Origin of the sequence: Pseudomonas sp. Irchel 3A5, assembly GCF_900187575.1 — a bacterium.
Classification (GTDB): Bacteria; Pseudomonadota; Gammaproteobacteria; order Pseudomonadales; family Pseudomonadaceae; genus Aquipseudomonas; species Aquipseudomonas folii.
On record NZ_FYDU01000001.1, the window covers coordinates 1 to 57,671 of the forward strand.

General features: G+C 57.6%; 43 protein-coding genes and 2 tRNA genes. 13 read left to right on the plus strand and 32 right to left on the minus strand.

From position 1 onward, the window contains the following. Window positions 1-232: 232 nt before the first annotated feature. Window positions 233-1,723, minus strand: coding sequence for an aldehyde dehydrogenase family protein (locus tag CKW31_RS00005; RefSeq protein WP_095092325.1), 1,491 nt, complete (start codon window positions 1,721-1,723; stop codon window positions 233-235). A gap of 150 nt (window positions 1,724-1,873) precedes the next feature. Between CKW31_RS00005 and CKW31_RS00010 the strand changes: the two genes are divergently transcribed. Then, complete coding sequence (locus tag CKW31_RS00010; protein ID WP_095092326.1) at window positions 1,874-2,770, plus strand: LysR family transcriptional regulator; 897 nt, start codon at window positions 1,874-1,876, stop codon at window positions 2,768-2,770. 196 nt (window positions 2,771-2,966) lie between these two features. Here CKW31_RS00010 and CKW31_RS00015 read toward each other — a convergent pair whose 3' ends face one another. Beyond that, window positions 2,967-3,920, minus strand: a complete 954-nt coding sequence (locus CKW31_RS00015) for a hypothetical protein (protein ID WP_141230097.1) — start codon at window positions 3,918-3,920, stop codon at window positions 2,967-2,969. A gap of 577 nt (window positions 3,921-4,497) precedes the next feature. Between CKW31_RS00015 and CKW31_RS00020 the strand changes: the two genes are divergently transcribed. The 3 genes from CKW31_RS00020 to nadE all read left to right on the plus strand — a co-directional run bounded on the left by CKW31_RS00020 (window position 4,498) and on the right by nadE (window position 8,403). Next, window positions 4,498-6,012 carry a hypothetical protein gene (locus CKW31_RS00020; RefSeq protein ID WP_095092328.1) on the plus strand — a complete coding sequence of 505 codons (1,515 nt, stop codon included), beginning with the start codon at window positions 4,498-4,500 and terminating at the stop codon, window positions 6,010-6,012. A 317-nt stretch (window positions 6,013-6,329) separates the two neighbouring features. After that, entirely contained in the window at window positions 6,330-7,529 is a 1,200-nt protein-coding gene (pncB, locus tag CKW31_RS00025; RefSeq protein ID WP_095092329.1) for a nicotinate phosphoribosyltransferase, read from the plus strand. A gap of 46 nt (window positions 7,530-7,575) precedes the next feature. After that, on the plus strand, window positions 7,576-8,403 hold the full coding sequence (gene nadE, locus CKW31_RS00030; protein WP_095092330.1) for an ammonia-dependent NAD(+) synthetase: 828 nt from the start codon (window positions 7,576-7,578) through the stop codon (window positions 8,401-8,403). 202 nt (window positions 8,404-8,605) lie between these two features. Here the strand turns inward: nadE and azu are convergent, their stop codons facing one another. Next, window positions 8,606-9,052, minus strand: a complete 447-nt coding sequence (azu, locus tag CKW31_RS00035; RefSeq protein WP_095092331.1) for an azurin — start codon at window positions 9,050-9,052, stop codon at window positions 8,606-8,608. 405 nt (window positions 9,053-9,457) lie between these two features. Here azu and CKW31_RS00045 point away from each other — a divergent pair, with 405 nt between their 5' ends. Next, window positions 9,458-9,652 (plus strand): hypothetical protein, encoded by a 195-nt coding sequence (locus CKW31_RS00045; protein WP_095092333.1) that lies wholly within the window; start codon window positions 9,458-9,460, stop codon window positions 9,650-9,652. Window positions 9,653-9,805: 153 nt separating this feature from the next. Here CKW31_RS00045 and CKW31_RS00050 read toward each other — a convergent pair whose 3' ends face one another. The 13 genes from CKW31_RS00050 to rnr form a co-directional block, all read right to left on the minus strand. Further along, a complete protein-coding gene (locus tag CKW31_RS00050; RefSeq protein ID WP_095092334.1) occupies window positions 9,806-10,705 on the minus strand; it encodes a transglutaminase family protein in 900 nt (299 codons plus the stop codon). Beyond that, window positions 10,705-13,200, minus strand: coding sequence for a circularly permuted type 2 ATP-grasp protein (locus CKW31_RS00055; protein WP_095092335.1), 2,496 nt, complete (start codon window positions 13,198-13,200; stop codon window positions 10,705-10,707). Before CKW31_RS00055 ends, CKW31_RS00050 begins: the two co-directional genes overlap by 1 nt. 207 nt (window positions 13,201-13,407) lie before the next feature. Further along, complete coding sequence (locus CKW31_RS00060) at window positions 13,408-16,698, minus strand: DUF2126 domain-containing protein (RefSeq protein WP_095092336.1); 3,291 nt, start codon at window positions 16,696-16,698, stop codon at window positions 13,408-13,410. Window positions 16,699-17,075: 377 nt separating this feature from the next. Further along, complete coding sequence (locus tag CKW31_RS00065) at window positions 17,076-17,519, minus strand: hypothetical protein (protein ID WP_095092337.1); 444 nt, start codon at window positions 17,517-17,519, stop codon at window positions 17,076-17,078. Between the two features lie 162 nt (window positions 17,520-17,681). Next, window positions 17,682-19,217 carry a hypothetical protein gene (locus CKW31_RS00070; RefSeq protein WP_095092338.1) on the minus strand — a complete coding sequence of 512 codons (1,536 nt, stop codon included), beginning with the start codon at window positions 19,215-19,217 and terminating at the stop codon, window positions 17,682-17,684. Between the two features lie 263 nt (window positions 19,218-19,480). Beyond that, window positions 19,481-21,784 (minus strand): YgiQ family radical SAM protein, encoded by a 2,304-nt coding sequence (locus CKW31_RS00075; RefSeq protein ID WP_095092339.1) that lies wholly within the window; start codon window positions 21,782-21,784, stop codon window positions 19,481-19,483. Between the two features lie 245 nt (window positions 21,785-22,029). Then, window positions 22,030-23,424 carry a replicative DNA helicase gene (dnaB, locus tag CKW31_RS00080; RefSeq protein ID WP_095092340.1) on the minus strand — a complete coding sequence of 465 codons (1,395 nt, stop codon included), beginning with the start codon at window positions 23,422-23,424 and terminating at the stop codon, window positions 22,030-22,032. A gap of 126 nt (window positions 23,425-23,550) precedes the next feature. Continuing rightward, on the minus strand, window positions 23,551-23,997 hold the full coding sequence (gene rplI / locus CKW31_RS00085; protein WP_020293665.1) for a 50S ribosomal protein L9: 447 nt from the start codon (window positions 23,995-23,997) through the stop codon (window positions 23,551-23,553). 19 nt (window positions 23,998-24,016) lie between these two features. Next, complete coding sequence (locus CKW31_RS00090) at window positions 24,017-24,907, minus strand: hypothetical protein (RefSeq protein ID WP_095092341.1); 891 nt, start codon at window positions 24,905-24,907, stop codon at window positions 24,017-24,019. A 37-nt stretch (window positions 24,908-24,944) separates the two neighbouring features. Beyond that, window positions 24,945-25,175, minus strand: coding sequence for a 30S ribosomal protein S18 (gene rpsR / locus CKW31_RS00095; RefSeq protein WP_002551829.1), 231 nt, complete (start codon window positions 25,173-25,175; stop codon window positions 24,945-24,947). Window positions 25,176-25,203: 28 nt separating this feature from the next. After that, window positions 25,204-25,629: a 30S ribosomal protein S6 gene (gene rpsF / locus CKW31_RS00100; protein WP_027900435.1), complete on the minus strand. Its 426-nt coding sequence runs from the start codon at window positions 25,627-25,629 to the stop codon at window positions 25,204-25,206. A gap of 288 nt (window positions 25,630-25,917) precedes the next feature. Further along, window positions 25,918-26,682 (minus strand): 23S rRNA (guanosine(2251)-2'-O)-methyltransferase RlmB, encoded by a 765-nt coding sequence (gene rlmB, locus CKW31_RS00105; protein ID WP_095092342.1) that lies wholly within the window; start codon window positions 26,680-26,682, stop codon window positions 25,918-25,920. Continuing rightward, window positions 26,679-29,309: a ribonuclease R gene (rnr, locus tag CKW31_RS00110; RefSeq protein WP_095092343.1), complete on the minus strand. Its 2,631-nt coding sequence runs from the start codon at window positions 29,307-29,309 to the stop codon at window positions 26,679-26,681. The genes rlmB and rnr overlap by 4 nt, the downstream gene beginning before the upstream one ends. 225 nt (window positions 29,310-29,534) lie before the next feature. Here rnr and CKW31_RS00115 point away from each other — a divergent pair. Further along, a tRNA-Leu gene (locus CKW31_RS00115) sits at window positions 29,535-29,621 on the plus strand. A gap of 226 nt (window positions 29,622-29,847) precedes the next feature. Then, a tRNA-Leu gene (locus CKW31_RS00120) sits at window positions 29,848-29,934 on the plus strand. Window positions 29,935-30,441: 507 nt separating this feature from the next. Here the strand turns inward: CKW31_RS00120 and CKW31_RS00125 are convergent. The 12 genes from CKW31_RS00125 to CKW31_RS00180 all read right to left on the minus strand — a co-directional run bounded on the left by CKW31_RS00125 (window position 30,442) and on the right by CKW31_RS00180 (window position 45,593). Next, window positions 30,442-32,376 (minus strand): methyl-accepting chemotaxis protein, encoded by a 1,935-nt coding sequence (locus CKW31_RS00125; RefSeq protein ID WP_095092882.1) that lies wholly within the window; start codon window positions 32,374-32,376, stop codon window positions 30,442-30,444. A 288-nt stretch (window positions 32,377-32,664) separates the two neighbouring features. Next, the gene (locus CKW31_RS00130) at window positions 32,665-33,957 is read right to left on the minus strand and encodes an adenylosuccinate synthase (RefSeq protein ID WP_027900439.1); all 1,293 of its coding nucleotides are present in this window, start codon (window positions 33,955-33,957) and stop codon (window positions 32,665-32,667) included. A 54-nt stretch (window positions 33,958-34,011) separates the two neighbouring features. After that, entirely contained in the window at window positions 34,012-35,199 is a 1,188-nt protein-coding gene (locus tag CKW31_RS00135) for an ATP phosphoribosyltransferase regulatory subunit (protein ID WP_095092344.1), read from the minus strand. Between the two features lie 281 nt (window positions 35,200-35,480). Further along, window positions 35,481-36,350, minus strand: coding sequence for a protease modulator HflC (gene hflC, locus CKW31_RS00140; RefSeq protein ID WP_027900441.1), 870 nt, complete (start codon window positions 36,348-36,350; stop codon window positions 35,481-35,483). Then, a complete protein-coding gene (gene hflK, locus CKW31_RS00145; RefSeq protein ID WP_095092345.1) occupies window positions 36,350-37,522 on the minus strand; it encodes an FtsH protease activity modulator HflK in 1,173 nt (390 codons plus the stop codon). The genes hflC and hflK overlap by 1 nt, the downstream gene beginning before the upstream one ends. Before the next feature lie 96 nt (window positions 37,523-37,618). Further along, window positions 37,619-38,920: a ribosome rescue GTPase HflX gene (hflX, locus tag CKW31_RS00150; RefSeq protein ID WP_027900443.1), complete on the minus strand. Its 1,302-nt coding sequence runs from the start codon at window positions 38,918-38,920 to the stop codon at window positions 37,619-37,621. Between the two features lie 12 nt (window positions 38,921-38,932). Continuing rightward, complete coding sequence (gene hfq, locus CKW31_RS00155; protein ID WP_027900444.1) at window positions 38,933-39,193, minus strand: RNA chaperone Hfq; 261 nt, start codon at window positions 39,191-39,193, stop codon at window positions 38,933-38,935. A gap of 88 nt (window positions 39,194-39,281) precedes the next feature. Then, window positions 39,282-40,253, minus strand: coding sequence for a tRNA (adenosine(37)-N6)-dimethylallyltransferase MiaA (gene miaA, locus CKW31_RS00160; RefSeq protein ID WP_095092346.1), 972 nt, complete (start codon window positions 40,251-40,253; stop codon window positions 39,282-39,284). Further along, a complete protein-coding gene (mutL, locus tag CKW31_RS00165; protein WP_095092347.1) occupies window positions 40,254-42,209 on the minus strand; it encodes a DNA mismatch repair endonuclease MutL in 1,956 nt (651 codons plus the stop codon). Continuing rightward, window positions 42,206-43,636 carry an N-acetylmuramoyl-L-alanine amidase gene (locus CKW31_RS00170; RefSeq protein WP_218192125.1) on the minus strand — a complete coding sequence of 477 codons (1,431 nt, stop codon included), beginning with the start codon at window positions 43,634-43,636 and terminating at the stop codon, window positions 42,206-42,208. The genes mutL and CKW31_RS00170 overlap by 4 nt, the downstream gene beginning before the upstream one ends. A 2-nt stretch (window positions 43,637-43,638) precedes the next feature. Next, the gene (tsaE, locus tag CKW31_RS00175; RefSeq protein WP_176469749.1) at window positions 43,639-44,109 is read right to left on the minus strand and encodes a tRNA (adenosine(37)-N6)-threonylcarbamoyltransferase complex ATPase subunit type 1 TsaE; all 471 of its coding nucleotides are present in this window, start codon (window positions 44,107-44,109) and stop codon (window positions 43,639-43,641) included. Then, window positions 44,097-45,593 (minus strand): NAD(P)H-hydrate dehydratase, encoded by a 1,497-nt coding sequence (locus CKW31_RS00180; protein WP_095092884.1) that lies wholly within the window; start codon window positions 45,591-45,593, stop codon window positions 44,097-44,099. Before CKW31_RS00180 ends, tsaE begins: the two co-directional genes overlap by 13 nt. A 62-nt stretch (window positions 45,594-45,655) precedes the next feature. On the opposite strand from CKW31_RS00180, the gene queG reads away from it, so the two are divergent. Beyond that, on the plus strand, window positions 45,656-46,741 hold the full coding sequence (gene queG / locus CKW31_RS00185; protein ID WP_095092349.1) for a tRNA epoxyqueuosine(34) reductase QueG: 1,086 nt from the start codon (window positions 45,656-45,658) through the stop codon (window positions 46,739-46,741). A gap of 435 nt (window positions 46,742-47,176) precedes the next feature. Here the strand turns inward: queG and CKW31_RS00190 are convergent, their stop codons facing one another. Together CKW31_RS00190 and orn are read right to left on the minus strand one after the other, a co-directional pair. Beyond that, on the minus strand, window positions 47,177-47,791 hold the full coding sequence (locus CKW31_RS00190) for a trimeric intracellular cation channel family protein (RefSeq protein WP_095092350.1): 615 nt from the start codon (window positions 47,789-47,791) through the stop codon (window positions 47,177-47,179). A 175-nt stretch (window positions 47,792-47,966) separates the two neighbouring features. Beyond that, window positions 47,967-48,503, minus strand: a complete 537-nt coding sequence (gene orn / locus CKW31_RS00195) for an oligoribonuclease (protein ID WP_095092351.1) — start codon at window positions 48,501-48,503, stop codon at window positions 47,967-47,969. Window positions 48,504-48,599: 96 nt separating this feature from the next. Here orn and rsgA point away from each other — a divergent pair, with 96 nt between their 5' ends. Continuing rightward, window positions 48,600-49,631 carry a small ribosomal subunit biogenesis GTPase RsgA gene (rsgA, locus tag CKW31_RS00200; protein WP_027898821.1) on the plus strand — a complete coding sequence of 344 codons (1,032 nt, stop codon included), beginning with the start codon at window positions 48,600-48,602 and terminating at the stop codon, window positions 49,629-49,631. A 168-nt stretch (window positions 49,632-49,799) separates the two neighbouring features. Here the strand turns inward: rsgA and motB are convergent, their stop codons facing one another. Together motB and motA are read right to left on the minus strand one after the other, a co-directional pair. Beyond that, entirely contained in the window at window positions 49,800-50,822 is a 1,023-nt protein-coding gene (gene motB / locus CKW31_RS00205) for a flagellar motor protein MotB (RefSeq protein WP_095092352.1), read from the minus strand. A 3-nt stretch (window positions 50,823-50,825) separates the two neighbouring features. Next, window positions 50,826-51,677, minus strand: a complete 852-nt coding sequence (gene motA / locus CKW31_RS00210; protein ID WP_027898819.1) for a flagellar motor stator protein MotA — start codon at window positions 51,675-51,677, stop codon at window positions 50,826-50,828. Window positions 51,678-51,886: 209 nt separating this feature from the next. On the opposite strand from motA, the gene CKW31_RS00215 reads away from it, so the two are divergent. The 4 genes from CKW31_RS00215 (at window position 51,887) to CKW31_RS00230 (ending at window position 57,230) form a co-directional block, all read left to right on the plus strand. Further along, window positions 51,887-53,422, plus strand: a complete 1,536-nt coding sequence (locus CKW31_RS00215) for an HDOD domain-containing protein (protein ID WP_095092353.1) — start codon at window positions 51,887-51,889, stop codon at window positions 53,420-53,422. Between the two features lie 45 nt (window positions 53,423-53,467). Then, window positions 53,468-54,283, plus strand: a complete 816-nt coding sequence (gene rhdA / locus CKW31_RS00220) for a thiosulfate sulfurtransferase (RefSeq protein WP_095092354.1) — start codon at window positions 53,468-53,470, stop codon at window positions 54,281-54,283. Window positions 54,284-54,316: 33 nt separating this feature from the next. After that, the gene (asd, locus tag CKW31_RS00225) at window positions 54,317-55,186 is read left to right on the plus strand and encodes an archaetidylserine decarboxylase (protein WP_176469764.1); all 870 of its coding nucleotides are present in this window, start codon (window positions 54,317-54,319) and stop codon (window positions 55,184-55,186) included. A 259-nt stretch (window positions 55,187-55,445) separates the two neighbouring features. Beyond that, window positions 55,446-57,230, plus strand: a complete 1,785-nt coding sequence (locus CKW31_RS00230; RefSeq protein ID WP_095092356.1) for a molecular chaperone — start codon at window positions 55,446-55,448, stop codon at window positions 57,228-57,230. The last annotated feature ends 441 nt before the right edge of the window (window positions 57,231-57,671 follow it).

The following is a 57,671-nucleotide window of genomic DNA, read 5'->3' on the forward strand; positions in this document are numbered from 1 at the left end:
GGGCAGGAGCACTATCTACAATAGAGGCTCTTGGCCTTAGGAGCTCAACAGCTTCCTGCTCTCCCTCGATGATCAGTCGAGAACTATGGCGCGGTGAGGCGCTAGAGTCGAGATACAAGGAGCTCACCGAGGTTACGAGGCCAGCGATGGCGATGTGTCAGAAAAATCGCCATCGCTGGCCTCGTAACCTCGGTGAGCTCCTACAGGGATCGCGTTGTGCCGCAGACAGACCTCAATCGAATGTAATGCCCTGCGCCAACGGCAGTTCCAGCGAGTAGTTCACGGTCGCTGTCTGACGGCGCATGTAGCCGCGCCACGAATCGGAGCCCGACTCGCGACCGCCACCGGTTTCTTTTTCACCACCGAATGCGCCGCCGATTTCAGCACCGCTCGGGCCGATGTTGACGTTGGCGATACCACAATCGCTGCCCAGCGCCGACATGAACTGCTCAGCCTCGCGCACATCCGTGGTGAAAATGCACGACGACAGACCTTGCGGCACAGCGTTGTTCAGCCGCAGTGCTTCATTGAAATCTTTATAACCCACTACGTACAGAATCGGCGCGAATGTCTCGTCGCGCACGACGTCGCTTTGCTCTGGCATCTCGACGATTGCCGGAGAAACGTAATAGGCATTAGGGAGTTTATCTTCCAGTTGGCGCTTGCCGCCAAACACCTTGCCGCCTTCGCTCGTCGCCTGTTCCAGCGCGTCCTGCATGGCCTGATAGCTGTGTTTGTCGATCAACGGGCCGATCAGATTCCCTTCCAGCGGGTGACCGATACGAATTTTTTCGTAGGCAGTTTTCAGTCGCGAAACGATTTCGGCTTTCACCGACTCATGGGCGATCAAACGGCGCAGGCTTGTGCAGCGCTGTCCGGCAGTCCCTACAGCACTGAAGAGGATGGCGCGTACGGCCAGATCCAGGTCGGCCGTCGGGCTGAGAATCATGGCGTTGTTACCGCCCAGTTCGAGGATGCTGCGAGCGAAACGAGCGGCTACTTTCGGAGCCACTTCGCGCCCCATTCGGGTGCTGCCGGTTGCACTGATCAGGGCCACACGCGGATCATCGACCAGCGCTTCACCTGCATCACGACCACCGATGATCACTTGAGCCAGGTACTCCGGCGCATCGGCGAAGTCAGCCGCCACCTTGTCGAACAGCGCCTGGCACGCCAGACCGGTCAATGGGGTTTTCTCAGACGGCTTCCAGATCACCGAGTTGCCGCACACCAGCGCCAGTGCGGTGTTCCAGGACCAGACCGCGACCGGGAAGTTGAACGCACTGATCACACCGACCACACCCAGCGGATGCCAGGTTTCACGCATGTGGTGACCTGGACGCTCAGAAGCGATGGTCAAGCCGTACAACTGGCGGGACAGGCCGACAGCGAAGTCGCAGATGTCGATCATTTCCTGCACTTCCCCCAGGCCTTCCTGGGTGATTTTGCCAGCCTCCCAGGAAACCAGCTCACCCAGATCAGCCTTGTGCTTGCGCAGCGCTTCACCGAACAGACGAATCAGCTCACCACGGCGCGGAGCCGGAACCTTGCGCCACGCCTGAAAAGCCGCGTCGGCACGGGTGACCTGCTGCTCGACTTCGGCGGCTCCTTCCCAACTCACAGCGCCGATGCGGCTGCCGTCAATGGGGGTATGAACAGGCTGGTCGCCCTTCTGATATTTCGCGGGGTCGACACCGAGGCGGGTTAGCAGGTCGGTAAGCATGTTCTCTCCTGATTTCGGGAATGCTGAAATAACGGTAAATCTTCAGGCTCTAGTAATAACTGGCCTTAACGCCATCAACAAACGACCATTAGGCGAGATATCATTCCTTTTATTCATGCTCGCAGTATCAAGATCGGAAAAGGCCAGAACATGCTCAACAGACGTCACCTGCCGTCCATCACCGCGCTGCAATGCTTCGAGGCGGTCACCCGGCATTTGAGCTTCACGCGCGCGGCCGAGGAACTGAACCTCACGCAAAGTGCGGTCAGCAAGCAAGTGGCGCAGCTTGAAGAACTGGTGCAGCACTTACTGTTTCGCCGGGTGCGTCGCCGCTTGCAACTGACCCCGGCGGGGGCGCTGTATCTGGGCGAAGTGCGCAAGATTCTGAGCCAGATGGAGATGTCCACTCACTTCCTGCGCTCCTATGGCGGCGAAACCGAGGTGCTGCGGGTTTCCACACCCTCGACCTTCGGCGCACGCTGGCTGGTGCCGCGCTTAAAGGGCTGGCGGCTGCGCCATCCGCATATTCATCTGGATGTGGTTAACGAGCAGGAAAACGATGACCTGATTCAAAGCCGCTGCGATTTCACGTTCTACTTCGGCCAGGGCGCACGGCCGGGAGCGGAAAGTATCCGCTTGTTTGGCGAAGAACTGGTGCCCGTCTGCGCACCGAGCGCGTTACCCGCTACACCGTTTACCGATCCGACACAGTTGGCCGATCTGGTCCTGCTGCAAAACGCCAATCGCCCGCAAGGCTGGCATGACTGGTTCGACAGTCAGGGCTATCACACCGAACACAGCTACCACGGGCCACGCTTCGAAACCTTTTACATGTGCATTCGGGCTGCACAGGTCGGCTGCGGCGTCGCCTTGCTGCCGCGCTTTCTGGTGGAAGAAGAACTGGCCGACGGCAAGCTGGTCATCCCATGGCAACACGCCCTGCCAAGCAGCGACGCGTACTACATGGCCTACCCGGAGCATGCCGCTGAAGTGCCGAAGATCAGGGATTTTGCGAAGTGGATGCTGGAGCAGTTGGGGGGAGAATAAACGCAGTTTCTGTAGGAGCGCACGAGCACCGCGAGGCCGCGATAGCGGTGTATCAGGCAGGACGCTATCGCGGCCTCGTGTTGCTCGTGCGCTCCTGCGTTCCTGCGCTCCTGCGCTCCTGCGCTCCTGCGCTCCTGCGCTCCTGCGGGTTTGATGCTTGCGATGCGGCAGATTTCATAAAAATGACGATCAACGATCAGGTTGCAGGCTGCTCCGTATAAACGACGTCCCTCAACCGATCGAGACCATCCCCAAACTGAAACGTGAATGGTCGGCCGAGCTTCGTCACCATTAATTGACATTTAGATGTCAACTCATCGTAGAGATCGGATGAAAGTGTGGTGAGCGCCTTATGTTCATAAAGGCCGTAAGAGTGAGCTCCAAGACTGCCTGCCAGAACGCTTACCTCGGCCATCTGACCTGAGAGACTGAGCGACTTAACTCCTAACTCGAGCTTACCCTCAGAAAGCAACCGACGCATATCTGCGCTATTAAAGTTAACTGCAACACGTTTATATTTTTGACTCCATGTCATCACGGCCATATTGAGAAAAGTGCCCCTATCACCGGGCATCAGCACAGCCATTTCGAAGGGGAGATCATGTTTTATCCGCGAAACAACATAACAATAAAACTCAGGCTTCCCATAATAAATTTTAAAATCTTTTTTATATCTAACCTGAATTGTTAACTCCGACTGCGGATGAATGTAAACGCCGTTATCTGAACGTTCGTAAAGCTGAGGCTGCCCCACTTTAAAGTCTGAAGATTCCGGATCCATTATTAAGTGACCACTGAAAGCAGGCATCCGCTTGGCCTCAAGAACATCCTGCAAAGCATGCTTAAGCGCCTGCTGCTGATCAGGCCCAAATGACTCATCCTTGATAGCAATATGTATGATGCTGGATTGCTTCTTATCAAGCTGAAAATCGAGCCCTTCAACCTGAACACCCAAACCACGTAGCGATTCGATTATATTATCAGGATAAAGCGTAAAGGCAGCTCTCCCCGGCTCCATGTAAAGCTGATTGACGGGCTTATCAAAATACAAAGTCGCGTAATGCCCTGCTTTATCACTATCAGACGGACGCTCTTTGTCGCAACCCATAAGTAAGATCAGAATGAACATAGCGATCATCGGTAGTTTCATGGCAGGCCCGGGAGATTCAAATGAAAAGTAAAAAACTACGCCCACTTCGGAACGCTGCCGAAGTTTAAATTCAACTTCGCACACCATCAATCAAATAAGCCCAAACAACAAGGCTAGCGGCAACTTTAAGAAAAGTCCTACAACCCCTAATTGTTTTTTCTGTCACGGGAGCGCGTTTATTGTAGGAAATGCGACCTGAAATATTGGCGCGATGTCGTGGGACCGGCTTTAGCCGGGAAGAGGCCAGTGCAGTCACTAGAACAAGCCGTCAGTAATACCGCCTTCCCGGCTAAAGCCGGTCCCACGACGCACAGCTTCGAGAGGCTGTAAGCAATTGCGTAGGACGGCATTGGCCGCTAGCGCGTAAGCCCTGCGCGCCCATGCCTAAACCTCCAGCTCTCCACCAAATCCTGACGCCAGCATTACGGCTGCTTCCACCCATCAAATAGTTTTTTATGGCTGTGTGCTGCCCGGCGTTGAACCTATATTCCTGCAACCCTGGGTAGAAGCCTTCGCGCTGCGCATGTCGATCGCTACGTAGTTTCCCTGACTTGATCCCCTGACAGGTTATGACGCTATGGCGACCGCTAATATTGCAAAAGCAAACTCCCAGACCTGGCTCAATGACAGGCACCTGACGGTTATTTTGCTCGTGTTGCCGGTGATGCTGATGACGCTGGCGATCCTGATCAACAACCACGGGATGTTCATTTACACGCTGGACGATCCCTACATTCACCTCGCGCTGGCCAAACAGATGTTCAGCGGCCATTACGGTATCAATGCAGGCGAGTTTTCGGCGCCGTCCTCAAGCATTCTCTGGCCATTCCTGCTCGCACCGTTTGCCGTTTTTGGTAGCGGGATGGTCCTCGCGCCGTTCTTCCTGAATATGGTTTTCGCGTTCCTGACTGTCGGCCCGCTGATCAAGCTGCTCGACGGTTTGCACCCGTTCAGCAAAGTGCTCATTCTCGGTGGTTTCTTCCTCGCGACCAATCTATACGGCCTGATTTTCGCGGGGATGGAGCATACGCTGCAGGTCTATCTCGTGACCTTGATAGCCTGCGCGGTGGTGAAAAAGGAGTTCGGCCAGATAGCCACAACCCCCCTGCCCATCTACGTCGCGCTGATTTTATTGCCGCTGGTGCGCTATGAAGGGCTGGCCGTTTCATTGCCTGTGCTGGCTTATCTGTTCTGGCATGGCGAACGACGCGCGACAGTGGTCAGCGCAGCACTCATCGGTGCGCTGGTGATCGCGTTCTCGCTGTTCCTTAGTCATCTGGGGCTTGGCTACATACCTTCTTCCGTGCAGGCAAAAACCGGTACGGGGCTGGCCGCGCTGTTCTTCAATGTCACCAACCAGCTGGATGCATATGGCTGGGTCTTGCTTGCCCAACTGTTCGTCTGCGTGCTGTTCTTCGACAGAAAGCCGCTGATTCTGATGCTGCTGACCGTGGCCGCGCTGCACACGCTGTTTGGTCGGTCCGGGCAAGGCCGTTATGAAGCTTATTGGCTGACCTTTGTTGGCGTATTCGTGATCTACGCCTGCGTCACGCGCATGAATGCGCGTTACATGACTGCGCTGTTCGCGATGCTACCGATTGCATTTGCGATTCCGGTGTACACGACGCTGCGGGTGCCTCTTTCCTCGGCGGCAATTTATAACCAGCAGTATTCCAGCGGAGAGATTGTCCGGGCATTGGGCGAACCGGTTGCCGTCAATGATCTGGGCCTGGTCGCGCTCAATGGCAATCAATACATCCTGGATTTATGGGGGCTGGGCAGTATCCAGGCGCTTCACTATCGCAAGACGCGCAACGATGTGGACTGGATGACAACCCTGATGGACGAAAAACACGTGCATTACGCGTTTGTTTACAACGAGTGGTTCCCCGAAAGGCCGAAGAACTGGATTGAAGTGGCAGAGATGCGCCTGACCATCCCTCGCGCATCGGCCGCAGCATCCAGCGTTTTTTACTACGCCACGGACGAAGAATCAGCGAAAAAGCTCAAGACTGTGATGGAGCGATTCCGTGATCAAACCCCCAACGGCAAATTCACCCTGAATTTCCCGGCGGTTGCGGCGGTGCGCTGATATACAGCACGCATTACCTGTAGGGGCGCACGAGCAACGCGAGGCCGCGATAGCGTTCCCCCTGACACACCGCCATCGCGGCCTCGCGGTGCTCGTGCGCTCCTACAGATCTGATAGCCGTTTCATGTTTTGATAAGACCCCGCCAACCAGCCCCTACCAAAGAAAACTGCCCCTATCCCGCACTGACTGGCATTATGTCGGTCATTATCAACAACAAGCTCAATGAGCGCTCGATGGCTCTGCCACGGGACGCCGTGACCACTTGATTCATTTTCGTTTGGCCGCGTCTGGCGGCCGGTCCTGCTGGAGCGACCCAATGAGCGAGAGCGCTTTCTCGAATCGCATCGTGCAAAACCTGCTCGATACCGATCTGTACAAACTGAGCATGATGCAGGCGGTGTTGCACAACTATCCTAACGTCGACGTGGAGTGGGAATTTCGCTGCCGCAACGGTGAGGATCTTCGTCCTTATCTGGGTGAAATCCAGCAACAGATCCAGAAGCTGTGCGAGCTGTCGCTGACCGCTCCGGAGCTGAACTTCCTGGAGCGCATCAACTTCATGAAGCCGGACTTCCTGAGGTTTCTTGGCCTGTTCCGCTTCAATACCCGCTATGTGAAAACCACCATCGAAAATGATGAGCTGTGCATTCGCCTGCAAGGGCCATGGCTGCATGTGATCCTTTTTGAAGTGCCGGTTCTGGCGATTGTCAGTGAAGTGCGCAACCGCCATCGTCATCCGGATATCCTGCTCAGTCAGGCGCGAGACAAGCTGTATCGCAAGTTCGACTGGCTGACCGCCAATGCCCAGGCTGACGAGCTCGCCGAACTCAAGGTCGCCGACTTCGGCACCCGTCGTCGCTTCTCATACCGCGTTCAGGAAGAAGTCGTCGACGTGCTCAAGCGCGACTTCCCCGGCCAGTTCGTCGGCACCAGTAATGTGCAGCTGGCACGCAAATTTGATCTGAAACCGTTGGGCACCATGGCCCACGAATGGATCATGGCTCACCAGCAACTCGGGCCACGCTTGATCGACAGCCAGAGCGCTGCGCTTGATTGTTGGGTGCACGAATACCGGGGATTGCTGGGGATCGCCCTGACGGACTGCATCACCACTGACGCTTTCCTGCAGGATTTCGATCTGTATTTCGCCAAGCTTTTTGACGGTCTGCGTCATGACTCCGGTGATCCGGTGAAGTGGGCCGAAAAATGCATCTCGCATTACCAGAAGCTCGGCATTGATCCGATGAGCAAGACACTGGTGTTCTCCGACGGCCTGACGTTGCCCAAGGCACTGGAAATATTTCGTGCACTGCGCGGTCGTATCAATGTCAGTTTCGGTATCGGCACTAACCTGACCGCAGACATCCCGGGCGTTGAACCCATGAGTATCGTCCTGAAAATGACCGCCTGCGCCGGGCAGCCTGTTGCGAAAATCTCCGACGAGCCCGGCAAGACGCAATGCAAGGACCCTAACTTCGTCTCGTACCTGCGACATGTGTTCAAAGTGGCGGATTGATCCGCAAACAGAATCCGTCGCCCCCATCCTTACCGAGGAGTGAATCATGCAAGCCGTACAGCTCCAGATCGCCGAGCAGCTCAAGGTGCAACCGCCTTTCGCCGACGAAAATGCGCTTCAAGCCGAAGTCGCCCGGCGTATCGTTTTCATTCAGGACTGCCTGACCAACGCCCGGCTGAAAACGCTGGTGCTGGGCATCAGCGGCGGTGTGGATTCATTGACCGCCGGGCTGCTGGCTCAGCGCGCTGTTGAAGAGCTGCGCACCACCACCGGTGACGACAGCTATCAATTCATCACAGTGCGCTTGCCTTACCTCGTCCAGCATGACGAACACGAAGCTCAGGCTTCAGTGGACTTCATCAACCCGGACGTTCGTCACACCGTGAACATCGGCGGTGCGGTCAAGGCGATGGCGAGCGAAATCAAGTCATTTGAGGGGCAACATGCCAGTGCTGTGGATTTCGTACTCGGCAACACCAAAGCCCGCATGCGCATGGTCGCGCAGTACACCATTGCTGGCGCTCATCAGGGCCTGGTAATCGGGACCGACCATGCAGCGGAAGCGGTGATGGGTTTCTTCACCAAATTCGGCGACGGCGCCTGCGACCTCGCACCGCTGAGCGGGCTGGTGAAGAATCAGGTCCGCGCGATCGCCCGTCACTTCGGTGCGCCGGAATCGCTGGTGGAGAAAGTCCCCACCGCCGATCTGGAAGACCTGGTGCCCGGCAAACCGGACGAAGCCTCACACGGCGTGACCTACGCCGAAATCGACGCCTTCCTGCACGGCGAACCGGTGCGTGAAGAAGCGTTCAAGATCATTTGTGACACCTACGCCAAGACCCAGCACAAGCGGGAGTTGCCGTACGCACCTTGATGGATCGATGTGATGACGTGGGACCGGCTTTAGCCGGGAAGAGGCCAGGACAGCTACTGGATTCGTGGCATCTAACGGGCCGCTTTCCCGGCTAAAGCCGGTCCTACGTCGTCAGTGATTCTCTCCAACAAGGTTCGCGCTCCAACGTCTCGTAAACAAGAAACCCGGCAATCGCCGGGTTTTCTTTTAAACGCTGGACGCCCTACTTCAACGTAACAGTGCCTTTCATCATGCCGATATGGCCTGGGAACGAGCAGAAGAAGCCGTACTTCTCGGCCGGGTCCAGCTTCGATACATCAAACGTCACCGAATCCTTCTCGCCAGCGCCAATCACTTTGGTGTGCGCGATGATGCGGGCATCACCCTCTTTCAGATACTGCTTGTCGATACCGGCACCCAAGCCATCGGTGGCGATAGCCTGCATATCGGCTTCTTTGCTCAGCACCCAGTTATGGCCCATGACGTTCTTTGGCAGGCTGCCGGAATGCGTGAGGTTGACCGTGAACGTCTTGCAGCTTTTATCGATTTCAACGGCCTTGGTGTTGAAGGACATCTGATCGGTGGAGTCGACTGTCGTACTGCACTCTGCCGCCAGCAATTGCCCGCTGGCCAATGTCAGCAGGGATACAGCAACAAGCTTGCGAATCATGGGGAATCTCCAAGGCAGGGTATTTTGTTTATTCCGGCAAAGACTGCCTGATATGGCGCCAGGTTCCAATGACCTGCGTCAACAAGGCTCAGTGGCAGTTAGCTATCGAGGGCATCGAGACAATCAAAGAGGCGACGTTCGGATCACGGTGCAAGATGCCTCATCGCCACCTTTCAGGATGACCATCATGCAGCTCAACAGCCTTTTCCGTAGTTTGCTCGCCGCTTACGCGTGCGGTGCCACTGGCAGCAGTGCTGAGGAATCAAACCCGTTTTGATAACGATTTAGTAACGAAAAACAGGAGTCTGGGATCAAGGCTTTGGACCAGAGGACACACAACGCCGTGTGCCCGACGCCGTTCTCAGGCAGAATGACGCCATTAATTGCCTTAACAGAGGATCGCCCATGGCTAAACCTAACTACTCCTTCGCGAAACGTCAGCGAGATCTGGCCAAAGAGCAGAAGAAAGAGGAAAAGCTACAGCGCAAAAACGCTGCCTTGGCCGAAACCAGTGCTGAAGGCGAGTCCGAAGCGACTGAAGCGACCGACGAAGCTGCGCCAGTAGAACAGACCAGCACTGACGACAAACCAGCCAGCTGATAAAGCTTGTTCTCTTAGGACCGGCTTTAGCCGGGAGCACATTTTTCCTGAACCAGCAATTGCAGCGTACCTGCTGTCCCTCTCGCGGCTAAAGCCACTCCTACGATTGCATTGAGTCCGTAGGACCGGCTTTAGCCGGGAGCAAGAGGTTATTCACCTCCCCCCCTCAATCGGCATCACCGTCACCCGCACTTCCGGGTCGTGACTGCCACCGCCCAGAATCACCCCCCGCAACGGCGACACATCTGAAAAGTCGCGCCCCCAGGCCAGGCTGATGTGTTCCAGTGCAGGCTGCACGTTATTGGTTGGGTCGAAATCCACCCACCCCAGCACCGGACAAAACACCGACACCCACGCGTGGGACGCATCCGCGCCGATCAGTCTTGGCTGACCCGGTGGTGGCTGAGTCAGCAGATAACCGCTGATGTAGCGCGCCGACAACCCGCGTGAGCGCAGGCAAGCCAGCATCAAGTGGGCGAAGTCCTGACAGACGCCACGACGGCTTTCCAGCACCTCGACCAGCGGGGTCGCCACTTGCGTAGCTTCACCGTCAAACGTGAACTCGGTGAAGATCTTCTCCATCAATGCCTGCACACACCACATCAGCGGCTGACTTGGCACAAAGCAATCTGCCGAGAACTCGATGAATGACTGCTTCAAATGCACGTAAGGCGATTCGAAACGATAGCGACAGGCTTCCATGATGTCCGCCGACATCGGCCGGGCGTTGTACGTCATGATGCTGCGGGTCATTTCCCATGCAGGCGAATGATCGAAATTAAGCGGCGAGCGCTCAAGGACTTCGACCTGCAGGCGCGCATTCACTTCCAGTTCATCATGAGGCCGCTCAAATGCCAAACGGGTCAACGGGTTACCGAACACGTCGAACTCATCACGGCGAATCGTCGGTATCGGGCTGACCAGCAACTGCTGCTCAGTGCAGCGCTGCCAGGGATTGGGTCGCGGCCACAGGTGCGCTAACTGCTGGGCCAGCGAAACCGGGCTGTCGTATTTGTAATGCGTGTCGTGGAAAATCTGGTAACGGGCGCTCATCAGACGGACACCGTACGTTGGCTGATATCGTCGACGTGGGCAAAGTGACGCAAGGCCAATCGATCAGAAACCTGTCCGCTGGCGTCACCAATGCTATGCAACATGTCCGCAAGCCCTTCCAGCACGGCCTTGATACTGCTGTCACCAAACAATGGATTCTCCAGACAACCCAGATCGAAACTCGACAGGCGTCGAACCAGCGTCCCCAGGCTGGCATCACGAGGCGCGCCGAACTCTTCGTTCAAATGGTTCAGGGACTTGGACACCAGCTTGAGCTGGAACAGCACCGCGTGGGGGTTCTGATCATCCAGTAACAGCAAGTCCAGCACCGGAATCAACTGCGGCACGGCCAGGTATCGCGAGCGATAAGTAATGCTGCTGTTGCCCAGCTCCAGCAGCCACTCCAGACCGGCCTGATCGGTCACGGCCGCGCTGCGCAGGAACGCCGCCAGGCTGTTGCTGAGAAACTTCAGGCGCTCGATACGTCGACCGATCATCAGGAAGCGCCAGCCTTCGTCCCGGGTCATGTCATCCAGGGCAAACCCGGATAAAGCTGCCAATGACATGACCAGCCGGTTGAGGAAGTCCAACAGTTCGCCGAAATCTGGATCCTTGCTGTCCAGGCTAGTCGCTTCGCGCTGCAATTCGACCAGCGCCTGCCAGTTCTCCCGAGACAGCTTGCCACGCACTTGCGAGGCGGCCCACTGCAAACGCTGCAGATTGGCGCGCAGACTGAACGGCCACTCTTCGCCGAGAAGGGCCGCAAGAAGCCGCTCAGGCAATGTACCGCCCTCTTCCTCATCAGGAAGCAAGTTCAGGCGCTCACCCAGCGCCACGGCCGCCTCAAGCGCTTCAGGATCGTCGCCGTCCACATAGCGGGTGAGCATGATGCGCAGCAAGCGCGCACTGTTGTCGCAACGCTCACAATAACGCCCAAACCAGAACAGGTTCTCCACCACGCGGGAGGGCAAATACGGATCGCGCCGGATCAGATCGTGCACGCCCAACGTGCGCTGGCCTTTCCAAGGCTCACCGGTTTGCGACAGCTCGCCCAGCACCCACGTGTCTTTGCTGGCACCGCCGCGCTGCATCGAAACCACGTCGGCATCAGCTTCGGCGGCAACGCGAGTCAATCCGCCCGGCAGGACGCGATAACCTTCAGAACTGGCCACGGCATACACACGCATGCCAATGGCACGAGGCTGTAACTGTTGGCCATCGGCCTGCCAGACCGGCGCGTGAGACAGCTGCGCCAGTTCCTGAGCCACATAGGCATAAGGTCTGGCCTGCATGCGTTGCGCGAGGGCCTCACGCTGGGCTTCATTTAAATCCCGGCCAAACACTGGCGAAAAACTCTGGGAAGGGAACGCGGGCTTGATCAGCAAATCCGGCAGTTTCTCCAGCGCTTGAGCCAGCACGGGCGGTTCGCCGCACCACCAGGTTGCAACGGACGGCAGGATCAAGTCCTCGTCGAACAGGTACTGACAAATCTTTGGTAAAAAGCCCAGCAGGCCTGGTGACTCCAGCACACCACTGCCCAGCGCGTTGGCAACCAGCACCTTGCCCTGACGCACCGCTTCCAGCAGGCCCGGCACGCCGAGCGCAGAATCGGTGCGCAGCTCCAGCGGGTCGCAGAAATCATCGTCCAGACGACGCATGATCGCGTGCACCCGACGCAAACCGCTGAGGGTTTTCAGGTACACCGTCGCGTCGCGGACCGTGAGATCGCCACCCTCCACCAGTGGATAACCCAACTGGCGGGCCAGATACAAATGTTCAAAATAGCTCTCGTTGAAGCGACCCGGTGTCAGCAGCACGATCAACGGCGTTTCGTTATTGGCTGGCGCCTGACGCGCGAGGGTTTCCTGCAAGGCGCGGAAAAAACCGGACAGGTGTTGAACCTGTAAATCCCGGTAGGTTTCCGGGAAAGCGCGGGACACGATCTGGCGGTTTTCCAGCGCATAACCTGCGCCCGACGGCGCTTGTGTACGGTCAGCTGTCACCCACCAGCGACCATCAGGCGTGCGTGCCAGATCCACCGCGTACATGTGCAGGAACGCGCCTTCCGGCGGTGTGATGCCTTGGCACGGCCAAAGGAAATTGTTATGGCCGAATACCAGCTCGGCGGGCAGCAGGCCTTGGGCGATCAGGGTTTGCGGACCATACAGGTCAGCCAATACCGCGTTGAGCACTTTGGCGCGTTGCGCAATGCCCGCAGCAACCTGCTGCCATTCTTCGGCAGGAATCAGGTGCGGTAGTAAATCCAGCTCCCACGGGCGGTCCGCGCCCTTGGGATCGGCGTAAACGTTATAGGTGACGCCATTTTCCTGAATCTGTCGGGCCAATAGCGCCTGACGTTGAATCAATTGTGCGGAAGTACTGCGTTGCAGCTGTTCATACATGCGCTGCCAATGAGGGCGAACAGCTCCATTGGCATCAAGCATTTCGTGATAGGTACCCGCAAACACAGGGTAATGGTCAAGCAAGTCGCGCATGGAAGGCTCGGCAGAGACTAAAAATTTCAGAGTAGCGCAGTCGGATGTCAGCTGATGGTTAGCTGCTCCGGCTGGCGTAACCATTTTTATAAAACAGACTGAATCAACCTGCCCCCGGCAGGAGCGAACTTGTTCGCGAGGCGTCGTTCCTGACACGTATCCTCGCGAACAAGTTCGCTCCTACCGGCGTGCACCACCGGGCATTTATCAATGCAAACGCATATCCAGCGTCATCGGCAGTTCGTCGTTGATGCTCAGCAGTGGCACTTCCAGTTTGCCGGGGGTATGACCGATCCTGAAGAACCGCGCGAGACGGCGGCTTTCCGCTTCGTTGGCATTGACCGGCAAGGTCTCATAATTGCGCCCGCCAGGATGCGCGACATGATACTCGCAGCCGCCCAGTGAACGCTGCATCCACGTATCAACCAGATCGAACACCAGCGGTGCATGCACCGGGATAGTCGGTTGCAGGCAATTGGCAGGCTGCCAGGCCCGATAACGCACCCCGGCGACAAATTCGCCCACTCGTCCGGTGGGCTGCAACGGTATCGCAATGCCATTACAGGTCAATACATACCGTTTCGGCGGCAGGCCATTAATCTTGACCTGCAGGCGTTCCAGCGAGGAGTCCACGTAACGCACCGCACCACCGGCCGAACCTTCCTCGCCCAGCACGTGCCACGGTTCGAGCGCCTGACGCAATTCTAGCTCAATGCCACTGACCGCATAATCGCCGACCTTGGGGAAACGGAACTCCAGATGCGCCGCAAACCATTCGGCACGCACCGGGTAACCGGCACCGTTCAACTCTTCGATAACGTCTGCAAAGTCCTGCTCGATGAAGTGCGGCAGCATGAACCGGTCATGCAATTCAGTCCCCCAACGCGCCAGCTTGGCGGGCGCATACGGCTCGCGCCAGAAACGCGCTACCAGCGCACGCAGCAACAGTTGCTGAGCTAGGCTCATCCGGGCGTGCGGCGGCATTTCAAAAGCACGCAGCTCCAAAAGTCCCAGACGGCCAGTGGCACCGTCCGGGGAGTAGAGCTTGTCGATACAGAACTCGGCACGGTGAGTGTTGCCGGTGACATCGATCAGCAAGTTACGCAGCAGCCGGTCGACAACCCAGGGCGCAACTTCTTCACCGGGTTTGGGCATCTGGGCGAATGCAATTTCCAACTCGTACAGCGAGTCGTTACGCGCCTCATCGACCCGTGGTGCCTGAGAAGTAGGACCGATGAACAGTCCGGAAAACAGATACGACAGCGAAGGATGGTTGTGCCAGTAGCTGAGCAGGCTGCGCAGCAAGTCGGGGCGGCGCAGGAACGGCGAATCGCCGGGCGTCGCGCCACCCAGAACGAAGTGGTTGCCGCCGCCGGTGCCGGTGTGTCGGCCGTCGATCATGAATTTTTCGGTGGTCAGTCGCGTCAGCCGCGCCTGCTCGTAGAGAAACTCCGTGCGTTCAACCAACTCATCCCAGGAAGCAGACGGCTGTACATTGACTTCGATAACGCCCGGATCAGGCGTAATACGGAAATTTGCCAGACGCGGATCGCTTGGCGGTTCGTACCCTTCGAGCAGGATCGGACAGTTCAGCTCTTCGGCGCTGGCTTCGATGACCGACACCAACTCCAGGTAATACTCGAGTTTTTCCAGCGGCGGCATGAACACATACAAACGCCCTTCCCGCGCTTCGGCACAGAGCGCCGTACGCGTCAGCCAGTCGGCCGACTCGTCGATCTTTGGCATACGCTCAGCGTTGGCGTCCAGCTGTTCTGTAAGTCCGGTAAGTTGTGCCTGAATTTGCCCGTCATCTGGCAGTTCGGGGAAATCCTGATTGAAGTCGGTGGGGTGAATGAACGGATATTCCGCCGCCTTGACCCAGGGTTGCGAGGCCAACGGCAAACGATAGCCCAGCGCCGAATCACCCGGCACCAGACGGCAATGGGTATCCCGCAGATACCAGCGACCACTCTGCCAGCGATCACCGTCGACGGAGCGCGCCAAAGGCAGGACCTGACCAATAACCTTGTCCAGCCCTTGAGCGAACACCTTGCGCAGCCGCGCACGCTCAAGTTCGTCACTGAGGCGTGAGTCTTCGGCGCTGACGTTGGCAGGCAGTGCGCCCTCACGCCACAGGTAATAGAAATTGTCTTCGTAGGCAGGGAACACAAAACGCGTCGGCACTTTCAGCCGCTCAGCGACGCTGGCCAGAAACCTTCCAGCCAGTTCGCCCGTCGCGCCGTAGTTTTCGGTTTCTTCGGCAATCAATGCATTGTTGTGCCACACAGGCTGCCCGTCTTTACGCCAGAAGCAATTGAGCGACCAGCGCGGCAACTGCTCGCCCGGGTACCACTTGCCCTGGCCAAAGTGCACGATACTCAGCGGCGCATAGTGTTTGCGCATGCGCTGAAACAACTCAGCCGACAAAGCGCGCTTTTTCGGCCCCAGCGCAGCAGTGTTCCACTCGGCACCGTCGCGATCATCAATAGAGACGAACGTCGGCTCGCCGCCCATGGTCAGGCGCACATCGTTGTCAGTCAGATCGCGGTCGATCTGATGGCCCAGCGCTTGAATCTCGGCCCATTGTTCTTCGGTGTAAGGCTTGGTAACGCGAGGCGCTTCCCAGATGCGCTCCACCGACATTTCATGGCTGAACTCGGTTTCACAGGGTTCAACCAAACCACTGATCGGCGCTGCCGACGAAGGCTCCGGACTGCACGCCAGAGGAATATGCCCCTCCCCCGCGAACAGGCCGGACGTCGCATCAAGCCCCACCCAGCCTGCGCCGGGCAGATACACCTCACACCAGGCGTGCAGGTCGGTGAAGTCGACATCGGTACCGGATGGCCCATCAAGCGCTTCAACGTCAGCCTTGAGCTGAATCAGATAGCCGGACACGAAACGCGCGGCCATGCCCAGATGACGCAGCAACTGCACCAGCAACCAGGCCGAGTCGCGGCATGAGCCGGACGCGTTTTCCAGCGTGAATTCCGGGGTTTGTACACCGGGCTCCATGCGGATCAGGTAATCGATGTCCTGACTCAGGCGCTGGTTAAGCCCCACCAGAAAGTCGATGGCAGGCAATGGCGTGCGGTCAATGCTGGCCAGATAGTCAGCAAACTTCGGCGTCAGCGGAAGCTTTTCAAGATACGGCGCCAGTTCGCGCTGCTCTTCGCTGGCATAGAAGAACGGGATCTTCTCGGCATAAGGCTCGAGGAAGAAGTCGAACGGGTTGAAGACCGCCATTTCGGCGACCAAGTCAACTTCAACACGCAACTCGTTGGTCTTTTCCGGAAAGACCAGGCGCGCAAGGTAGTTGCCTTGAGGGTCCTGCTGCCAGTTGATGAAGTGATTTTCAGGCAGGACTTTCAGTGAATACGACAAAACCCGGGTGCGGCTGTGGGCCGCAGGACGCAGGCGGACAATCTGCGGACCCAGTTCAACCGCTCGTTCGTAGCGGTAATGCGTGACGTGGTGCAAGGCAATGTGAATCGACACGGCGTGCCTCCTGCGAGCCTGGACGGTAATGGAACCGCGCAAGACTTATGCCATCCGGGCAAATACGGCGGTTCCTCGATGGCGAGGCAGAACCAGGCACTATTAAAGCGCCTACCGTGCCCCGCGGTGCAAGCGTTGCACAGAAATAAGGCACTGGGAGGGAAAATTTGTGAGCGAGCTGGCGGACAGTCGAGGGGACTGAGCAGATCGTGATCATCTGTGGCGGCGAATTCATTGACGACGGCGGGACTAGCTGAAATCAATCGCGTCTGACGTGGTGCGTTGTGAATGAATTCGCTGCCACTGGGAGTGTGCAGGGAAGCAGTGTGGGTAACCCAAACGGGTAGTGCGCGTTATAGCGCGTGAAGATTGAACATTTAGTAGCTGTAGTGAACGGTTATTGAGTCCTCACCAGCGGGAGTTCCCTGATTTTGTCCGCCACTCACCAAATGCTTAATAGTAATTCTCGCAAATCTGTCGAAACTATGGTGATTAAAAGCCTCAGTCGAGCCTGAAGAGTTCTTGGAAATTTCTTCGCACTGGTCGTAACCAGCTCTCCCTGGTCGGGTGTAACATATCTGAACGTTCTCACCTGTATTATTCGGGTAATAGGTACTAGTCCAATTTATGCTCTCCAGCCTTTTCGGCAAATAACGTTGATTTCTGGGAAAATCCATAGTCATCATCGAAAACTGGGACAGACCAACGCCAGCTTTGGCGACCACAATTCGGTCGGGCACTTCAGACTTGGTAATGGAACTCTCTACTGCGAATGTATTGGCTGACAAAGCAACAAGCGTAATTGCTATAATTTTTTTCATGAGTCATTCCTTGAGTATTGTGCTTAGAACCCCAAGCTTACTCAACCGCCCACGTCGCGCGACATACATATGTATTAAATAAAAACCGATCAGCAGCACCGCTGCGCTAATGCGGCGCGATCAAGTGACTCGCGCCTTTGTAAGCAGAGGATGGTGCAAGTCTTACATTTCTCCAAGCCGATCCCATAGACTACCAAGCCAACCCGGCTCTCCTGGGTGAAGATCATTGCCGGGCCATTCGCGTAATATCTCCAGCCCCGTCCTGGTCCTTACAAGCTGCAGATGAGTTTGAGCCGCTTTACCGCTCCCCTCTTCCAATTCAATGCCCAGTGCTCGACCCTTTTCAGTGAGACGCCATACACCATTTTCGCTGATAACATCAGGATCGAAATGCGCCATCCTGACCGTACTCGAGGTCGTCATTACGTAGTACTCCTCCCCTGGCCTGGGCACATAGCTAGAGAACGTGCTCTCCACAGGAGCTGCTGTATTAGATTCATCAGAGAACTTCGTCACGACATGTTCCATGAATTCAAAATATCCAAAATTCCCCAGCGCGCCAGAAGTTGGAGTCAGCGCATATCGCAAAAATTCCGGATCGAGCCGTGTGCTATTTATAGCGGCGCCATTCAATATACGCGACGCGACAGCTGCATCTTCTTCTGGAAAAGCAACCGTCAACTTCCAACCCTGGAGATCGTAATTGCACTTGTTAAAATCCGACTTGAAATGCCCAAACATCCGATAATGTCCAAGAGAACGAGCGACCCCATCAACATATTCCATGTCAACATCCTCACCTTGAGCATAAGCATAGATATCAGAAAGCAGCTCGCGATCTTCTTTCGTGAGGTACTCACATTCGTTACGGGAAAGGTCCCCGAACTTTAAACCTTTCGACGCATCGGCAATGGCGGGCTCACGCACTCCGAACAAACGCTCCACCATTAACTGGCGACCCACCTTATTGGCTTGAGTAGCAGCTACATCAAGTTGCGATGGGGGGACAACTTTCGGCTGCTCGCTCAACCTCGATACTTGAGTAAAGGCCGGCTCGGGAAGTGATCGTTGAATAACCTCCAGAGGCTTCGCTGCGCCCATTTCGCTCAGCGACATCTTGCTGCCCGAATTGAGCTCAATCTTCTGCTGCAAATCGACAGCATAACCAACCGGATACTGGCTTTGCTCAATGGGTGCCAGTGACTTGAAATGAGTGAACGCCTCATTAAAAAAGCCAGTCATCTTCCCGGTGTCGCCGTACTCAAGCAGTGCGTGCTGAGTCGCACTCTGTCGCCAGAGCTGTTCCTGACTGGAGGACTCTTGCAGGGCTGCCACACGGTCTGCGACAGAAAAATCACCACCTTCGTCATATGCTATCAAAGCCAACTGATCTCGGGGCATACCTTGAAAAGGTCTGGCGGACGTATTGGATTGCTGGACTTGATGAGGACCGCCCAATAGCTCGTTGAGCACTTGCGACGCCTTCTGCCCAAGTGCCTGCGGGTCTAAAGCGGCATCTCTGGCCTGGGCACGCGCCGAAGCGGCGCTAAGCTGACTTGCCAGGACTGAAACCGAGCTATCGGTGCGGGTCTGATGAGTCACCTCGTCAGCAACTATGGTTGCTATGGCTGAGGGCCTGCTGTCCACAGTTGAGATGACACCCTGAGCTCTCACTGAATTGTTATTGATAATGAGCACCGCGATCTCCCTGACTTAGGCGGCTAGCAACGCTAGCGCTTCTGTTGAAGAAACCGAGGATAGGCTCAGGGCGCCCCACTGAATGTAGGACTAACTGCGTCGTCGCGTGGGAAGAGTCTTGTTTTGCTTTCAGTGTGCGTCAGGCGGGTTGTTATCGGGGAGAAAACGAGATCCGCAGGCTCTTCCGGTAGAACGTCAAAACCTGAAGTCACAACGCAAAACGCCAACCCGAAGGTTGGCGTCCAGTACACAGAATCACACTGTTAGCGCGGAACGACCGGCTTGCGCTTCGGCGGCTTTGGCCCTTTGCCTTTCGCAGCATCCATACGCTCTTTGGCGGCCTGCCTGTTGCGCGCCTCGGCGGCGGCCTTGGCTTGCTCGCGTTTGTCCCAGGGTTTGCTGCCATCGCTGCCGCGAGGTGGCAAGCCGGTGTGCTGGGTGAGGATCCTCGTGGTTTCCTTGGCGACCTTGTGGCTGCCAGCGGGTGTCGAGTTTTTACGTCGGGCACTCTGGTAGCTGTCGGTGGTGGGCTGATGCAGCGGGATCAGTTGATCCTTGCCCGAACCGATCAGGTCGGCGCGGCCCATGCGGGTCAGTGCCTCACGCAACATCGGCCAGCCTTTTGGGTCGTGATAGCGCAGGAACGCCTTGTGCAGACGGCGTTGCTCTTCGCTTTTCACGATGGTCACCGCATCACTCTTGTAGGTGACCTTGCGCAGCGGGTTTTTGCCCGAGTGGTACATGGCGGTCGCAGTAGCCATCGGCGACGGATAGAACGCCTGCACCTGATCGGCGCGGAAGCCGTTGCCCTTGAGCCACAACGCCAGGTTCATCATGTCTTCATCGGTGGTGCCAGGGTGGGCCGCGATGAAGTACGGAATCAGGTACTGCTCTTTGCCCGCTTCCTTGGAATACTTCTCGAACATGCGCTTGAACTTGTCATAGCTGCCAATGCCCGGTTTCATCATCTGGTTGAGCGGACCTTCCTCGGTGTGTTCCGGGGCGATCTTCAGGTAACCACCCACATGGTGGGTCACCAGCTCTTTAACGTATTCCGGTGACTCGACCGCGAGGTCATAGCGCAGGCCGGAAGCAATCAGAATTTTCTTCACGCCCGGCAACGCACGAGCACTGCGATACAGCTGGATCAGCGACGAGTGATCGGTGTTCAGGTTCGGGCAGATACCAGGGAACACGCAGGACGGCTTGCGGCAGGCGGATTCGATTTCCGGGCTCTTGCAGGCAATGCGGTACATGTTCGCGGTCGGGCCGCCGAGGTCGGAGATCACCCCGGTGAAACCTGGCACCTTGTCACGAATCTCTTCGATCTCGCGAATGATCGACTCTTCAGAACGGTTCTGAATGATCCGGCCTTCGTGCTCGGTGATCGAGCAGAAGGTACAGCCACCGAAACAGCCACGCATGATGTTTACGGAGAAACGGATCATGTCGTACGCCGGAATCTTTTCCTTGCCGTACGCTGGATGCGGAATACGTGCGTAGGGCATGCCGAACACGTAGTCCATTTCTTCAGTGGTCATCGGAATCGGAGGCGGGTTGAACCAGACGTCAACGTCGCCATGCTTCTGAACCAGAGCACGGGCGTTACCCGGGTTGGTCTCCAGGTGCAGCACGCGGTTGGCGTGAGCGTAGAGAACTGCGTCGCCACGAACCTTCTCTACTGACGGCAAACGGATGACCGTTTTGTCACGGGTCATGCGCGGGCTGGCCAGAATCTGTACAACCTTGGCTTCGTTCGGATCTTCAACCGGACCCTTTTCCTGCTCGATGGCACAGGCCTGGGTGTCCTGGGTATTCACATACGGGTTGATGATCTTGTCGATCTTGCCCGGACGGTCGATGCGGGTGGAGTCGACTTCGTACCAGTCTTTAGGCGTGTCACGACGGATGAACGCCGTGCCGCGCACATCGGTAATGTCTTCGATCTTGTGGCCGTAGGACAGGCGTTGAGCCACTTCGACAATTGCGCGCTCGGCGTTGCCGTACAGGAGAATGTCGGCGGCGGCGTCGATGAGGATCGAGTTGCGGACCTTGTCCTGCCAGTAATCGTAATGGGCGATGCGGCGCAGCGAGGCTTCGATGCCACCCAGCACGATAGGCACGTGCTTGTAGGCTTCCTTGCAACGCTGGCTGTACACAAGGCTGGCGCGGTCCGGACGTTTGCCCGCCATGCCGCCTGGCGTGTAGGCATCATCGGAACGGATTTTCTTGTCCGCGGTGTAGCGGTTGATCATCGAGTCCATGTTGCCTGCAGCGACACCGAAAAACAGGTTCGGCTCGCCGAGCTTCATAAAGTCGTCTTTGGACTGCCAGTTCGGCTGGGCAATGATCCCGACGCGGAAGCCCTGAGACTCCAGCAGCCGGCCGATGATCGCCATGCCAAACGATGGGTGATCGACGTACGCATCACCGGTCACGATGATGATGTCGCAGGAATCCCAGCCAAGCTGATCCATTTCTTCCCGGCTCATTGGCAGGAAAGGAGCGGGCCCAAAACATTCGGCCCAGTACTTCGGATAGTCAAATAACGGCTTGGCTGCTTGCATGTCGGGACCTACGTTTGCACGTTGGAAAAATCGCGGGCGCGGAATATAGCACAAATTTTGATCAAATCCGACGGCGATGGTCGGAATTGAGTAACAGGTGTGGCGACCCAATAGGGCTTAACCGTAACCGTAGGACCGGCTTTAGCCGGGAGGGCGCTGGTAATCCGATAATTTTCCTTCGCCAGAAATACCGCTCTCCCGGCTAAAGCCGGTCCTTCGGGCGGTCGTCAAACACATCCCACACATCACTCGTCTTCGAAGTTGTAACTGCCCGGCGCGAGGTTTTCAAAGCGGGTGTATTTGCCGATGAACGCGAGCCGCGTTGTCCCGATTGGACCGTTACGCTGCTTGCCGATGATGATCTCGGCGATACCTTTGTGCTCGGTCTCCGGGTGATACACCTCGTCCCGGTAAACGAACATGATAACGTCGGCGTCCTGCTCGATCGCTCCGGATTCCCGCAAGTCGGAGTTGATCGGGCGCTTGTTCGGACGCTGCTCCAGGGAGCGGTTGAGCTGCGACAGGGCAACGACCGGGCAGTTGAATTCCTTGGCAAGGGCTTTCAACGAGCGGGAAATCTCGGAAATCTCGTTGGTCCGGTTATCACCACCGGAACCGGGGATCTGCATCAGCTGCAGGTAGTCGATCATGATCAGGGCGATGTCGCCGTGCTCACGCACCAGACGTCGTGTCCGGGCGCGCATTTCCGACGGACTGATACCGGCCGTATCGTCGATGAACAGCTTGCGCTCGTTGAGCAGATTGACCGCCGACGTCAGGCGCGGCCAATCGTCATCTTCCAGGCGACCGGCACGGACCTTGGTCTGGTCGATACGTCCCAACGACGACAACATACGCATGATCAGCGATTCACCTGGCATCTCCAGGGAGTAAACCAGCACCGCCTTGTCGCTGCGCAACACGGCGTTTTCCACAAGGTTCATGGCAAACGTGGTTTTACCCATGGAAGGACGACCGGCGACGATGATCAAGTCGGCCGGTTGCAGGCCGCTGGTCTTCTCATCCAGGTCGGTGTAACCGGTGGACAGGCCGGTGATCGCGTTGTCGGTATTGAACAGGGTATCGATACGGTCGATAGCCTTGGTCAACAGGTCGGTCACGCTAACCGGGCCACCGGTCTTTGGACGTGCCTCCGCAATCTGGAAAATCTGCCGCTCGGCTTCGTCGAGGATTTCAGCAGCGTTGCGCCCTTCCGGGTTGAACGCGCTGTCGGCGATTTCGGTGCTGATGCCGATCAATTGCCGCAGCGTCGCCCGCTCACGGACGATTTGCGCATAGGCCTTGATGTTGGCAACGGACGGAATGTTTTTCGCGAGTTCGCTGAGATAACCCAGACCGCCAACCTGTGAGGTCTGACCCTCTTTTTCCAGCTGTTCGGCCAGCGTAACCACGTCGATGGGCTGGTTCTGGTCAGCCAGACGGGCGATGGCGCGAAAGATCAAACGGTGGTCATGTCGATAGAAATCGCCATCCGACACCTGATCGAGCACGCGTTCCCAGGCGTTGTTGTCCAGCATCAGACCACCGAGTACTGCCTGTTCGGCCTCGATGGAATGCGGCGGCACCTTCAGCGCGGCGGTTTGCAGATCATATTGCTCAGGGGCGGAGATATCGTTCATGACCACTCAGAATCAGGGGTTGTGAAAAAACCAACTGTACAGAAAGACAAAGGGCACGACCTGTAAACAGGATCGTGCCCGATGTTAATCCTCTAGCGAGCAAGTCGCCAGACGATTACGTACTGCTTAAGCAGCCACCACAACAACGCGAACGGTTGCTTCTACGTCGCTGTGCAGGTGCACGGCTACGTCGAATTCGCCAACGTTACGGATGGTGCCGTTCGGCAGACGAACTTCGCTTTTTGCAACTTCAACGCCAGAGGCGGTCAGTGCATCAGCGATGTCGTGGGTGCCGATCGAACCGAACAGCTTGCCTTCGTCACCAGCGGTGGCAGTGATAGTCACTTCCAGCTCAGCCAGTTGGGCAGCACGAGTTTCGGCAGAAGCTTTTTTGTCTGCAGCCAGTTTTTCCAGCTCGGCACGACGCTCTTCGAACGCAGCAATGTTAGCAGCGGTCGCAGCGGTAGCTTTGCCGTAAGGCAGCAGGTAGTTACGACCGTAACCGGCCTTAACATTTACTTTGTCGCCCAGGTTGCCCAGGTTCGCGACTTTTTCCAGAAGGATCAGTTGCATGTGAAAATCCTCTTAACTTTTAACCTTCACCGTTCGCGCTATCGGAGTCTTTCGATCCCAGACGACCGCGAAAATCAATCAGGCTGTCGACAATGGCAATAACCACGAGCAACGGACCTATCAGGTGCATGAATGGCACCAGCGTGACGTACATCCCCACCAGCCAGAAACTGGCCAGTTTTTTCTGCGCCACCAGCCCGTGAATCAGGGCCAGCCCGGCGAAGGCCAACGGTATGCTCAACAACGGCAACAGAATCAACATCTGTACGCTGAGCATCGGCCCTACAAACATCGCTGCGAGCAACGATAAAGCCAGTCCTTTCGGGATTCTGATCTGACGAAATTCGCGACCAAAACCACCGGGGTTGTACAACATCGCTTGCCAATAGCGCCCAAGAATCAGGCACAACACACTGAAAATCTGAAGCGTAACCGCTATCGAACCGATGATCAGGGGTGGAATCAGTGAAGCGAAGGTAACTCGCTGGTCAGCCGAGAGTTTCTCGTAGACCTCACCGAAAGCTTGAGGCATGAGTTTCTCGAACTCCTGACTCAAGCTGTCAACCATGGGACTGAACACCGTTCCAAGGCTCACTGCACACAACAACCCGACTACCACGCTGACCAGCAGCGCGCGATTCCAGGTGTGGCCTGCGCGTAAAACCAGCGACAGACCACAAGCCCCAAGCAACACTAACAGTGCACTGGGATCTTTCTGGAAGTACCAGCAAACCAACGCTGAAAGCACTCCCACACCAATGACGCCAATGGCGTCCGAACCGCGCCGCAGTAGCACAAGACTAGCTGCGGCGGCACTCACACAGTACAACAGCGGCAATGCCGCAAATCCGGCCACAACCAGCATGGCCTGCAAACGTCCCCGCATGATGAATTCAGCCAAGGCGCGCATGCATTAGATCCCTTACTACTTTGTCGACTGCCCGGTCTCAGCGGCCGTGGCTGTCGGTGTAGGCCAGCAGGGCCAGGAAGCGGGCACGCTTGATAGCGGTGGCCAGCTGACGCTGATAACGTGCTTTGGTACCAGTGATACGGCTTGGAACGATTTTGCCGGTCTCGGATACGTATGCTTTCAGAGTGTTGAGATCTTTGTAATCGATCTCTTTCACGTCTTCAGCGGTGAAGCGGCAGAATTTACGACGACGGAAGAAACGTGCCATGTGATTGGCTCCTTAAAAGGTCCGTGGATTACTCGTCAGCGTTATCGCTGTTGTCGCTGTCATCACCATCAACGCCATCGGCGCTGTCGGAGTGCTCAGGACGGTCGCGACGCTCACGGCGCTCACTGCGGTTTTCTTCAGCCTTGAGCATCTCGGACTGGCCAGTTACGGCTTCGTCACGACGGATGACCAGGTTACGGATCACTGCATCGTTGTAGCGGAAGTTGTCTTCCAGCTCGGCCAGAGCCTTGCCAGTGCACTCAACGTTCAGCATCACGTAGTGAGCCTTGTGAACATTGTTGATTGCGTAAGCCAGTTGACGACGGCCCCAATCTTCCAGACGGTGGATTTTGCCGCCGTCTTCTTCGATCAGCTTGGTGTAACGCTCTACCATGCCGCCGACTTGCTCGCTTTGATCCGGGTGGACCAAAAAGATGATTTCGTAATGACGCATGAATGCTCCTTACGGGTTGTAGCCTGCCGCCAATAAGCGGTCAGACAAGGAGTGAATGACACTGTTAGTCTTGCTCAGGGACAGGCACATGAGCGCCTGCCGTGACAGCAAGGGGCGCAATTGTAGAGAAGGGGATGCAGAGGCGCAAGGCAATTGGTGAATATTTGAGCAGCGAAGATTCGTAGGACCGTCTTTAGCCGGGAGGGCGCTATTCCTGACGAGGAATATGCATTGACTGCCCTGCCCTTCTCCCGGCTAAAGCCGGTCCTACGAATAAATCATTTTGCCTTAGGCTTTCTTGGTTGCAGCCGCTTTCACATTGCGCTGACGCAACGCTTCGAACAGGCAAACACCTGTTGCAACCGAGACGTTCAGGCTGCTGACGCTGCCTGCCATCGGCAGACGCACCAGGTAATCGCAATGCTCACGGGTCAGGCGACGCATGCCTTTGCCTTCGGCACCCATGATCAGGATGGTCGGGCCAGTCAGGTCCTGCTGATACAACTCCTGCTCGGCCTCACCGGCCGTACCGACAACCCAAAGGCCACGCTGCTGGAGTTTCTCCAGGGTGCGCGCGAGGTTGGTCACGGCTACCAGCGGAATTACTTCAGCCGCACCACAAGCCACCTTCCGCACTGCAGGCGTCAGGGTTGCGGACTTGTCTTTGGGGACAACAACCGCCAGCGCTCCGGCAGCATCGGCAGTGCGCAGGCACGCGCCGAGGTTGTGCGGATCGGTTACACCGTCAAGCACCAGAATCAACGGCGCGCCTTCAGTACGATCCAGCAGCTCATCGAGCATTGCCTCGCCCCAGACCTGACTCGGACTGACTTCCGCGACAACACCTTGATGCACACCATCAACCCAGGCATCCATTTCGCGCCGCTCGGCCTGGCCGATCGAAACGCGATTTTCACCGGCCAACCCAACCAGCACTTGAACGCGAGGATCATTACGCCCCTCGGCCAGCCAGATTTGCTTGACCCGCTTAGGGTGGTGACGCAACAGCGCTTCTACAGCGTGCACGCCGTAGATTTTTTCCAACTGACTCATGACTTCGCCTTGGGCTTACGCGCCCCGCCGCTTTTCGCAGCTGGAGCCGAACCCGCTTTCGGCGGGCCTTTACGGTGTTTACTGGGTTTAGCAGGTCTGTCCGACGACGGCGCAGAACCGGCTTTACCGGACTTTCCCGACGATGCCTTGCTACCACCCTTCGCTTCAGCCAGCAGAGCCTGTTTCAATTCGCGACTTTTGCGTACTTCAGCGTTTTTCGCGGCTGCATCACTAGGCCGGTAGGCCTCGGGCTCTGCACTGGCCTTGGCTTTAGCCTTGGCCGGACGCTTGCTCGGCGCACGCTCTGGCGCAGCGGCTTTTTCAGCAGGCTGCGGCTCGGCACCGCGACGCTTGCGGCCAATCGGGGCGCTGATGGTTTTCTCGGCCATCTCGAAATCGATCTTGCGCTCATCCAGATCAACGCGCATGACACGCACTTCAACGGTGTCACCCAGGCGGAAGCTACGACCGGTGCGCTCGCCCGCCAGGCGGTGATGCAGCGGATCGAAATGGTAATAATCGCCCGGCAAAGCGGTGACGTGCACCAGACCTTCGACATAGATATCGGTCAGTTCAACAAACAGACCAAAACCAGTCACAGCTGTGATCACGCCCGGGAAAGACTCGCCTACGCGGTCTTTCATGAACTCACACTTGAGCCAATTAACCACGTCACGCGTCGCCTCATCGGCGCGGCGCTCGTTCATCGAACACTGTTCACCCAACTGCTCGAGAATGGCATCGTCGTACGGATAGATACGAGCTTTCGGGATTACGGCAGCACCCGCTCGGCGCACGTGCGGCGTGTCCTGCTTCGAGCGAATCACGCTGCGGATTGCGCGGTGAGTCAGCAGGTCCGGATAACGACGAATTGGCGAGGTGAAGTGGGTATACGCCTCGTAATTCAGACCGAAGTGGCCGTTATTGTCAGAGCTGTATACCGCCTGACTCAAAGAACGCAGCATGACAGTCTGAATCAGGTGATAGTCCGGACGATCACGTACGGTTTCCAGCAACGCCTGATAATCCTTCGGCGTCGGACCGTCTTTACCCTTGTGTAGAGACAGACCCAACTCCCCCAGGAACGCACGGAGTTTTTCCAGGCGCTCAGGTGGCGGACCATCGTGCACGCGGTAAAGCGCAGGAATCTCATGCTTCTTGAGGAATTCAGCCGTGGCCACGTTGGCAGCCAGCATGCACTCTTCAATCAGCTTGTGAGCATCGTTACGAGTAGTCGGGCGGATTTCAGCGATTTTGCGCTCGGTCCCGAAGATGATGCGGGTTTCCTGCGTTTCAAAATCAATCGCGCCACGCACATGACGAGCACCGAGCAGCACTTTGTACAACGCATAAAGCTGCTTCAGGTGCGGCAACACGTCCGGGTATTCGCCACGCAACTGGCGAGCGTCGCTGCTTTTCGGCTGTTCCAGCATGGTACTGACCTTGTTATAGGTCAGACGCGCATGGGAGTGGATGACAGCTTCATAGAACACGTAATCAGTCATCTCGCCGGTTTTGGAGATGGTCATCTCGCAAACCATGGCCAGGCGATCAACGTGCGGATTCAGCGAGCACAAGCCATTGGAAAGCTGCTCAGGCAGCATTGGCACGACCCGCTCGGGGAAGTAAACCGAGGTGCCACGCACCTGCGACTCGGCGTCCAGAGCAGAACCGATCTTCACGTAGCTCGACACGTCAGCGATAGCGACGTAGAGCTTCCAGCCACCCGAGAACAGACGCAGTTTGCCGGGCTTGGCTTCGCAATAAACCGCGTCATCGAAGTCGCGAGCATCTTCACCGTCGATGGTGACGAACGGCAGATGGCGCAGATCGACGCGATTTTCTTTGTCTTTTTCTTCAACTTCCGGCTTGAGCTTGGCGGCTTCTTTGAGCACGGCCTCTGGCCAGACGTGAGGAATATCGTAGGTGCGCAGTGCGACATCGATTTCCATGCCGGGCGCCATGTAGTTGCCCACGACTTCAACGATATCGCCTTGAGGCTGGAAGCGCGGCGTCGGCCAGTGGGTGATTTTCACCTCGACGAACTGACCGATCTTCGCGTTGTTATTGCGACCCGGAGTGACCAGCACTTCCTGCTGGATTTTTGGGTTGTCAGGAACGACAAAACCAATGCCGCTCTCTTCGAAGTATCGGCCGACCACGGATTCGTGGGCACGGGAAATCACTTCAACGATCACGCCTTCGCGGCGACCGCGACGGTCCAGGCCGGAAACGCGTGCCAGAGCACGGTCACCATCGAACACCAGACGCATCTGGGCCGGACTCATGAACAGGTCATCGCTGCCATCGTCAGGAACCAGGAAGCCGAAACCATCACGATGCCCGGAGATGCGCCCCAGGATCAGGTCCAGCTTGTCCACCGGGGCATAGGTGCCACGACGGGTGTAGATCAACTGAGCGTCGCGCTCCATGGCTCGCAAACGGCGGCGCAGGGCTTCGAACTGATCTTCAGTTGTCAGGCCAAATTCTTCCACCAACTGCTCACGACTCGCTGGCGAACCGCGATCGGAGAGGTGAGCCAGGATCAACTCACGGCTGGGGATAGGGTTTTCGTATTTTTCCGCTTCACGAGCGGCCTCGGGATCGAGGGACTGCCAATCGGCCATTAGATAGTTTTCACCTTGTCTATATGGGGGCTAGTTTGGCATACACCTATTGAAACGGGAAATTTCACACTCGAACAACGCCTGAAAAACCCGTGACCGGATGCAAAAAAGCCTTTAAATACACCGCCTGCGATTTTTTTCAAATATTTTAACCACTGGGGGTTTACAGTGCAAAAGGCGCTCCGTATAGTGCGCGCCATCGACAGGTAGACGCTTGTCGATATTGCCCAGATGGTGAAATTGGTAGACACGCCAGCTTCAGGTGCTGGTGACCGCAAGGTCGTGGAAGTTCGAGTCTTCTTCTGGGCACCAATTCAGAGCAGCAGATTGTAAAATCTGATGACTCTCCCAAAAACCCGCGAAAGCGGGTTTTTGCATTTCAGGGTTTTGGTTTAGCGCTTTTTGCTTGATGCCTCTGTTTGCTGCTTTTGGATGCCCGAGCAGAAAAAGCATTTATTAAAACCAAAACAGGGGTTTACAGATCAAAACCTGCTCCGTATAGTGCGCTCCATCAACGGCGTGCAACGCTGCTGATGCTGCCCAGATGGTGAAATTGGTAGACACGCCAGCTTCAGGTGCTGGTGACCGCAAGGTCGTGGAAGTTCGAGTCTTCTTCTGGGCACCAATTCAAACAAAACCGAGCCATGTGCTCGGTTTTGTGCTTTCTGGGGTTGGGAATAAGTCACGGGCTTTATTCAAACCCCCGCCTACAGAACCTGCGCAGCCCCGCAGGACCGGCTTCAGCCGAGAGGGCGTCCGGATAGTCGCTAAATTTTCTTTGGCAAAAATACCGCTTTCCCGGCTAAAGCCGGTCCCACGGGATTCCAGGCGAACATGGAATCTCCCACAGGAATCACTGTTGACGTGGGACCGGCTTCAGCCGGGAAGAGGCCGGGACAGTCGCTGAACCTTCATCTGCAGAAATCCCCCCTTCCCGGCTAAAGCCGATCCCACGGAATTCCAGGCGAACATGGAATCTCCCACAGGAATCACTGTTGACGTGGGACCGGCTTCAGCCGGGAAGAGGCCGGGACAGTCGCTAAATTTTCTTCGGCAAAAATACCGCTCCCGGCTAAAGCCAGTCCTACGGGATTCCAGGCGAACATGGAATCTCCCCAGCCAATCCCTGCAGTTAAGCCCTGAACTGCCCCAGACTTGCCTTCAACTGTGCAGCCAGACCATCCAGTACTTTGCCGCTCGCCGTAGTCTCTTCAACGACTTGCGCGGCACGCTGGGCCTGGGCGTGGATCACTTCCACACGCCCTCGCACTGCGTGTGCGCCTTCTGCCTGATGCGCCGCAGCCTTGGTCGCCAGACCAATCGCCGTGTGCACCTGCTCAACGGATTCCTGCACCGATTGCTGCAACCTGACGCTATTGCGCAGCACCGCCAGACCTTCATTAGCCTGCCGCCCCGCCAGACCAATGGCCGCCACAGCCTCTTTCGCACCCGATTGCAGCGCACCGATGTGCGCCTGAATATCACCCGTGGAGCTTTGCGTCTTGCTCGCCAACGCACGAACCTCATCGGCGACCACCGCAAAACCGCGCCCGGTTTCCCCTGCCCGCGCAGCCTCAATGGCTGCGTTCAGCGCCAACAGATTTGTCTGCTCGGCAATACCGTGAATAACCTCCAGCACCACTTCGATCTGCTCGCTCTGCTGCGCCAGTCGCTCAATAACTTTTGAACCGGTTTCGACCTGCTCCGCCAGCGCTTCAATCAAGCCGCCCACCTGATTCGACGTGCGCGTGTTTTCATCAGTCGCCTGACGAATATCCACCACCTGCCTCAGCGCTGCCTGCATCGCGTGGCTCTCGGACTGAGCTTCGTCGGCCATGTGCTCAAGCGCTTGCAGACTGGCAGCCACTTCATCACGCTGCATGGCGGCCGCAGCACCTGCACCCGCGTTGCGCTGACTCATCGCATTGATTTCAACACCCGTGCGCTGAGCAACATCTCCAGCTTCGCGAACAATGGGCTGAAGCTTGGCGACAAAACGATTCACCGCTGCCGCCATGTCGCCGATCTCATCGTTACTGTCGATTTTGACCCGCTTGGTCAGATCCCCCTCGCCCGCCGCCAGATCGTCCAGTGCCGCGATCAACAGCAGCAGTTTGTTAACCACCCTGCGCCCCAACACGACGGCCAATAGCAACAGGACGCCCAACCCCACCAGGGCAAGGCCCATACCTATCCGCCAGCGCAGCGTTTCAGACGCTTCCTTTACCGCTGACGTTGTGTTGGTAGCCATGGCAGAAGCCGCGTTTTGCGCCGAATCAAGGCGTGAACGCAGGGCTGCCGAGCTTTCCCTGGACGCGCCTCCCAGGCTTTCGGAAACCAATTGCCCGCCGCTGGTGATCAGCGTCGCGAAACGCTTGTCGAGAGCGACGAGGTTTTCTTCAACGGTGGCAGTGGAAACACCCATGCGTACTTTGCCGATTTCAACGCCGTTCGGGCTGATGGACGCCTCAACGTAGTAAACCGAACTGTCGGTTTTGGCAGCGTTCAGCACTTTATCCATTGCCCGCTCGCCCTCGCCTTTGGCAAGCAACGCCTGAATCAGAGGGTTTTCGCGATTCAGATAACGGGTCAGGTGCTCACCCGCCGCATCGTCATAAATCACGAACAACACATTGGGATTGCGCTGAGCGCGACGAGCGAATTCGGACAGCGTCGGCGTGTCGTTATCCCACATGGCGCGAGGTGCCACGGCAGCCAACAGTTCGGCCATATCGGTGGCTGAATCCTTGAGGTCTTTTTCCAGGGTGGCACGCAGTTGCGCCTGCTCATCCTTCAAACGGGCGGCAAGGCCTGTGCTCAAGCGCTGACTGGTACTGGTGGCAAGATTGTCGAGACTGGAGGTGACTTCGCGACTTGCCTGCTCCAGCTCGGAGGACAAGTGTTGCGAATCTACACCCAGGCGACTCGCAAGATCGGCTTCAAGCGCAGTAACAGTGCTCCGGGTAAGAGCGACCGCAACCAGCACCTGCACCAAAAGAGCGATGCCAAGTGCAATAAACACGGGGCGCAGCAAGCGGCTGCGCAAGAGAGAGAGGACAGCTGACACGGGGAATCCCTCCACCATCGGCGCCATTAAAATGATGGCACCTTTTCTGACGCTTATTACAGCAATCGCCGTGCCGTTCCAAGGACTATCCGATTCTAGAGGCGCTACGCGCTGTGGGACCGGCTTCAGCCGGGAATGGGCCGCTGCATCCAGCAGATATTTGACGGCAGGAAATGCAGTCTTCCCGACCAAGGCCGCTCCCACGGCGACTGGATTAATCTTTAATGCCTTTCATTTGGGCAAAAAAAAAGCCGCTTTCGCGGCTTTTTCTATGACTTCAACAACTTATCAGCCAAACGGATGACGCAACACGATGGTTTCGTTGCGATCAGGGCCTGTCGAGATAATGTCGATTGGTGCACCCACCAGCTCTTCCAGACGCTTGATATAAGCGCGAGCGTTGGCTGGCAGCTCTTCCAGTGTCTTGGCTCCCAGAGTCGATTCAGTCCAGCCGGGCACTTGCTCGTACACAGGCTTGAGGCCCAGGTAGCTGTCAGCGTCGGTCGGTGCTTCGATCACTGCACCGTGCTCGTTCTCGTAACCGATGCAGATGTTGATGGTTTCGAGGCCATCCAGCACGTCGAGCTTGGTCAGGCAGATGCCGGAGATGCTGTTGATTTCGATAGCGCGACGCAGGATAACGGCATCGAACCAGCCGCAGCGACGAGCACGGCCAGTGGTTGCGCCAAATTCGTGCCCACGCTTGGCCAGGAACGCGCCCACATCGTCAAACAGCTCTGTCGGGAAAGGTCCCGAGCCTACACGTGTGGTGTAAGCCTTGGTGATGCCCAGGATGTAATCCAGGTACATCGGACCAAAACCCGAACCCGTTGCGATACCGCCAGCCGTGGTGTTGGAGCTGGTGACGTACGGATAGGTACCGTGGTCGATGTCCAGCAACGAACCTTGAGCGCCTTCGAACATGATGTCTTTGCCGTCGCGACGCATTTCATGCAGCGCGGCAGTGACGTCGAGCATCAGCGGCTTGAGCAGCTCGGCGTATTCCATGCACTCATCGAGAGTCTTCTGGAAGTCGATGGCTGGTTCTTTGTAGTAATTGACCAGCACAAAGTTGTGGTAGTCGAGCAGCTCGCCCAGTTTGGCGGCGAAACGCTCACGATGGAACAGGTCGCCGATGCGCAGACCACGACGTGCAACCTTGTCTTCGTAAGCCGGGCCGATGCCACGACCGGTGGTGCCGATCTTGAACTCGCCACGCGCCTTTTCACGCGCCTGATCCAGCGCAACGTGATACGACAGGATCAACGGGCAGGACGGGCTGATGCGCAGACGCTCGCGCACTGGAATGCCCTTCTCTTCCAGCTTGATGATTTCACGCATGAGCGCATCCGGCGCAACAACCACACCGTTACCGATGAGGCACTGCACGCCTTCGCGCAGTACACCGGACGGAATCAGGTGCAATACGGTTTTTTCGCCGTCGATCACCAGAGTGTGACCCGCGTTGTGGCCACCCTGGTAACGCACTACAGCGGTAGCATGTTCGGTCAGCAGATCAACGATCTTGCCTTTGCCCTCATCACCCCATTGGGTGCCCAGGACTACGACATTCTTACCCATAACACTTGTCCTCATTCACGCAAACTTGGTGTCGGCGGCCGCCGACAGGAAAACTCAAGAAGCCAGCGGCACGACTTGCCAACGCTCGCCATGCTGAATCAATTGCCGATCGCAATCGGCCTCACGCGCTGCGGTAACCATCTGCCCAGGCAAAGCCTGTACAACACGCTGACCTTCACTGCGCAACTGACAAACCTGCTGCCAGAGTGCTGCATCCGTACTGTCCGGCATCCAGATCCCGCCGGTAGGCAATTCGATTTCCGCACGCCCCAATGTCACCAGGGTTTTCAGGTCCGTGGAAAAACCGGTGGCCGGGCGAGCCCGACCGAAATCCGCACCGATGTCATCATAACGACCGCCCTGAGCAATGGATTGACCCACGCCCGGAACGAACACAGCGAAGACGACACCCGTGTGATAGTGATAACCGCGCAACTCACCCAGATCAAAATACAACGGCAGCTCAGGGAAACGAGTTGCAAGGCGCTCGGCCACCGTCAGCAGATCGTCAAGGGCAGCCAGCACTGGCGCTGGCGCGTTGGCCAGGCGATCACGAGCTGCCGCCAGGACTTCACGACCACCGCACAGATCGACCAATGCCCGCAGCATCGACGCCAGATCGGCAGGCAGATTGGCTGTCAGCTCGATCACTTCGTCGATGGCCTTGCGTTGCAGGGCATCAAACAACAGTTGCTCAACTTCACCGGACAAACCGGCAGCACGTGCCAGGCCGCGGTAGATACCGACATGCCCAAGGTCCATGTGGACATCCGGCACATCGGCCAGTTGTAGCATGGCCAGCATCAGGCTGATGACTTCAACGTCGCTGCTCGGGCTTGCATCGCCGTACAACTCGGCGCCCAGCTGGATAGGGCTGCGCGAAGAAGACAGGGCACGCGGCTGCGCATGCAGCACGCTACCGGCATAGCACAGACGGCTCGGCCCTTCACGACGCAGGGTATGCGCATCGATGCGCGCCACTTGCGGGGTGATGTCGGCACGAAAGCCCATTTGCCGGCCCGACTGCGGGTCGATCACTTTGAAGGTGCGCAGATCCAGGTCCGAGCCCGCGCCAGTGAGCAAAGATTCAAGGTATTCGATATGAGGGGTGACTACGAATTCATAGCCCCAGCTCTGGAACAGATCCAACACCTGACGGCGCGCTACTTCTATGCGCGCCGCTTCAGGCGGCAGTACTTCTTCGATGCCATCTGGTAGCAGCCAGCGGTCAACCGTTGCCATTACGCCTTTCCCCTATGATCCGGGCGACCCGCGCCGAGGCGGGCCTTGAGTAAAGCAGAGAGTGGTCAGGTGCTGCGCCCATTCCTGCGGGCACGGCAAGCGCCCGAGAATGGCTCTTTCAGACCACTGTCCTCGAAAATCATGCCACTGCTGTGGCCAATCAATCGTGCAGACGCAAAAAAGCCGGGATTTTCCCGGCTGCCGCATCATACACACGTTTTACCGCATGATCACCCCGCCAGACGGTTTTGCCGCCCGGCGGGTAGATTACGGCTTTCAGATCACGGCTTGGATTTTTCCAGATAGCGGAAGAAATCGCTGCTCGGATCCAGAACCATCACGTCACTCTTGTTCGCGAAGCTTTCACGGTAGGCGCGCAGGCTACGGTAGAACGCGTAGAACTCCTGATCCTGGCCGTATGCCTTGGAGTAGATCGCGGAAGCTTGGGCATCACCATCACCGCGGGCCTCTTCAGACTCACGATAGGCTTCAGCCAGCAATACGCGACGCTGACGATCGGCGTCGGCACGAATGCCTTCAGCCAGCTCGTTACCCTTGGCGCGATGCTCACGCGCTTCACGTTCACGTTCGGTACTCATCCGTTCGAAAACGCTGCGGTTCACTTCCTTCGGCAGATCGATGGCCTTGACCCGAACATCGATAACCTCAATGCCCAGCTCCTTGTTTGCCATCGCGTTCAGCGAAGCGGTGATATCAGCCATCAACGCGTCACGCTCACCCGACACAGCTTCGTGCAGGGTGCGCTTACCGAACTGGTCACGCAGACCGGATTCAAGACGACGGGACAGACGTTCATCAGCGATTTGCTTGAGACCCGACGTTGCGGTGTAGAACACTTCCGCGTCCTTCACACGCCACTTGGCGTAGGCATCAACCATGACCGCTTTCTTTTCCAGCGTCAGGAAGCGTTGGGTCGGTGCATCCAGTGTCAGCAGGCGGCCGTCGAACTTACGCACCTGATTGACGTAAGGAATCTTCACATGCAGACCCGGTTGAATATTAGGTTCAACCACGCGACCAAATTGCAGCATTACGGCACGTTCAGTCTGGGACACGATAAACAGGCTGTTCCAGGCAACCACCGCCAGCACTACGGCAACAATCAGGGCGATCAGCGATTTATTGCTCATCAGCGAGTCTCCCTTGTACGCGGCTGCTGAATCTCTGCGGCGCGTGCGCCTGCATCAGCGCCGACTGCGGCTGCACCGTTAGTCGGGGCAGCGCTGTTACCGCTACGGCCATTTTCGATCATCTTGTCCAGCGGCAAATAAAGCAGGTTGTTACCGCCCTTGTCGCCCGTCACGAGGACCTTGCTCGTATTGGTGAACAGCTCTTGCATGGTGTCCAGGTACAGACGCTCACGCGTGACTTCCGGAGCTTTGCGATACTCGGCAACCAGCTTGGTAAAGCGATCAGCTTCACCCTTGGCGCGGGAGATCACTTCGTCGCGATAACCGTTGGCGTCTTCGATGATCCGCTGAGCCTGACCACGTGCTTCCGGAATCACACCGTTAGCGTAGGTTTCAGCCTGGTTACGGGACCGTTGCTCGTCTTCACGGGCACGAATCACATCATCGAATGCTTCCTGAACCTCACGAGGTGCAGCGGCGCTCTGTACGTTGACCTGAGTCACTGTGATACCGGTGCGGTAAGTGTCGAGGAAGCGTTGCAGACGCTCCTTGATTTCACTCGCCATCAGCTCACGACCTTCAGTCAGCACCTGGTCCATGGCCGTGGAACCCACGACATGACGCAAAGCACTTTCAGTGGCGTGTTGCAGACTGACTTCCGGTTGATCAACGTTCAGCACGAAATCACGCAGGTTGGAGATTTTGTACTGCACGGTCAGCGGCACTTCGACGATGTTTTCGTCTTCAGTCAGCATCTGGCCCTGTTTGCTGTAGGCACGTTCGCGAGTCACGTTTTCCATGTACTTGCGATCGAACGGCGGGAAATAGATGTTCAGACCCGAACCTACGGTTTCGTGGTACTGACCGAAGCGCAGCACAACGGCTTGCTCCTGCTCGTCCACGACGTAAATAGCGCTGTACAGCCAGATCGCAACCAGCACGACCAGGCCAATGCCCAGCAAGCCGAAACCGCCACCCTTGCCAGGGTTGCCGTTACCGCCGCCGTCACCACCACTGCGTTTCTTGCCACCACCGAACAAACCATTAAGGCTTTCCTGCAGCTTTCGGAAGGCCTCGTCGAGATCCGGTGGCCCCTTGCGGTCGCCGCCCTTGCGCTTACCACCCCAAGGATCCTGATTATTCGAGTTGCCACCCGGCTCATTCCAAGCCATAGCGCTCTCCATCTGATAAAGCAAAGACGCGCCCGCGGCGCGCCGACCAATGCTACAGAATGCCTGAGAGAGCCGTACAACGGCTTTCCCACGCTTTTATTGCAAAGTGTGTTGCTCGATGAATTCCAGCGGCTGCAGTCCTTCGCGACTCACCAGACGATTGAACTCAACGCGCGGTAAACGTACTGCCAACAAGCTGCTGCCCTGCTCGTCATACTCTTCGCTCTGCACCGCACCCAATTCGAAAAACTGGGCGCGCAACCGGGCGAAATCCTGAGACAGGTGCAAGGTGCCGACAAACAGATCGTCGCCGAGCAACTCGGCAACCGCCTGCTTGAGCAGATCCAGCCCTCGACCATCACGGGCGGAGACCCAGACACGTTGCGGTTTGCCATCGGCATCGCGCTGTATCTGCGGCTCTACCCCTTCAAGCAGGTCGAGTTTGTTATAGACCTCAAGTATCGGCAAGCCCTCGGCACCGATCTCGCCGAGTACTGCCATGACCTGTTCGATCTGCTCCATACGATCGGGCTCGTGAGAGTCGATGACGTGGAGCAGCAGATCGGAGTTGCTGGACTCTTCGAGCGTAGCGCGAAAGGCTTCGACCAGTTTGTGCGGCAGGTGGCGAATAAAGCCCACTGTGTCGGCCAGCACGATAGGCCCCAGGTCATCGAGTTGCAGACGGCGCAGGGTCGGGTCGAGTGTGGCGAAGAGCTGATCCGCAGCAAACACATCGGAATCAGTCACAGCATTGAACAATGTCGATTTGCCGGCGTTGGTATAGCCCACCAGTGAAACCGAAGGGATGTCGGCGCGCTTACGCCCGCGACGGGCCTGCTCACGCTGGCTGCGAACCTTTTCAAGACGGCCTTTGATCTGCCGCAGACGAACCCGTAACAGACGCCGATCCGTTTCCAGCTGGGTTTCACCGGGACCGCGCAGGCCAATACCACCGCCCTGGCGCTCAAGGTGAGTCCAGCCGCGAACCAGCCGCGTGCTCATGTGCTCGAGCTGTGCCAGCTCGACCTGCAATTTGCCTTCATGAGTACGCGCACGTTGCGCGAAGATGTCGAGGATCAACCCCGTGCGATCAAGTACGCGACACTCGAACACGCGCTCGAGGTTACGTTCCTGACTGGGTGTCAGCACGTGATTGAAGATGACGATATCGATTTTTTCGGCTTTGACCTGGTCGCGAAGCTCCTCGACCTTGCCACTGCCAATCAGATATTTGGCCGATGGCCGATGACGCGGCACGTTGACGAACGCGACGGTATCGGCGCCAGCTGATATGGCCAGTTCCCGAAACTCCTGCGGATCTTCACGCGCCTCAGGGTCCTGACCATCCAGGTGAACGAGTATTGCGCGTTCACCACCACTGTGGCGCTCAAAAAACAAAGCAGACTCCTATCAGGCGTTACCTGGCTCAGCGTCGCCCTGCTCACCTTCGGTTGCGCTAGGCAGACGAATCGGGCGAACCGGAACAACGGTAGAGATTGCGTGCTTGTAGACCATTTGGCTGACAGTGTTCTTCAGCAAAATAACGAACTGGTCAAAGGACTCGATGGTGCCTTGCAGCTTGATGCCGTTGACGAGATAGATCGAAACCCCAACCTTCTCTTTACGCAGGGTGTTCAGGTAAGGGTCTTGTAGCGAATGCCCTTTTGACATGTGCCGCACTCCTTTAAGGATCAATAATAATTCGAATTCAATTGGCTTGAACCGCCACCCCCCAAGGATAGACGGCTATTGCAAGGACTCAGCTCAATATGGAGACCGACCCCAGGTATTTCAAGGCGCGTGGCAAATTGTCGCTGGCCAGGCTGTCCAACCAGTGTAAATCGTCCCAGCTGCGTAGCCAGGTAAACTGTCGTTTGGCCAGTTGGCGCGTGGCAATGATCCCCCGCTCCTGCATCTCAGCCGATGTCAGCTTTCCATCCAGATGATCCCAGACCTGGCGATAACCAACGGCTCTTATCGATGGCAGACCCGTATGCAGGTCGCCTCTTGAGCGTAACGCCAGAACTTCGTCCAGGAATCCCTGGTCCAGCATTGTTGAAAATCTTGATGCGATACGGCCGTGCAACACCTTGCGATCTGCCGGAGCAATGGCCAGGTTGGCGACAGTATAGGGCAATTGCGGTCTACCAGAAGCCGCAGCATCGGTAGTTTGCGCAGTTTGTTGTTCTCTATGTGCCGTCATGCTCAACCCACTGACCCGATACACCTCCAGCGCACGTATCAATCGCTGCGGGTCATTGGGGTGGATTCGCGCCGCAGACACCGGATCCACTGCTGCCAACTGGTCATGCAAAGCCTGCCAGCCGTGGGCTGCAGCCTGTGCTTCCAGTTCCGCTCGAACCCCTGCATCAGCGGCCGGCATGTCTGCCAACCCGTCCAATAGAGCCTTGAAATACAACATAGTGCCGCCGACCAGCAGCGGAATTTTGCCGCGAGCGGTAATTTCTGCCATCGCAGCCAGTGCATCACTGTGAAAATCAGCAGCAGAGTAGCTTTCGGCCGGATCGAGAATGTCTACCAGACGATGAGGAAACTCGGCCAGTTGCGCTTTGGAAGGCTTGGCGGTGCCGATGTCCATGCCGCGATAGACCAGCGCCGAATCGACGCTGATCAGTTCGCAAGGCAGGACTTTGCAGAGTTCCATGGCCAGATCGGTCTTACCCGAAGCCGTCGGCCCCATCAGAAAGATGGCCGGAGGTAGAGCGCTCATTCAACGACCGCGCAGGAAGAGTTTGTCCAGATCATCCAGACCCATTTGGGTCCAGGTAGGTCGGCCATGGTTGCATTGACCGCTGCGCTCGGTGTTTTCCATGTCGCGCAGCAGACCGTTCATTTCCGGGATCGCCAGACGGCGGTTGGCCCGAATCGCACCGTGGCAAGCCATGGTGCCCAGCAATTCGTTCATGTGAGCCTGAACCCGGTCACTGGTGCCGTACTCCATCAGATCGGCCAGCACGTCGCTGACCAGACGGTTGGCCTCGGCCTGCTTCAACAAGGCCGGAATCTGCCGGATCGCCAGACTTTCAGGACCCAGTCGCTGCAACTCGAAGCCCAGACGCTGAAATGTCTCGATGTGCTCTTCGGCGCAATCGGCTTCGCGCTGGCTGACCGCGATGGACTCAGGCACCAATAAAGGCTGACCGCTCAAGCCTTCACTGGCCATCGCAATCTTCAGCCGCTCGTACATGATCCGCTCGTGTGCGGCATGCATGTCTACCAGCACCAGGCCGTGAGCGTTCTCCGCCAGAATATAAATGCCCTTGAGTTGCGCCAAGGCGTAGCCCAACGGAGGAATATCCCCTTGAGTCTCTGGCAATGACACCGCAGGCGTACCGGGCAACGGCGCATAAAACTCACGATAAGCGCTTTGCGCTTCGGCGGCAGGCAAGGTCGCTGTGGGGCGTGGCGTGTATTGATATTGATAACCAGCGCCCGCACCTGAACCGGCTGGCGGCGCATAAGGCTGAGCCTGAGGCTGCTCCAGCAGATTATTGGCCAGACGCATTTCACCCTGCGGCCCGAACTCACCGGCTTGCGGGCCAGTGGGTCGCTCGACGGCAGTGACTGGCGCGGCGCCTGCCAGTTGATCTTCGGGACGCACATCGCCCAGCGCCCGGTGCAACGTGCCATACAGGAAGTCATGCACCATGCGCCCGTCACGGAAGCGGACTTCGTGTTTGGTCGGGTGCACGTTGACGTCGACGACCGCCGGATCGACCTCGAAGAACAACACGAAGGTCGGATGACGACCATTGAACAACACGTCGCGATAAGCCTGGCGCACCGCATGCGCTACCAGCTTGTCGCGCACTGCCCGGCCGTTCACAAAGAAATACTGCAAGTCTGCCTGGCTACGAGAAAAGGTCGGCAACCCCACCCAGCCCCACAGATGCAAGCCATTGCGCTCAATCTCGATGGGCAGCGCCTGCTCCAGGAAACCTGGGCCGCAAATAGCCGATACACGCCTGGCACGTGCCATGTCGTCGTTGGCTTCATGCAGGCTGAGGATCGTCTTGCCGTTATGCCGCAAGTGGAAAGCCACGTCGAAGCGCGCCAGTGCCATGCGCTTGATCACTTCCTGCAAGTGATCGAATTCGGTTTTTTCCGCCTTGAGAAACTTGCGCCGCGCCGGGGTATTGAAAAACAGGTCGCGGACTTCAACGGATGTCCCCACAGGATGCGCCGCAGGCTGAACCCGGGAAGCCATGTCGCGGCCTTCGGTTTCAACTTGCCAGGCTTGATCTGCATCGCGTGTTCGGGAGGTCAGGGTCAATCGCGCCACAGAGCTGATCGATGCCAGCGCCTCGCCGCGAAAACCAAGACTCATGACCCGCTCAAGGTCTTCCAGCTCGCGGATCTTGCTGGTGGCGTGCCGAGCCAGTGCCAGAGGCAGGTCATCAGAGGAAATCCCGCTGCCGTCGTCACGAACCCGCAGCAGCTTGATGCCTGCTTGCTCGACGTCGACATCAATGCGCTTGGCACCGGAATCCAGACTGTTTTCCAGCAACTCCTTGATGACCGATGCTGGCCGCTCGACAACCTCACCCGCTGCGATCTGGTTGGCCAGCCGTGGGCTGAGCAGTTCGATCCGGGCTGCATTAAGGGCTACAGCGCTGGCAGGTGCCTGTACCTCAGGCTCAACACTGTCGAGAAGAAGATCGGTCATGGTTGAGCCGCCACCTCGGAGCTAGGGATTTTCAGGTCCTGCCCAATACGCAGCTCATCCGTTTTCAGGCTATTGGCGCTGCGCAGAGCCGCAGGGCTCATGTCGTAGCGAGCCGCCAGCATGGCCAGTGTTTCACCCGAGCGAACCACATGATTACGCGGCCCTTGGGCGAGCTTGCCGTTATCCCGCAGCCAGGCGATGTAAGTACCTTGCGGTGGATTCTGCTGGAAGAACTGCTTCACGCCAGAGTTGATCGAACGCGCCAGTGCCTGCTGATGCGAGGCAGCGCTGAGCTTGGCCGCTTCGGCATTGTTGGAGATAAAGCCCGTCTCGACCAGGATCGACGGGATATCAGGCGACTTGAGTACCATGAAGCCGGCTTGCTCAACACGGGATTTGTGCAGTGACGTCACGCGACCAATGTTGGTCAGGACTTTCTGCCCGACGTTGAGGCTCGACGACAGCGACGCGGTCATGGACAAGTCCAGCAATACCCCCGCCAGCATCCGGTCCTTGTCGTCCAGACTGACGGCACCGGCACCACCGATCAAGTCGGAACGGTTTTCACTGTCAGCCAGCCAGCGTGCAGTCTCGGACGTAGCCCCGCGCTCGGACAAGGCGAACACCGAGGCACCAAATGCCGCGCGTGAAGGTGCAGCGTCGGCGTGAATCGACACAAACAGGTCCGCGCCTTTGGCTCGGGCGATTTCCGTACGTTTGCGCAGCGGGATGAAGTAGTCGCCGGTGCGGGTCAGCTCGGCGCGGTAGCCTTTTTCAGCATTGATCTGACGTTGCAGCTCTTTGGCGATGGCCAGTACCAGGTTCTTTTCTTTCTGCCCGCTACTGCCGGACGCACCCGGATCTTCGCCGCCGTGCCCCGCGTCAATCACGATCACAATGTCGCGCTTGCCGTTCGGCACAGGCGTCAGCTTGATTTCGGGCTTGGCCGGGCTGACCGGCACGGCAGGCGCTGTGTTCGCGGCCGTATCGGGAATGGTCGGGCTCGGATTGGCATCGCCCGGCTCGTCGAACAGGTCGACAACCAGACGGTTCCCGTATTGCTGGTTCGGAGCCAGCGTAAAGCTCTTGGGCGTCACGGCCTTTTTCAGGTCGATGACCACGCGCAAATCCGTAGCGGTGCGCTGGGCGGAACGCATGCTGGTGATGGGCGTATTGGCCATGGGCACATTCAGCGGACCGCCGAGGGTCGCGCCGTTGATATCGATAACCAGTCGATCAGGAGAAGTCAGGGTGAAAACGCTGTGCTGGACGGGTCCGGAGAGGTCAAAAACCAGTCGTGTGTTATCCGGTGCGCGCCATAGGCGGACACTTTTTACCTGTGTTGCAGCCAGCGCATCAACAGCCAGGGCTGTCAAAAGCAGACCCACTACAGTAACCAGCGCGCGAATGCGCATACCTAACCCCATATCTATTTGAATTCCAACGCCAAAGCGGCACACCAGGTTTCGCCACGCGAGCCAATTGGACTCAAAGTCAGTGCTCGACCTTGCGCATGCGGCCTAATGGTAATGGTCAGGTCAGGCTTTGGCAAAAAGCCTGCACCGAGCTGGGGCCACTCGATCAAACAAAGTGCATCGCCTTCCAGGTAATCGCGGATACCGAGGTACTCCAGCTCCTCAGGGTCAACCAACCGGTAAAGGTCGAAGTGAAATACGCGAACCGAGCCAATTTCATAGGGTTCGACCAGGGTGAAGGTCGGGCTCTTGACCGCGCCTTCATGCCCGAGGCCACGGATGATGCCCCGGGAAAGCGTGGTTTTACCTGCCCCCAGATCACCTTCCAGAAAAATCACGCCCACCCCTCGAGTGACCTCGGCAATGCGCTCACCAAACTGGGTCATGGCCTCTTCACCGACCAAATGCAGCGTTAACTCAGACACGGATGCTGCTCCTCCAATAACTGACGAATGGCTGGAATCAAATCACTGGCCGCCAACCCACGGCCCGCTTCGCCGACCTGCTGTCCAGCGCTGGCATGCAACCAGACCGCCAGACATGCGGCATCGAACGGTTTCATTTTTTGCGCCATCAACGCACCGACCAGCCCGGCGAGCACGTCGCCCAGACCCGCAGTCGCCATGGCCGGATGGCCGCGATCACAGAGCATTAACTGACCGTCGACGTCAGCGATCAGGCTACCGCTGCCTTTCAACACGCAGACCGCCTGGTATTTATCGGCCAGTGCTCGCGCGGCAGCAGGGCGGTCAGCCTGGATTTGTTTAGTCGTCATCCCCAGCAAGCGTGCAGCTTCGCCGGGATGCGGGGTAATGACGCTGCCCTCGGGAAGCGAGACAAAACCTTGCGCCAACTGGTTAAGGGCATCGGCGTCCCACACCTGAGGCCGTTGAGCGTTGGCGGCGGCTGACAGCAAGCTGCGACCCCAGGCGGCTTGTCCCATGCCAGGGCCGACCACCAAAACACTGGCGGGCTCAATCAATGCCATCAACTGGTTAGCCGAACGGATCGCCGCGCTCATCACTTCGGGCATACGAGTCAGCGCAGCAGGAATGTGTTCGGCTCGGGTCGCCAACGTGACCATTCCCGCGCCACTGCGCAAGGCACTTTCAGCGCTCAGCAGGCAGGCCCCGCCGAAACCATGATCGCCGCCAATGACCAGCACCCGGCCATACAGGCCTTTATGAGCCGTACGAGGGCGCGCAGCCAGACGCGGCAGATTAAAGGTATCAAGGCGAGTCGCGCTGCGAATGCCTCTGGAGACGACGGCCGGATCAGCCTGCAAGTCGTCAAACACCAACTCGCCCACCAGGTCCGGTGCATCACCGGTCAGCAGGCCCAGCTTCAAGCCTATATAGGTCACGGTCAGATCGGCTCGCACCGCGACACCCAGAATACGTCCGGTATCGGCGCTCAGCCCGGAGGGAATATCCACCGCCACGACCGGCAAGCCACTGGCATTAATCGATTCGATTGCCGCCGCGTAGGGCTGGCGAACGTCACCGTTCAAGCCCGTTCCCAGCAGCGCATCCAGCACGATGCCGCGCAACGGCTGATCAGCCCACGATTGAACATTGAGACCCGCAGCGACAGCCGCGCTGTAAGCGTCAGCGGCATCGCCAGCCAGCGCGGCGGGATCGGCCACGCTGAACACCTGAACATCCCAACCCGCTTTGCGCGCCAGAGCGGCAATCAGATAACCGTCGCCCGCGTTGTTGCCGCGACCGGCCAGCACGCTCAACTCCCGCGCCTCAGGCCAGTGTCGACGCAGCGCGCGCCACGTCGCATGGGCGGCCCGTTGCATCAATTCACTGCCGCACGTTCCCGCAGCAATGAGCTGTGCGTCCAGCTCGCGGACCTGCGCGGCGCTGTACAGTGCGTCGGGTAATTGGGGATTCGTGTCGACCATGCGTTTCTTGGCTCCGATGTCTGGCAGAATTATACGCACCTCCACCCGGTTTCTCCTTGCGCATGCCCGTTATTACTGTTGATTCACCCAATACTGTTGACCTTGTCACCCTTGCTCAATCGATCAAGGAGTGGGGCCGCGAGCTGGGTTTTCAGCAAGTCGGGATTGCCGGGCTCGATCTCGCCGAACATGAGCAACACCTTGAGCGCTGGCTAGAGGCGGGCTATCACGGCGAGATGGACTATATGGCAGCGCATGGCAGCAAACGTTCGCACCCTGAAGAGCTGGTGCCTGGCACCTTGCGGGTGGTCTCGTTGCGCATGGATTACCTGCCCGGCGACACCGAGATGACTCAGCGCCTGACTGAGCCGGAAAAAGCCTACGTATCCCGCTACGCTCTGGGTCGCGACTATCACAAGCTGATCCGCAAGCGTGTGCAGCAACTGGCCGAACACATCCAGCAAGCTATAGGCCCGTTTGGCTACCGCGCTTTTGTTGACAGCGCCCCGGTGCTGGAAAAAGCCATTGCCGAACAGGCCGGACTTGGCTGGATCGGCAAGAACACGCTGGTGCTCAATCGCAAAGCCGGAAGTTTCTTTTTCCTGAGTGAGCTGTTTGTCGACCTGCCATTGCCCGTAGACCCGCCTCACACCACTGAACATTGCGGCCGTTGCACTGCGTGCCTGGACATTTGCCCCACCGCGGCCTTCGTCGGGCCTTATGTGCTGGATGCCAGGCGCTGCATTTCTTATCTGACCATTGAACTGAAAACCGCCATCCCCGAGGAGCTACGCCCGCTCATTGGCAACCGGGTGTTCGGTTGCGATGACTGCCAGATCGTTTGCCCCTGGAACCGTTTCGCCCGCCCCACCGACCAGAGTGATTTCCAGCCACGCCACAATCTGGATAACGCGGGTCTGGCCGAGTTGTTCATGTGGGACGAGGATAAATTCCTCAGCAATACCGAAGGATCACCGCTACGCCGCGCCGGTTACGAACGTTGGTTACGCAATCTGGCCGTGGGGCTGGGCAATGCGCCTTCGACGATTCCGGTGCTTGAAGCGCTTGAGGCGAGACGGGAGTATCCGTCGGAGTTGGTGAGGGAGCATGTGGAGTGGGCGTTGCGGCAGCATCGACACCGCGGTTAATGGCTGGAGCGAACTTGTTCGCGAGAAATTACCTCAACCGATGAATTCGTATCGCCTGACAGAAATCCTCGCGAACAAGTTCGCTCCTACCGGTGAGTGCTCATCACCCTTGTAGACAGGGCATATTCCAGTTCTACGCGGTGCAGGAGGCGCTTGAGGCGACACGGTTTAAGGGTAGGAGCGAACTTGTTCGCGAGAAATATCTCAACCGATGAATTCGTACCGCCTGACAGAAATCCTCACGAACAAGTTCGCTCCTACCGGTGAGTGCTCCTCACCCTTGTAGACAGGGCATATTCCAGTTCTACGCGGTACAGGAGGCGCTTGAGGCGACACGGTTTAAGGGTAGGAGCGAACTTGTTCGCGAGAAATATCTCAACCGATGAATTCGTACCGCCTGACAGAAATCCTCGCGAACAAGTTCGCTCCTACCGGTTAGTGCTCATCACCCTTGTAGACAAACCTGGGCATGTTCCAGTTGAACCGGATAGCCATTAGCCGCAACAGCAGACCGCCGAACAGGGTAATCAGAATGCTCTGCTCCTCAGGCAATTGCAGGTGCTGACACAGCAGAAAGCACCAGGCTGCGAGGAATGAGACGCTGGCGTACAGCTCGCGTCGGAATACCAAGGGGATGTCGTTGCAGAAGATATCCCGCAGGATGCCGCCAAATACGCCGGTGATCACGCCGCAGACAGAGGCCACCAGCAAGCCTGTCCCGACTTCCAGCGCGGTCATCGTACCGATCAGAGTAAAGGCCACCAAACCAAGCGCGTCGAGCACCAGAAACAGCGACCGCAGATGACGCATCAACGGCGCGATGAAGATGGTCAGCAAGGCTGCGACGCTGGTCAGGATCAGGTATTCGGGGTGTTTGACCCACGTCAACGGGTAATGGCCAAGCAACACATCACGAACCGAACCGCCGCCAAGAGCTGTGACGCAGGCGATCAATACCACGCCAAACCAGTCCATGCCCCGCCGCCCGGCAGACAGCGCGCCGGTCATGGCTTCAGCGGTAATAGCGATCAGATAAAGCATCAACAACATGGCGGCAGTCCCTGCGACGAAGCCGCGCAGTGTAGGGCAAGCACCAAAAGAGGGCAAAGAGCGAAATTACCGATCACAACCAATTTCTGTAGCAACTGCCGAAGGCTGCGAAACCGTCGCATCTGACACGCCGCAATCGCAGCCTTCGGCAGCTCCTACAGGAATGATGTAAGTATTAGCCTTTAATGAAATGCTCGCGATAGAACCGCAGCTCAGCGATCGACTCGCGGATGTCGTCCAGTGCCAGGTGGGTGCTGCCCTTCTGGAACTTCAGCTCAGGCGACCAGCGGGCGGCCAGCTCTTTGAGCGTGGAAACGTCCAGATTGCGGTAGTGGAAGTAGTGCTCCAGTGTCGGCATGTGCCTATAAAGGAAGCGACGATCCTGGCAAATACTGTTGCCGCAGATCGGCGAGCTGCGTTCCGGCACCCATTGCTTGATGAACTCAAGCGTCTGAGCTTCTGCTTCAGCCATGCTGATTAAGCTGTCGCGTACCCGCTGGGTCAGGCCCGAACCGCCGTGCTGACGGGTGTTCCACTCGTCCATTCCGGCCAGGGTTTCATCGCTCTGGTGCACAGCGATGACCGGTCCCTCAGCCAAGGTGTTGAGTTCGCTGTCAGTGATGATCGTCGCCATTTCAATGATGACGTCGGTGTCCGGGTCCAGGCCGGTCATTTCCAGATCGATCCAGATCAGGTTCTGCTTGTTCTGCATATTTGGCTCCTCAGCGTAGGCACGCAGTTTAGCTCACCCCGCCGTGCTAGACTCCCCCGCGTTTACTTATCAGCTGCTTTATCACTCGGAACACCCATGGCCAAACGCCAACTCAATCGTCGTCAAAACTGGCGCATCGAAAAAATTCAAGGCGAGCGCGCTGCTCGTGCTGCCAAACGCGAATCACAAACCCTGGAAACACTTGAGGGCGGCGATCTTGGCCCCGAGCAGACCGGGCTGGTGATCGCTCACTTCGGCGTACAAGTCGAAGTAGAAGCGAAGGAAGGCGACCAGGCGGGTCAGGTTTTCCGCTGCCACCTGCGTGCCAACCTGCCTGCACTGGTGACCGGCGATCGCGTCGTCTGGCGCGCCGGCAACCAGGGTATCGGCGTTATCGTCGCGCAATTGCCCCGCACCACTGAGCTGTGCCGTCCCGACAGCCGGGGGCAACTCAAGCCGGTTGCCGCCAACGTCGATCTGATCGTCATTGTGTTTGCGCCGATGCCGGAGCCCCATGCCAACCTGATCGACCGTTATCTGGTGGCCGCCGAGCATGCGGGCATTCGTCCGCTGCTGCTGTTGAACAAGTTCGACCTGATCAACGAGCAGAACGCCCCGGCGCTTAACGCGTTGCTGGAGGTTTACCGGACGCTGGGTTATCCGGTTCTGGAAGTCTCCGCGCACCACGGCGACGGCATGCAACAACTGCAAGCGCAGCTGGACGGGCATATCAGCGTGTTCGTCGGTCAGTCTGGCGTTGGCAAGTCATCTCTGGTCAACAGCTTGCTGCCTGAAGTTGAAACCCGTGTCGGGCCGCTGTCCGAGTTGTCCGGGCAAGGTACACACACCACGACGACTGCCCGCCTGTTCCATTTCCCCCGTGGCGGCGATTTGATCGACTCCCCGGGTATTCGTGAATTCGGTCTGGGCCACGTCAGCCGTGCGGATGTCGAAGCCGGTTTCATCGAGTTCAACGACCTGATCGGCACCTGCCGCTTCCGCGATTGCAAACACGACCGCGAACCGGGCTGTGCATTGTTGATCGCGCTGGAAGAAGGCCGCGTGCAACAGCAGCGTATGAACAGCTATCGCTCGATCATCGCCAGCTTGCCGGAAAGCAGCTACTAGCAGCGCCTTGCAGGAGCTGCCGCAGGCTGCGAATCGCGGACTGTCTGGAAGAATGCCTTCGCAGCCTTCGGTAGCTCCTACAGATTTGCAGCCGACAAAAAAGCCCGGACTCTTTCGAGATCCGGGCTTTTTACTTGCAGCTTGAGGCTTGTAGCTCGTGGCTAGACCTTAATTCTTCGTCTCATCCAGCTTCAACGTGCCGTCTTCGAACAAGTTCAGCTTTTGCCGAATCTCGTGCGGCTGGGCGTAGGCCTGTGGATCATCCGGCGGCTGGATTCTAGGATTGACTGGCGCAGCCGGTGCAGGCTCAGTGCCCGTGGCTTTGCCCTGGCCGCCCCTGTAAACCTGACTGCCTTCAATACGCTGCATGGCCTTCTTGGTCAGGACCATGATATCGATGCGCCGGTTGACCGGGCTTTGCGGATGCTCGCCGTCATACAGCATCGACGACGCATAGCCGACTACCCGCGCCACCTGGTTTTCCGGGTAGGTGCCGGCAACCAGAGCTCGACGTGCCGAGTTGGCCCGATTAGCCGACAGCTCCCAGTTACCGAACTCGCCGTTACCCACATAAGGCTTGCCATCTGTGTGCCCGCTGATGCTGATTTTGTTCGGCACCGCTTTGATGGTATCGGCCATGGCCAGCAGAATGTCTTCGAAATAGGGCTTGAGACGCGCACTGCCCAGGTCGAACATCGGCCGGTTATCAGCGTCTGTAATCTGGATCCGCAGACCATCCTGAGTAATCTCGAAATGGATCTGGTCCTTGAATTTCAGCAGTTCAGGATTCTCTTCGATCTTGTTCTGCAACTCCTGGAGCAACAACTCCAGACGCTCTTGCTCGACCTCTTCCGCCTTGGCCTCCGCCGTCTCGGCTTCGATTGGCACAGTGTCTGGTGTAGGGGTGTTCTTGATTTCCGGGTTCAAGGTCTGATCAGGCGACATTTCCGGCGATCCACCCAGATCAATCACGTAGGGCGAACCACTGTCCGAGAACCCGACCGGGTCTTTAAAGTAACCGGCGATAGCGACTAACTGCTCCGGGGTTGCTGCAGACAGCAGCCAGAGCACCAGAAAGAACGCCATCATGGCGGTTGCAAAGTCCGCGAAGGCGATTTTCCAGGCGCCACCGTGGTGACCGGCTTCATAGCGCTTTACGCGCTTGATGATTATCGGCTGATTATTTTCCATGACTCAGCGACCGCGAACCGCTTGTTCCAGCTCACTGAAGCTGGGCCGGTGTGCCGGATAGAGAACCTTGCGGCCAAACTCGACAGCCAGCGAAGGAGGCATACCGGAGGCCGATGCCACCAGCGACGCCTTGATGGCCTCATAGACGTTGAGCTCTTCTTTGGCATCGTGGGCAAGGCAGCTCGCCAGAGGACCGAAGAAACCGTAGGCGGCAATGATACCCAGGAAGGTACCCACCAGCGCAGCACCCACGTGGTTACCAATGGCAGCCTTGTCGCCGTCACCCAGGGAAGCCATGGTGATCACGATGCCGAGTACTGCCGCCACAATACCGAAACCGGGCAGGCCGTCGGCGATACCGGTTACAGCGTGGGATGGATGACCCAGCTCTTCCTTGATGCTCTGCAGCTCCATGTCAAACAGGCCTTCCAGCTCGTGAGGAGCCATGTTGCCGGATGACATGATACGCAGGTAATCACAGATATAAGCCGTCATGCGCTCGTCTTTCAGCACGCCGGGATACTTGGCGAAAATCGGGCTCGCCGAAGCGTCTTCGATGTCCCCTTCAATCGCCATCATGCCTTCACGGCGGCTCTTGTTGAGGATCTCGTACACCAGACCCAGCACTTCAAGATAGAAGGCGTGCGTGAAGCGCGTACCGAACATCTTCAGCGACTTCTTCATGACGTGCATGGTCATGTAGCCTGGGTTGGCTTGCAGAAATGCGCCCAGACAGGCACCACCGATGATCAACACCTCGAAAGGCTGGATCAGCGCGCCAATCTTACCGTGAGAAAGTACGTAGCCTGCGAGAACACTCGCGAAGACGACGATGATGCCGATAATTTTAGCCATAGGTAGAAAGTACTTACTGAGTCGGGTTCAGGGACATGCGCGGAAGTTCTTGAAACTCTTGTTCTACTTATCGGCATATGTGGGCCAGACTGTAGCCAGAAAAATCGAAAAGCCAGTTGACCGGTGAACGGGGGCCCGTAAATTAGGGTCTTACCCATTGATTTCGCAGTGTCCACTGCCTACATTTTCAGTCGCACGGGCCATGATGCATGCCTCCAGAAACGTCGCCACAGCTTCCCGTCCCGAACACGCTCGATGCGTGGCTCAAGCAATTGGACAGCATTGCATTGCCGGTCCCTCTGCCCAGCCACAATAAGGTCCGTAGCGCACTGAATGATAGCCGCCGCTCTTTGCGTGACATCGCCGACATGATGCAGGACAGCCCGGCGCTGGTCCTGAGCGTGATGCGCGAAGCCAACCATCAAAGCACCGGTCTGACCGAACCTGCTGAAAGCCTCGAAGTGGCGATCACTCGTCTGGGCCTGGGGCGTACGGAGGTGCTGCTCAACCGCCTGCCCGCTCTGGAAAACGAGAAGATTCCGGCCACGTTCCGCCAGTTGCTACTGATCAGTCAGCACGCTACGCAGCAGGCCAACGGACTGTTCGCGGCTCGCCTGGCGCGGCTCTGGCAGGATATCCACCTGGGCAGCCTGTTGTTTCTGGCGCCGCTGTGGCCAATAGCGCTGGCGCACCCGAAATTGCTGGAAGAATGGGAACTGCGGGTTATCCACAAAGGTGAGTCTTCCCGGGCAGTGGAGAAAAAGCTGTTTGGCGTCAGTCTGCTGGAGCTCTGCATGCAATTGGCCACCTTGTGGCGCCTGCCTTTATGGGTGACTCAAGGCTACAAGCTGCTGATCAGCGAACGACGCCAATTGGTCAAGGCGCTGCATATTGCGCGGGCTAATGACGATCCATTGCAACAGCAGCAATTGATGGACGCCGATCCGAACCTGCGTCGCTGGTTCAATCAACCCGCCAATACCGTACTGCTGGGCAACGGCCTGGCGCTGGCCGCTCAACAGGCATGGGACAGCCCGCACTGCCTGCGCTGGGAGTTAATGAGCAGCCTGTACTTGCAGCAATCCATGGACAGCGTGCAGCAGCAGGCCCATCAGAACGCAGTCAGCAGCGCTCGCAACCATAATGACCCAAGCCTGTGGCACCCGGCCGAAGCGCTGATCTGGCCGTGGGCAACCCGCCGGATTCACAGCAAGCTGCAAGCAGCGCCGCCACCCTCGCCCGATGCCTTGCAGAGCTGGCGCAAGCTGTGCGCCGACTTGCTCGCCAACCCGAGCCCCTTCAGTAACGCCATGCACTTGACCACCACGGCGCGGGACGCTCTGGTTTCCTGCGGCATGGAACGTGTGATGTTGCTGATGGCAGACAAGACCGGTACCCAGCTGCGTGTCCATCAGATCGCCGGGTTGAGAGCTGAAACGACGTCGCTGGCGCTCTCTATAAAGGAAAGCACCGTATTGCAACGTCTGTTGGCTCAGCCCACCCAGCTCCGCATGACGCCCGCCAATATCGATCAATTCTCGGCTCTGCTGCCGGGTAATCTGCGGGCTTTGTTCCCAGGCAAACACTGGCTGATCCGATCTCTGAGCAGCAACAATAAGGTGTTGATGCTGGTGGTGGCAGATCAGGGCGGCGGGCAGTTTTCGGAAACCTCGGTGCAGGCTTTCGGTAAAACCTGCCAATGCATCGAGCGGGCGCTGACAAGCTTTAGTAGTCGCAAAGCCTGACAGCTGGGCTACAATTCGCCTCTTTTTTTGAATTGGAGGCTGCACATGTCTGTCTTCTCTGGCTTGCCGCTGGTTATCGAGCCAAGCGACCTGAAGGATCGCCTGGATGCTCCGGAACTGATCCTGGTGGATCTGACCAGTAGCGCCCGATATGACGCCGGACACATACCCGGCGCGCGTTTCGTCGATCCGAAACGTACTCAGTTGGGCCAGCCTCCAGCACCGGGTTTGCTACCTGCCCACGCAGACCTGCAAGCGCTGTTCGGCGAACTGGGTCACAACGCCGATGCGGTGTATGTGGTCTACGACGACGAAGGCGGCGGCTGGGCCGGACGCTTTATTTGGTTACTGGATGTAATCGGCCACAGCAAATACCACTATATCGACGGCGGCCTCCTGGCCTGGCAGGCTGATGGCTTGCCCTTGTCCACAGCGGTTCCCCCCTCGGCTGGCGGGCCGGTTGACCTGCAGCTGCATGACGAACCCACTGCTACACGCGAGTATTTGCAAAGTCGCCTGGGCGCTGCCGATCTGGCAATCTGGGACGCTCGTGGCCCGCTTGAATATTCCGGCGAAAAAGTCGTCGCGGCCAAAGGTGGACACATCCCCGGCGCGATCAACTTCGAGTGGACTGCAGGGATGGATAAGACGCGCGATCTGCGCATCCGTGAAGACATCGCAGAAATCCTCGACAGCCTGGGCATCACTGCAGATAAAGAAATCATTACCCACTGCCAGACACACCACCGGTCGGGCTTCACGTATCTGGTGGCCAAGGCACTGGGTTACCCTCGGGTCAAAGGCTATGCCGGCTCCTGGGGCGAATGGGGCAACCACCCCGATACGCCAGTCGAACGCTGAAGCCCTGTCCACTTTAAAGCATTACATTCAGGAATTTTGATGAAAGAGCGTCTGTTTATCCTCAGCCAGTACCTGTTACCGCATCATTTGCTGTCACGTCTGGCTGGCTGTGTTGCCGAGTGCCGCGTGCGCTGGTTCAAGAATGCCTTCACCGCGTGGTTCGCCCGTCGCTATCAAGTCAACATGTCCGAAGCGCAGGTCGAGGACTTGAGCGCCTATGAGCACTTCAACGCCTTCTTCACCCGTGCTCTGAAACCCGGTGCCCGCCCCCTCGATGAAACGCCGGGTGCAATCCTGAGCCCGGCAGATGGCGCAATCAGCCAACTGGGCCGTATCGAACAGGGCCGTATCTTCCAGGCCAAGGGCCATAGCTTCAGCGTGCTGGAGTTGCTGGGCGGTGACCCGGCGTTGTCGGCGCCGTTCATGGGGGGCGAATTCGCGACTGTTTACCTGTCGCCCAAGGACTACCATCGCGTGCACATGCCGCTTGCCGGTACCTTGCGTGAAATGGTGTATGTGCCTGGCCGAATCTTCTCGGTCAATCAGACCACAGCCGAAAACGTGCCTGAGTTGTTCGCCCGTAACGAGCGCGTAGTCTGCATCTTCGACACAGAGCGCGGACCGATGGCCCTGGTACTGGTTGGCGCGATGATCGTTGCTTCCGTCGAAACGGTCTGGGCCGGATTGGTGACGCCGCCAAAACGTGAACTGAGGACATTCCGCTACGACGAAGCAGCACGTGCGCCGATCCATCTGGAGAAAGGCGCAGAAATGGGCCGCTTCAAGCTGGGCTCCACCGCCATCGTCCTGTTTGGCCCCGAGCAAGTGAAGTGGGCCGAGCAACTCACTGCGACCTCACCAGTACGCATGGGTCAGGCCCTGGCGCTGCCCGTACAGGTTTGAAACAGTAAATAGTGGCACCGCGTGCCACTATTTATCCTTTGATGGCTGTACCATTGCTGTTTTCGCTTGAGCCTACACCGATAGATTCGTCTGAGGTGCTGCGACTATTGGCTGATGCTGCTAGAGTCCCAACACCGGCCCTGTCGGAAATTTTGCATTTTATTGATGTAGATTTCGGCCCCCGCCGGGAACTGTTATCGCTGCATCGATTCAAAGCAGCCGCTCGGTCCCGAGCGGGCAGTTGGAGTTAGCCTTTCACATGAGTAATTTGAGCCTTCCTGTGTTGTTGCGTGTTCCCGCGCCAACGCAGTCGAGCCTGACATTCTGTGAAGCGACGCCCAAGGATCTCAAGCGTTGGATATCAACGCTGCCTAAAGCAAACCTGGGTGAAACGGCTCGTCAGCTCTATCAGGGCCTGACTGAACTCAATCAACTGCTGACGCCCAGTGACAATCGCCTGCAACTGCTTGAACTGCTGCGCCCCGAAGTGCATTTCGTCTGTAAGCATCTGGAACGCCACTTTCTCAATCAGGCCGTGGTGCTCGACGAGCGTCCGCGCAAAGTCGCCAATCTTTGCCAGGCGCTGCAAAACCACCTGGCGGTTGGCTATAAGCTGATCATCGAGCGAGTCAGTTCAAGACTCAGCCGGGATCGCATCCCGCTACTGACCACTGCACTGCAACGGGCGCTCCAGTGCCTGAACGGCCCGCTGATTCGCGCCAATCAACTGTACTGTCCTGTGCAGGAAGGCCTGTGGCTCGAGCTGCACACGATCTATAAAATTGCCTGCGAACACCAATTGCAGAATCTGCCGGTTGCCGATGAACAGGCCATCCACGCCCGTTCGCTGACGGTGGAGCAGACTTACACCATTGCGTTACTGATGGGCTGCTCGCGCTGCAACCAGATGCGTCAGCTCAACATCGGTCGTCTTGCCGACGTGCTGGATGCCTGGAGCCCGTTTGTCCGGCTGCAGTCACCGACAGACGACAGTAGCCTGTACGCGCTTTCAGCCAGACAGGACAAACCGCCTCTCTATAAGTCACTGTTTCCGGAAGACCAGCACCCTACTCTGCTGGGCCTTAACACGCAGGCGTTAGCGGCGATGATCACCCGCTACCTGGAAACCCCTGTAGATCAGCGGGCGCAATCACCACTGTTGGTCCCTCAGGGCTTTCCCCCTGACTTGTTGGAGCATCTGGCAGCCGCCTGGGGCGATGTCGCTGAGCGAACCTTTCAGCGCACGCCCGGCCAAGGCACCCTGAGCCTGTGCATAGGCATGAGTGCACTGCATTTCTACCTCGGCGGCAAACGCTCTTTCAGTGACATGTTGCAAGTCCCGGCCACCAAAGCCGCCGAGTTCAGCCTGCAAATGGTAGACGACAAAGCTGACGACCCTTGGGCCAGTGCTTTTGATACCCAGCGCGGCAACACCTCGGCGCTGATGCTGCCTTATGAAGAAATCCAGTATGAACAGCCTGACGCGGACGGCGGCGACGCGGCGTCGAACGCTCAGCAGACGTTCCCGACCTTTGACCTGAACATCGTCAACCACAGCCCTGGCGGCTATTGCCTCGCATGGCCAAAAGAAGTGCCGCAGCAATTGCAGGCCGGAGAGTTGGTCGGGATTCAGGATGATGCCGGTCAGGGCTGGAGTGTTGCGGTCGTGCGCTGGGTACGCCAGGTGCGCAGCGGCGGCACACAAATGGGTATCGAGCTGATCGCGCCGTTTGCCCAGCCTTGCGGCTTGCAGGTCGTCCGGCCTGAACTGAACAGCCCTTACATGCGCTCTTTGCTGCTACCGGAAATTCGTGCGATTGAACAACCAGCCACCATACTGGCACCACGCTTGCCCTTTAAAGAAGGCAATAACGTGATGATCAATATTTCCGGAGAAGAACACAGCGGCCTGCTGGGCAATCAACGCACCAGCAGCGGCAGCTACAACCAGTTCGAGTACGAAACCTTCGAACTGCCGGGGCAAACGGGCGGTGACACGCCGAAAGCGGAGCAGGAATTCGATTCGTTGTGGTCGTCACTGTAGAACTCCGACGTCCTCCCGACTAAAGCCGGTCCTGTGGGACTGCGTCGGTTCTGTGGGAGCGAGGCTTGCCCGCGATAAGGGCGCTGCGGTTTATCAGATAGACCGCGGTGCTTGTATCGCGGGCAAGCCTCGCTCCCACAGGTTCCGGTGTGATCCCGCGATTTGCGCAGTGTCGTGGAAGCGAATTCATTCGCGAAGAGGCCGGTACATCCTATACATCTGCATCGTTTGAAATGCAGCCTTCGCGAATAAATTCGCTCCCACCGGGGCTGTGTGAAAACCCTGACCGCCAATGCGCTGCTCAAAAAACGTACTGAAAAATGCGTTTCTACGCCAAATCCGGGTCTGGCACACCAAGCGAACATTTGCGGAACTCACCTGAAATCGCGCAGTTCATTTTGGGTGGAGGGTTTTCACACAGTCTGCTCCGGGGCTGTTACC

What these genes read in the sequence shown, in the direction of transcription:
- hfq (WP_027900444.1), bottom strand. Translation starts at nt 39,193, where the DNA reads ATGTCAAAAGGGCATTCGCTACAAGACCCTTACCTGAACACCCTGCGT.
- rlmB (WP_095092342.1), bottom strand. Translation starts at nt 26,682, where the DNA reads ATGAGTCAGTTGGAAAAAATCTACGGCGTGCACGCTGTAGAAGCGCTG.
- CKW31_RS00170 (WP_218192125.1), bottom strand. Translation starts at nt 43,636, where the DNA reads ATGGGGTTAGGTATGCGCATTCGCGCGCTGGTTACTGTAGTGGGTCTG.
- rplI (WP_020293665.1), bottom strand. Translation starts at nt 23,997, where the DNA reads ATGCAACTGATCCTTCTGGAAAAAGTCGCGAACCTGGGCAACCTGGGC.
- rpsF (WP_027900435.1), bottom strand. Translation starts at nt 25,629, where the DNA reads ATGCGTCATTACGAAATCATCTTTTTGGTCCACCCGGATCAAAGCGAG.
- CKW31_RS00135 (WP_095092344.1), bottom strand. Translation starts at nt 35,199, where the DNA reads ATGGCAACGGTTGACCGCTGGCTGCTACCAGATGGCATCGAAGAAGTA.
- hflK (WP_095092345.1), bottom strand. Translation starts at nt 37,522, where the DNA reads ATGGCTTGGAATGAGCCGGGTGGCAACTCGAATAATCAGGATCCTTGG.
- queG (WP_095092349.1), top strand. Translation starts at nt 45,656, where the DNA reads ATGCCCGTTATTACTGTTGATTCACCCAATACTGTTGACCTTGTCACC.
- CKW31_RS00020 (WP_095092328.1), top strand. Translation starts at nt 4,498, where the DNA reads ATGGCGACCGCTAATATTGCAAAAGCAAACTCCCAGACCTGGCTCAAT.
- CKW31_RS00010 (WP_095092326.1), top strand. Translation starts at nt 1,874, where the DNA reads ATGCTCAACAGACGTCACCTGCCGTCCATCACCGCGCTGCAATGCTTC.
- nadE (WP_095092330.1), top strand. Translation starts at nt 7,576, where the DNA reads ATGCAAGCCGTACAGCTCCAGATCGCCGAGCAGCTCAAGGTGCAACCG.
- CKW31_RS00045 (WP_095092333.1), top strand. Translation starts at nt 9,458, where the DNA reads ATGGCTAAACCTAACTACTCCTTCGCGAAACGTCAGCGAGATCTGGCC.
- CKW31_RS00005 (WP_095092325.1), bottom strand. Translation starts at nt 1,723, where the DNA reads ATGCTTACCGACCTGCTAACCCGCCTCGGTGTCGACCCCGCGAAATAT.
- rhdA (WP_095092354.1), top strand. Translation starts at nt 53,468, where the DNA reads ATGTCTGTCTTCTCTGGCTTGCCGCTGGTTATCGAGCCAAGCGACCTG.
- rsgA (WP_027898821.1), top strand. Translation starts at nt 48,600, where the DNA reads ATGGCCAAACGCCAACTCAATCGTCGTCAAAACTGGCGCATCGAAAAA.
- CKW31_RS00230 (WP_095092356.1), top strand. Translation starts at nt 55,446, where the DNA reads ATGAGTAATTTGAGCCTTCCTGTGTTGTTGCGTGTTCCCGCGCCAACG.
- motB (WP_095092352.1), bottom strand. Translation starts at nt 50,822, where the DNA reads ATGGAAAATAATCAGCCGATAATCATCAAGCGCGTAAAGCGCTATGAA.
- CKW31_RS00090 (WP_095092341.1), bottom strand. Translation starts at nt 24,907, where the DNA reads ATGCGCGCCTTGGCTGAATTCATCATGCGGGGACGTTTGCAGGCCATG.
- mutL (WP_095092347.1), bottom strand. Translation starts at nt 42,209, where the DNA reads ATGACCGATCTTCTTCTCGACAGTGTTGAGCCTGAGGTACAGGCACCT.
- CKW31_RS00065 (WP_095092337.1), bottom strand. Translation starts at nt 17,519, where the DNA reads ATGAAAAAAATTATAGCAATTACGCTTGTTGCTTTGTCAGCCAATACA.
- CKW31_RS00015 (WP_141230097.1), bottom strand. Translation starts at nt 3,920, where the DNA reads ATGAAACTACCGATGATCGCTATGTTCATTCTGATCTTACTTATGGGT.
- CKW31_RS00215 (WP_095092353.1), top strand. Translation starts at nt 51,887, where the DNA reads ATGCCTCCAGAAACGTCGCCACAGCTTCCCGTCCCGAACACGCTCGAT.
- rpsR (WP_002551829.1), bottom strand. Translation starts at nt 25,175, where the DNA reads ATGGCACGTTTCTTCCGTCGTCGTAAATTCTGCCGCTTCACCGCTGAA.
- orn (WP_095092351.1), bottom strand. Translation starts at nt 48,503, where the DNA reads ATGCAGAACAAGCAGAACCTGATCTGGATCGATCTGGAAATGACCGGC.
- motA (WP_027898819.1), bottom strand. Translation starts at nt 51,677, where the DNA reads ATGGCTAAAATTATCGGCATCATCGTCGTCTTCGCGAGTGTTCTCGCA.
- hflC (WP_027900441.1), bottom strand. Translation starts at nt 36,350, where the DNA reads ATGAGCAATAAATCGCTGATCGCCCTGATTGTTGCCGTAGTGCTGGCG.
- miaA (WP_095092346.1), bottom strand. Translation starts at nt 40,253, where the DNA reads ATGAGCGCTCTACCTCCGGCCATCTTTCTGATGGGGCCGACGGCTTCG.
- pncB (WP_095092329.1), top strand. Translation starts at nt 6,330, where the DNA reads ATGAGCGAGAGCGCTTTCTCGAATCGCATCGTGCAAAACCTGCTCGAT.
- CKW31_RS00055 (WP_095092335.1), bottom strand. Translation starts at nt 13,200, where the DNA reads ATGCGCGACTTGCTTGACCATTACCCTGTGTTTGCGGGTACCTATCAC.
- CKW31_RS00075 (WP_095092339.1), bottom strand. Translation starts at nt 21,784, where the DNA reads ATGCAAGCAGCCAAGCCGTTATTTGACTATCCGAAGTACTGGGCCGAA.
- azu (WP_095092331.1), bottom strand. Translation starts at nt 9,052, where the DNA reads ATGATTCGCAAGCTTGTTGCTGTATCCCTGCTGACATTGGCCAGCGGG.
- CKW31_RS00130 (WP_027900439.1), bottom strand. Translation starts at nt 33,957, where the DNA reads ATGGGTAAGAATGTCGTAGTCCTGGGCACCCAATGGGGTGATGAGGGC.
- CKW31_RS00190 (WP_095092350.1), bottom strand. Translation starts at nt 47,791, where the DNA reads ATGTTGTTGATGCTTTATCTGATCGCTATTACCGCTGAAGCCATGACC.
- dnaB (WP_095092340.1), bottom strand. Translation starts at nt 23,424, where the DNA reads ATGAACGATATCTCCGCCCCTGAGCAATATGATCTGCAAACCGCCGCG.
- rnr (WP_095092343.1), bottom strand. Translation starts at nt 29,309, where the DNA reads ATGGCCGATTGGCAGTCCCTCGATCCCGAGGCCGCTCGTGAAGCGGAA.
- CKW31_RS00180 (WP_095092884.1), bottom strand. Translation starts at nt 45,593, where the DNA reads ATGGTCGACACGAATCCCCAATTACCCGACGCACTGTACAGCGCCGCG.
- CKW31_RS00050 (WP_095092334.1), bottom strand. Translation starts at nt 10,705, where the DNA reads ATGAGCGCCCGTTACCAGATTTTCCACGACACGCATTACAAATACGAC.